Annotated in this window: 41 protein-coding genes, 1 tRNA gene and 1 pseudogene; 29 read left to right on the forward strand and 14 right to left on the reverse strand. The window is 41.0% G+C overall.

Going from position 1 to position 52,465, the window contains the following annotated elements; all coding sequences use genetic code 11:
- Positions 1-304: 304 nt before the first annotated feature.
- From ACYTR8_RS05425 to recX, 3 genes are all read right to left on the reverse strand, one after another.
- Positions 305-616, reverse strand: coding sequence for a DUF960 domain-containing protein (locus ACYTR8_RS05425; protein WP_111717276.1), 312 nt, complete (start codon positions 614-616; stop codon positions 305-307).
- Positions 617-669: 53 nt separating this feature from the next.
- On the reverse strand, positions 670-1,203 hold the full coding sequence (gene ntdP, locus ACYTR8_RS05430; RefSeq protein ID WP_479641798.1) for a nucleoside tri-diphosphate phosphatase: 534 nt from the start codon (positions 1,201-1,203) through the stop codon (positions 670-672).
- Positions 1,204-1,285: 82 nt separating this feature from the next.
- Complete coding sequence (gene recX / locus ACYTR8_RS05435) at positions 1,286-2,062, reverse strand: recombination regulator RecX (RefSeq protein WP_479641799.1); 777 nt, start codon at positions 2,060-2,062, stop codon at positions 1,286-1,288.
- 113 nt (positions 2,063-2,175) lie between these two features.
- Here recX and rlmD point away from each other — a divergent pair, with 113 nt between their 5' ends.
- The 8 genes from rlmD (at position 2,176) to ACYTR8_RS05475 (ending at position 12,741) form a co-directional block, all read left to right on the forward strand.
- Positions 2,176-3,549 carry a 23S rRNA (uracil(1939)-C(5))-methyltransferase RlmD gene (rlmD, locus tag ACYTR8_RS05440; protein WP_479641800.1) on the forward strand — a complete coding sequence of 458 codons (1,374 nt, stop codon included), beginning with the start codon at positions 2,176-2,178 and terminating at the stop codon, positions 3,547-3,549.
- A gap of 83 nt (positions 3,550-3,632) precedes the next feature.
- A complete protein-coding gene (locus tag ACYTR8_RS05445; protein WP_269761005.1) occupies positions 3,633-5,858 on the forward strand; it encodes a 3-hydroxyacyl-CoA dehydrogenase/enoyl-CoA hydratase family protein in 2,226 nt (741 codons plus the stop codon).
- A gap of 37 nt (positions 5,859-5,895) precedes the next feature.
- Complete coding sequence (locus ACYTR8_RS05450; protein WP_479641801.1) at positions 5,896-7,089, forward strand: thiolase family protein; 1,194 nt, start codon at positions 5,896-5,898, stop codon at positions 7,087-7,089.
- Positions 7,086-8,000: an NAD(P)H-dependent flavin oxidoreductase gene (locus tag ACYTR8_RS05455; RefSeq protein ID WP_443597396.1), complete on the forward strand. Its 915-nt coding sequence runs from the start codon at positions 7,086-7,088 to the stop codon at positions 7,998-8,000. The genes ACYTR8_RS05450 and ACYTR8_RS05455 overlap by 4 nt, the downstream gene beginning before the upstream one ends.
- Positions 8,001-8,056: 56 nt before the next feature.
- Complete coding sequence (locus ACYTR8_RS05460) at positions 8,057-9,724, forward strand: class I adenylate-forming enzyme family protein (RefSeq protein ID WP_479641802.1); 1,668 nt, start codon at positions 8,057-8,059, stop codon at positions 9,722-9,724.
- A 169-nt stretch (positions 9,725-9,893) separates the two neighbouring features.
- Positions 9,894-10,886, forward strand: a complete 993-nt coding sequence (locus tag ACYTR8_RS05465; RefSeq protein ID WP_111717260.1) for an LLM class flavin-dependent oxidoreductase — start codon at positions 9,894-9,896, stop codon at positions 10,884-10,886.
- 876 nt (positions 10,887-11,762) lie between these two features.
- Entirely contained in the window at positions 11,763-12,347 is a 585-nt protein-coding gene (locus ACYTR8_RS05470; protein WP_111717257.1) for a GNAT family N-acetyltransferase, read from the forward strand.
- Positions 12,328-12,741 (forward strand): ParB/RepB/Spo0J family partition protein, encoded by a 414-nt coding sequence (locus ACYTR8_RS05475; RefSeq protein WP_479641803.1) that lies wholly within the window; start codon positions 12,328-12,330, stop codon positions 12,739-12,741. The genes ACYTR8_RS05470 and ACYTR8_RS05475 overlap by 20 nt, the downstream gene beginning before the upstream one ends.
- Positions 12,742-12,845: 104 nt before the next feature.
- Here the strand turns inward: ACYTR8_RS05475 and ACYTR8_RS05480 are convergent, their stop codons facing one another.
- Together ACYTR8_RS05480 and ACYTR8_RS05485 are read right to left on the reverse strand one after the other, a co-directional pair.
- Positions 12,846-15,551 (reverse strand): alpha-mannosidase, encoded by a 2,706-nt coding sequence (locus ACYTR8_RS05480; RefSeq protein WP_479641804.1) that lies wholly within the window; start codon positions 15,549-15,551, stop codon positions 12,846-12,848.
- Positions 15,552-15,565: 14 nt separating this feature from the next.
- Positions 15,566-16,852: a glycoside hydrolase family 125 protein gene (locus tag ACYTR8_RS05485; RefSeq protein WP_479641805.1), complete on the reverse strand. Its 1,287-nt coding sequence runs from the start codon at positions 16,850-16,852 to the stop codon at positions 15,566-15,568.
- A 131-nt stretch (positions 16,853-16,983) separates the two neighbouring features.
- Here ACYTR8_RS05485 and ACYTR8_RS05490 point away from each other — a divergent pair, with 131 nt between their 5' ends.
- The 4 genes from ACYTR8_RS05490 to ACYTR8_RS05505 all read left to right on the forward strand — a co-directional run bounded on the left by ACYTR8_RS05490 (position 16,984) and on the right by ACYTR8_RS05505 (position 23,210).
- Positions 16,984-18,024, forward strand: coding sequence for a GntR family transcriptional regulator (locus ACYTR8_RS05490; RefSeq protein WP_479641806.1), 1,041 nt, complete (start codon positions 16,984-16,986; stop codon positions 18,022-18,024).
- Positions 18,025-18,074: 50 nt separating this feature from the next.
- On the forward strand, positions 18,075-19,769 hold the full coding sequence (locus ACYTR8_RS05495; RefSeq protein WP_479641807.1) for a beta-N-acetylglucosaminidase: 1,695 nt from the start codon (positions 18,075-18,077) through the stop codon (positions 19,767-19,769).
- A 23-nt stretch (positions 19,770-19,792) separates the two neighbouring features.
- Complete coding sequence (locus ACYTR8_RS05500; protein WP_111717245.1) at positions 19,793-21,184, forward strand: glycoside hydrolase family 1 protein; 1,392 nt, start codon at positions 19,793-19,795, stop codon at positions 21,182-21,184.
- Between the two features lie 685 nt (positions 21,185-21,869).
- Positions 21,870-23,210 (forward strand): GHKL domain-containing protein, encoded by a 1,341-nt coding sequence (locus tag ACYTR8_RS05505; RefSeq protein ID WP_269761016.1) that lies wholly within the window; start codon positions 21,870-21,872, stop codon positions 23,208-23,210.
- Between the two features lie 240 nt (positions 23,211-23,450).
- On the opposite strand, the gene ACYTR8_RS05510 is transcribed toward ACYTR8_RS05505, so the two are convergent.
- Together ACYTR8_RS05510 and ACYTR8_RS05515 are read right to left on the reverse strand one after the other, a co-directional pair.
- Positions 23,451-25,625, reverse strand: coding sequence for a GH92 family glycosyl hydrolase (locus ACYTR8_RS05510; protein ID WP_479641808.1), 2,175 nt, complete (start codon positions 25,623-25,625; stop codon positions 23,451-23,453).
- Between the two features lie 3 nt (positions 25,626-25,628).
- Positions 25,629-26,507 carry an ROK family protein gene (locus ACYTR8_RS05515; protein WP_479641809.1) on the reverse strand — a complete coding sequence of 293 codons (879 nt, stop codon included), beginning with the start codon at positions 26,505-26,507 and terminating at the stop codon, positions 25,629-25,631.
- Between the two features lie 216 nt (positions 26,508-26,723).
- Between ACYTR8_RS05515 and ACYTR8_RS05520 the strand changes: the two genes are divergently transcribed.
- From ACYTR8_RS05520 to ACYTR8_RS05560, 9 genes are all read left to right on the forward strand, one after another.
- Complete coding sequence (locus tag ACYTR8_RS05520) at positions 26,724-27,674, forward strand: ABC transporter permease (protein ID WP_269761019.1); 951 nt, start codon at positions 26,724-26,726, stop codon at positions 27,672-27,674.
- Positions 27,675-27,683: 9 nt separating this feature from the next.
- Positions 27,684-28,610 carry a carbohydrate ABC transporter permease gene (locus ACYTR8_RS05525; RefSeq protein WP_129556100.1) on the forward strand — a complete coding sequence of 309 codons (927 nt, stop codon included), beginning with the start codon at positions 27,684-27,686 and terminating at the stop codon, positions 28,608-28,610.
- A gap of 78 nt (positions 28,611-28,688) precedes the next feature.
- The gene (locus ACYTR8_RS05530) at positions 28,689-30,134 is read left to right on the forward strand and encodes an ABC transporter substrate-binding protein (protein ID WP_479641810.1); all 1,446 of its coding nucleotides are present in this window, start codon (positions 28,689-28,691) and stop codon (positions 30,132-30,134) included.
- Between the two features lie 308 nt (positions 30,135-30,442).
- Positions 30,443-31,048, forward strand: coding sequence for a YesL family protein (locus tag ACYTR8_RS05535; RefSeq protein ID WP_479641811.1), 606 nt, complete (start codon positions 30,443-30,445; stop codon positions 31,046-31,048).
- Entirely contained in the window at positions 31,038-32,762 is a 1,725-nt protein-coding gene (locus ACYTR8_RS05540; protein WP_479641812.1) for a sensor histidine kinase, read from the forward strand. The genes ACYTR8_RS05535 and ACYTR8_RS05540 overlap by 11 nt, the downstream gene beginning before the upstream one ends.
- Positions 32,762-34,246: a response regulator transcription factor gene (locus ACYTR8_RS05545; protein ID WP_479641813.1), complete on the forward strand. Its 1,485-nt coding sequence runs from the start codon at positions 32,762-32,764 to the stop codon at positions 34,244-34,246. Before ACYTR8_RS05540 ends, ACYTR8_RS05545 begins: the two co-directional genes overlap by 1 nt.
- Positions 34,247-34,265: 19 nt before the next feature.
- A complete protein-coding gene (locus ACYTR8_RS05550) occupies positions 34,266-37,676 on the forward strand; it encodes a glycoside hydrolase family 2 TIM barrel-domain containing protein (RefSeq protein WP_479641814.1) in 3,411 nt (1,136 codons plus the stop codon).
- A gap of 122 nt (positions 37,677-37,798) precedes the next feature.
- Positions 37,799-38,695, forward strand: coding sequence for a shikimate dehydrogenase (locus tag ACYTR8_RS05555; protein ID WP_443597411.1), 897 nt, complete (start codon positions 37,799-37,801; stop codon positions 38,693-38,695).
- Positions 38,696-38,836: 141 nt separating this feature from the next.
- A complete protein-coding gene (locus tag ACYTR8_RS05560) occupies positions 38,837-39,745 on the forward strand; it encodes an AEC family transporter (RefSeq protein WP_479641815.1) in 909 nt (302 codons plus the stop codon).
- A 46-nt stretch (positions 39,746-39,791) separates the two neighbouring features.
- Here the strand turns inward: ACYTR8_RS05560 and ACYTR8_RS05565 are convergent, their stop codons facing one another.
- Positions 39,792-39,965 carry a YlcI/YnfO family protein gene (locus ACYTR8_RS05565; RefSeq protein ID WP_164714899.1) on the reverse strand — a complete coding sequence of 58 codons (174 nt, stop codon included), beginning with the start codon at positions 39,963-39,965 and terminating at the stop codon, positions 39,792-39,794.
- Between the two features lie 144 nt (positions 39,966-40,109).
- Between ACYTR8_RS05565 and ACYTR8_RS05570 the strand changes: the two genes are divergently transcribed.
- Together ACYTR8_RS05570 and ACYTR8_RS05575 are read left to right on the forward strand one after the other, a co-directional pair.
- On the forward strand, positions 40,110-42,098 hold the full coding sequence (locus tag ACYTR8_RS05570) for an SEC10/PgrA surface exclusion domain-containing protein (RefSeq protein WP_479641816.1): 1,989 nt from the start codon (positions 40,110-40,112) through the stop codon (positions 42,096-42,098).
- 30 nt (positions 42,099-42,128) lie between these two features.
- The gene (locus tag ACYTR8_RS05575) at positions 42,129-42,464 is read left to right on the forward strand and encodes a hypothetical protein (protein ID WP_111717211.1); all 336 of its coding nucleotides are present in this window, start codon (positions 42,129-42,131) and stop codon (positions 42,462-42,464) included.
- A gap of 50 nt (positions 42,465-42,514) precedes the next feature.
- On the opposite strand, the gene aroB is transcribed toward ACYTR8_RS05575, so the two are convergent.
- The 5 genes from aroB to ACYTR8_RS05600 all read right to left on the reverse strand — a co-directional run bounded on the left by aroB (position 42,515) and on the right by ACYTR8_RS05600 (position 46,852).
- Positions 42,515-43,588, reverse strand: a complete 1,074-nt coding sequence (gene aroB, locus ACYTR8_RS05580; RefSeq protein WP_479641817.1) for a 3-dehydroquinate synthase — start codon at positions 43,586-43,588, stop codon at positions 42,515-42,517.
- 55 nt (positions 43,589-43,643) lie between these two features.
- A complete protein-coding gene (locus tag ACYTR8_RS05585) occupies positions 43,644-44,396 on the reverse strand; it encodes a bifunctional 3-deoxy-7-phosphoheptulonate synthase/chorismate mutase (RefSeq protein ID WP_479641820.1) in 753 nt (250 codons plus the stop codon).
- A gap of 474 nt (positions 44,397-44,870) precedes the next feature.
- Positions 44,871-44,941 (reverse strand) — tRNA-Thr (locus ACYTR8_RS05590).
- A 95-nt stretch (positions 44,942-45,036) separates the two neighbouring features.
- Positions 45,037-46,404, reverse strand: coding sequence for an MATE family efflux transporter (locus ACYTR8_RS05595; protein ID WP_111717199.1), 1,368 nt, complete (start codon positions 46,402-46,404; stop codon positions 45,037-45,039).
- A gap of 13 nt (positions 46,405-46,417) precedes the next feature.
- Positions 46,418-46,852: a MarR family winged helix-turn-helix transcriptional regulator gene (locus ACYTR8_RS05600; RefSeq protein WP_479641818.1), complete on the reverse strand. Its 435-nt coding sequence runs from the start codon at positions 46,850-46,852 to the stop codon at positions 46,418-46,420.
- A gap of 225 nt (positions 46,853-47,077) precedes the next feature.
- Here ACYTR8_RS05600 and ACYTR8_RS05605 point away from each other — a divergent pair, with 225 nt between their 5' ends.
- The 6 genes from ACYTR8_RS05605 to ACYTR8_RS05630 all read left to right on the forward strand — a co-directional run bounded on the left by ACYTR8_RS05605 (position 47,078) and on the right by ACYTR8_RS05630 (position 52,280).
- Positions 47,078-47,332 (forward strand): DUF1912 family protein, encoded by a 255-nt coding sequence (locus tag ACYTR8_RS05605; RefSeq protein WP_003055949.1) that lies wholly within the window; start codon positions 47,078-47,080, stop codon positions 47,330-47,332.
- 20 nt (positions 47,333-47,352) lie between these two features.
- Positions 47,353-47,748 (forward strand): helix-hairpin-helix domain-containing protein, encoded by a 396-nt coding sequence (locus tag ACYTR8_RS05610; RefSeq protein ID WP_111717195.1) that lies wholly within the window; start codon positions 47,353-47,355, stop codon positions 47,746-47,748.
- 354 nt (positions 47,749-48,102) lie between these two features.
- A complete protein-coding gene (locus ACYTR8_RS05615; protein WP_443597422.1) occupies positions 48,103-48,483 on the forward strand; it encodes a VOC family protein in 381 nt (126 codons plus the stop codon).
- The gene (locus ACYTR8_RS05620) at positions 48,480-49,070 is read left to right on the forward strand and encodes a GNAT family N-acetyltransferase (RefSeq protein WP_479641819.1); all 591 of its coding nucleotides are present in this window, start codon (positions 48,480-48,482) and stop codon (positions 49,068-49,070) included. The genes ACYTR8_RS05615 and ACYTR8_RS05620 overlap by 4 nt, the downstream gene beginning before the upstream one ends.
- Entirely contained in the window at positions 49,067-49,630 is a 564-nt protein-coding gene (locus tag ACYTR8_RS05625) for an AAA family ATPase (RefSeq protein WP_269761032.1), read from the forward strand. The genes ACYTR8_RS05620 and ACYTR8_RS05625 overlap by 4 nt, the downstream gene beginning before the upstream one ends.
- Position 49,631: 1 nt before the next feature.
- Positions 49,632-52,280: a valine--tRNA ligase gene (locus ACYTR8_RS05630; RefSeq protein ID WP_269761033.1), complete on the forward strand. Its 2,649-nt coding sequence runs from the start codon at positions 49,632-49,634 to the stop codon at positions 52,278-52,280.
- A gap of 30 nt (positions 52,281-52,310) precedes the next feature.
- On the opposite strand, the pseudogene ACYTR8_RS05635 reads toward ACYTR8_RS05630, so the two are convergent.
- Positions 52,311-52,465 (reverse strand): annotated as a pseudogene (locus tag ACYTR8_RS05635) (IS5/IS1182 family transposase); the annotation flags it as partial.

The raw sequence follows: 52,465 nt of genomic DNA on the forward strand, positions 1-52,465 counted from the left end.
GGCGAGATTGGGGAACAGTCAATGGGACGATAGGTTGTGACATCATAAATCCTCCAGTAATGTTTTTTATAACAGTATACTGGAGGAGGGAGGGGATGGATAGGTACCTTGTTATTGGGCGGTTACAGTTAAAATAGAGTTTGGACTTTTGATAATGTATAGTTCCTATCTCTTGTTTGACTCGTTTGACTATTTTGATAGGAGGTTAGTATTATTTGGAATACAAAAAAGATATCCTTTGAAATATGATCAGCGGATATCTTTTTAGTATGATTATGCATGTAACTATAAGTCAAGCATTCGTTTAATTGATTTCATGAGGGAGTAAGATCGTTTCAATACCTGAATTGTCGACTACATAGATTGTTCTTGGGTAAAAAGGATCAAACCGAGCTTTGTAATCAAAAACGATGCGTAGTCCACGTTTTCGATCAATATACTCATAAGAAAGGGATTGTTTGTTTTTAATTAGTTTGAAAACAAGGAGATTATTAAGGGGAAAAACACCTTTTAGGTAGTGATCGATGATTTCCCAAAACGTATCAATCAATTCGGGAGGAAGGCTAGTTGCTACACCAAAGCTGGCATAGCGTTCCTTTGCTTTTTGAAATGCCATAAAAAATTCTCCTCTCTAGTAATAAAGCACTCCTGTGGAGTGCTAGACAACTATCAACGATTCTTCAGTTCAAGATAACGTTTGTACCAAATACTGATATAGGCCTTGGAAAATGGTCCTTTTTCATGATTAATCCAGTCAACTAATATTTTGACATTTTCTTTTAGGATAAAGTCCATATCAGCTGAATACTGCATTTCTTTTTTATGAACCTCGTATTCGTCAACATCAAGTAATCTCTTTTCACCATCCGCAAAAACTTTGACATCTAAATCGTAATCAATGTATTTGAGGGCTTCACCATCCATAACATAGGGACTAGCTAGGTTACAGTAGTAAGAAACACCATTATCTCGAATCATGGCTATAATGTTGAACCAGTATTTTTTGTGAAAATAAACGATTGCAGGCTCACGAGTAACCCAGCGTCTACCATCACTTTCTGTGACAAGAGTGTGATCATTAACTCCAATAAGGGCATTTTCAGTTGTTTTGAGTACCATAGTATCGCGCCAGGTTCGGTGCAATCTACCATCATGCTTATAACTTTGAATTGTAATAAAGTCGCCTTCTTTAGGTAATTTCATGCCTTACCAACTTTCTACAATTTAAACTTATCCCTTATAGTCTATCATAAATGTGTGAATAAATCACTTAATTTTGTCATACTTAGAGATAATCTCTTAATTTACTGGTAATATCATCACTCGGGTAACCTTTTCGGTATAGGGTTTGGTAGAGCTTTTGCTTTAAGGTATAACCATCATATTTGCGACTGAGTTTACGATATTGTTTGTCTAATTCTTTGTCAAGAAGATCTTCTATTTCTTGATTATCTTGGTCAAAATTAAGCTGATTGAGGCTATGTTTAGCCAGGTCATAGGAAAAGCCTTTGGTGAGCAAGGATTGCATCAGTTTATCCTTTAAAGCTTTGGGAGGAAGTTTTTCTTGGTACTTACTGAAGAGTTTTTGGGATACTTCTTGTGCAACTTGGTTGAAGTCAGTTTGAGATAAGATAGGATCAATGTCATGACTTGCAATGCCTTTTTGTAATAATTTTTGTTTTAACACTTGAGGACCTTTATCACCATTTAGCTGATTTTGACGGATATAGGTCTCCGCTAATTTGGCGTCATCTAACCACTTGTCTTGTTGGAGATGGTGAATGATGTCCGGAATAATGCTTTCGTCAATATCGTGCTTAAGCAGATAGTCCTTGACTTGCTTTTGGCTGCGTTGTTGGAAGGAAAGAAAATAGAGAGCTAGGTTTTTACCGTAGGACAGTTGTGCAAAATGTTTAATGTCTTCAAGCTGATCATTGTCAAGGACTTTATCTTTACTCAGCATAAAGTGGACGATGGTATCTTCTGTTACATACAGAGCGTCATTGTCATCAAATTCAACGAGATACAGACGCTTTTTCTTTTCGATTTTAGTGATTTTCATATGTTCATTATATCAAAAATGGTAAAATAGAAAATGAAAATACTGCTAAAATAGGTTAGCTCGTGAGTGACTTTGGCAGTGAGATTAAAAAAGTTACAGAGTAAGGGGAAGACATGGTCATAAAGGTTAAACAGAAAATTCCTTTAAAAATTAAACGAATGGGGATTAATGGCGAAGGGATTGGCTTTTATCAGAAAACCTTGGTATTCGTTCCCGGTGCTTTGAAGGGAGAAGATGTTTTTTGCCAAGTCACTGCGGTTAAGCGTAACTTTGTAGAGGCCAAGCTGTTAACGGTAAACAAGGCTTCTAAGAATCGTGTCAAACCAGCTTGTCCTATTTATGAAACTTGTGGTGGCTGCCAAATCATGCATTTGGCTTATCCCAAACAGCTAGATTTCAAGGATGATGTGATTAAACAGGCCCTTAAAAAATTCAAACCAGCTGGTTATGAGCAATTTGAGATTAGGCATACCAAGGGAATGAAGAGGCCAGACCACTACCGAGCTAAATTGCAGTTTCAGTTAAGATCATTTGGGGGATCGGTTAAAGCTGGTCTATTTTCACAAGGTAGTCACCGTTTGGTTCCTATTGATTATTGTTTGGTTCAGGATGCATTGACACAGGAAATCATTAATACCATCACTCAGTTAGTGGATAAATACAGATTGCCTGTTTACAATGAACGCAATATTGCTGGTATTCGGACGGTAATGGTTCGGAAAGCACAGGCTAGTGATCAGGTGCAGATTATTATTGTGAGCAGTAAGGAAATTAGTTTGGCCGGACTCATTGGAGACGTGATCAAGGCTTTTCCTCAAATTAAGACGGTGGCTTTGAATATTAATCGTTCTAAATCGAGTGACATCTATGGGGAAGAAACTGAAATCTTATGGGGACAAGAGGCGATCCATGAAGAAGTTTTGGACTATGGATTTGCTTTGTCGCCGAGGGCTTTTTACCAACTTAACCCAGAGCAGACAGAGGTTTTGTATGGCGAGGTGGTTAAGGCCTTGGATGTAGGGGTCACAGATCACATTATCGATGCCTATTGTGGCGTTGGTTCAATTGGCTTTGCCTTTGCAGGGAAAGTCAAGTCTGTGCGAGGGATGGATATCATCCCAGAAGCCATTGAGGATGCACAGAAAAATGCCAAATCCATGGGCTTTGATAATACTTACTATGAGGCAGGGAAGGCAGAGGATATTATTCCCAAATGGTATAAACAAGGTTACCGCGCGGATGCTATCATAGTCGATCCGCCAAGAACTGGTTTAGATGATAAATTATTAAAAACCATTCTTCGTTACCAGCCTAAACAGATGGTGTATGTGTCTTGTAATACCTCCACTTTGGCCCGCGACTTGGTGCAGCTAACAAAGGTTTACGATGTTCACTATATCCAAAGTGTAGACATGTTCCCCCATACGGCAAGGACCGAGGCGGTTGTGAAATTGTCCAAACGGCATATCGATGACCATCATAAATGACTGAAGACGATATGAAAGATGTTAACATCAAAAAATAAGGCCACATACCGTGACATTAAAGATTAATTGAGAGAGAAGGAATCATGATAAAACGTATTACCATTTTGGGAACGGGAATGATGGGGAAACAACTAGCAGCTTTTTTGCTCAATTCCCATTTGGAGGTTACCTTGGTCAAGGTCAGTTCTTCGCAGAATTTGCAAGAGGATGAGCAAGCTGTCCTCTCTTATATCAAGAAACGCTTATATGAAGCTTCTTATATTCAGCATTTTCACTTCCAGTCTTTGGATACCTATTTGGAACAGAGGATTGATGCTGATTTAATAGTTGAAGCAGTTGTGGAGGACTTAGAGGTAAAGCAGTCTTTATTGCAAAGACTTAGTTGTCAGCTTGGAGAGCATACCTTTATTGCTACTAATACCTCATCATTAAGCCTTGAAAAGATAGCTAGTTCTTTGAATCCAGATATGACGAGACGTTTTTTGGGGCTTCATTTTTTCGCTCCTGTTCGTCAGATGCCCTTAGTAGAAGTGTGTTATCATTCGGAATTTGAAGAGCAGTATAAACCTCTTATAGAAGAATTCGTTGAAAAAACCTTAGGAAAAGAAATGATTATTGCCAATGATGTGCTAGGTTTCATTGCTAATCGGATAGGTTTTTATGCTAATTACGACTTGATGAGACTGGGTGAGGAAGCCGATATAGGGATTGAAGCTATTGATTTTCTCTCTGTTCATGCTTTAAAACGATCAGCGATGGGCCCTTACGCTTTGACCGATTATACTGGCTTATTGTTATCTGATGAGGCCCAAAAAACCTATGCTCAAAGCAAACGAGATGCGCCTTTCTTTCAAGAACGGTCTTTACCTAAAGAAATGGTCAATCGTTCTTATTTTGGCACTCGTTATGGTAAGGGTTATTATCAAATCATTGAGGGGAAAAAACTTGTCATCAATCCCAAAACCTATCACTATCAAGCAATGTCTCCTATTCCAAAAGAATGGTTTAAAAGATATAAGAATGCATCGCCAAAAACTGTCTTTCATGACATCATGTTTAATAATGATCCCTTGAGTTTATTTTTAAGGCAGGTTATTGAAAATGTCTTATATTATGCCCTTATTCAAGTTCCTTTTGCGACTGAGAATTATAAGTCTATCGATAAAGCTATGCGTTATGGGTATAATTGGCAGTTGGGACCATTTGAAATTTGGGATTTACTTGGCTTCAATCAAGTTAAAGAAAACTTGCAAAAAAGATTTGGACCATTACCGAACTGGCTTGATCATATTAATGGATGTTTTTATGCTCAAAATCCCTATGATTCGTCTCTGGAGATAATGCAGGTGGCACCAAATATTATCTGGGATCGACCTAACCAGAGTTCCCTTAGGCAAACAGTGGATGGTGTGTTGTTATTTAGCATGGCGACTCCAAAATCCGTAATCAATCCCCAGTTGTTAAATGATTTAAGTGAAGCTATTAGATTGCTTGAAGAATCTGATAATAAGGGGCTTGTGATTCATAGTCTAGGAAAGCACTTTTCAGTTGGCTATGACATTAAGTTGATGTCAAGACAAATCGAGGAGAAAACTCTTTTATCTTCCTTACAAGATCAGTATCCTAAGACACACGAGCTTTTGAAAGCTCTGCGATTTAGCAGAAAACCAATCATTTCTGCGCTACATGGGAAAGTTCTAGGTGGCGGAGCGGAAATTGCAATGCTTTCTTCAGAAGTTCTGGCTGATGTTAATCTTAAAATCGGCCTTGTTGAGTATGGTATTGGATTGTTGCCTGGTGGTGGTGGCTTGGCTTATTTGGCTGAAACGGTTCTGAGGTCATCTTATAGCAGGGCTCAAAAGAAGACAGACTTGGTAGACCGCTTTTTGTTAGTTTCAGGTCAAAAGGTGTCCAATAACGCCTATGAAGCAGTTCGTTTAGGCTTATTAAAAGCTAATACCACTATTGTGAAACGACAGGCAGATTTGGTAGAATTGGCAATCAGTCGTGTCCTGTTTTTGGATAAGGCAGGTTACATTCCTGTGGAACCTCAATCCTATCGTGCTCTTGGCAATGAATTTATTGCGATTATGAAAGGAATGATTGCCAATTATAGAGCAGGAGGTTTCATTTCAGCTGCAGAGGTTCCTGTCCTAGAAAAACTGGCCTTTGTTTTAGGAGGAGGTTCTTTGCCAATGGGAACTAAAATTGACTTTGAACATCTCTTAAACCTAGAAAAAGAATGTTTTCTACAGCTTTTGTCAAATCCAGATACTATTGAAAAACTGTCACAGTTTGCTAAGCCTTAGGGTATCATTCACGAATTTAGATTAGAAAGAGGATGCGATGACCGAAGCCTATATTGTTGCTTATGGACGTTCTCCAATTTGTAAAGGAAAGGAAGAGGGAACTTACTATTATAGTAAACCTGAAGAAATTGCTGCTCAGGTGCTTAGAGGGGTCTTAACTACCTTAGGAGAAAGTTTCCCCACTCACGCCATTGAGGATGTGATTGTAGGTTGTTCAGTTCCTGAAAACCTTCAAGGCATGAACATTGCTAGAAAAATCAGTTTGCTAGCTGGTTTAGATGTTTGTGTTCCGGGTCAAACCATTAACCGTTTTTGTGCTTCTGGCTTACAGAGTATTGCAACAGCTGCAGCCTTTATCCAGTCTCAACAGGCTGATCTCCTGATTGCTGGTGGTCTTGAATTTCCTAGTACGACACCAGCAACTAGTCCAGAAATGACCAATAGCCTTTTGTTAGAATCATCTCCTAATCCATACAGTCCTTGGATGGGGATTACTGCTGAAAATGTTGCCGAAAAGTATTCTATTAGTTCTGAAGAACAAAATCGCTTTGCCCTTACAAGCCATGAAAAGGCTCACTTGGCTCAGGTTTCTGGTAAGTTTGAAGAGGAGATTATTCCTGTAGTGGTTCAGAGACCAAAGCGTATAGGAAGTAATATTGTCCTTGAAGACCATGTCATTGATAAGGATGAAGGGATTCGAACGGATTCCAGTATCGAGAAACTTGAGCGCTTACCTAAGATTTTTAAGAAAGAAGGAACAGTCACGGCTGCAACCTCTTCACAAATTAGTGATGGGGCTGCTTTTGTAGTTATTGCTTCTCCAGCAGCTGTTAAACGGTATCAGCTTAAACCACTTGCAAAATTTTTGGGATGCCATACGACTGGCTGTGAGCCAGCACTCATGGGATTGGGTCCTATCACAGCTATCCCTAAGGTTCTTGGAAAAACAGGTTTAAAACAAAAAGATATAGACTTGATTGAATTAAATGAAGCTTTTGCTGCTCAAGCATTAGCCTGTATTAAAGCCTTAAATCTAGCTGGTGATAAAGTTAATGTTAATGGTGGAGCAATTGCCTTAGGTCACCCTAATGGTGCGACAGGAACAGTATTGACCATCAAAGCTCTTTCCGAACTCAAACGCCGTCGAGAGAGATATGGCTTAATCAGTATGTGTGTCGGTGGCGGTATGGGAGCTGCAGGGATTATTGAAAATTTAGGAGCAAGTACATGACCAGTATTGAAAAATTATTGAACTGTCGTTACCCTTTATTGCAAGGGGGAATGGCCTACATTTCCCAACCCAAACTCGTCGCAGCTGTTAGCGAAGCTGGTGGCGCTGGTATCCTAACATCTGTTGGCGAAACTCCTACATCATTAAAAGCATTGATTGACGAAGTTCGTCAATTAACCAGTCATACTTTTGGTGTTAATTTGATGTTACAACAAAACAATATTGCTGAATTAGTAGAAGTCATTGTGCAAGAGAAGGTACCATTTGTGACAACTGGAGCTGGGAATCCAGCTCCCTATTTGCGAGCCCTTAAAGAAGCCAGTATCAAAGTATTAGCTGTGGTAGGGTCTGTTTATCATGCTAAAAAAATGGATGCTTTAGGAGTTGATGCGATCATTGCAGAAGGACAGGAATCTGGCGGCCATATTGGAGAGATTTCTAGCATGGTCTTAATCCCCCAAGTAGTCGATGCTGTTTCAGTACCAGTCATTGGAGCAGGTGGTGTTTATGATCATCGTTCTATTTCGGCTATGATTGCTTTGGGTGCCAAAGGGGTTCAGGCGGGTACCATATTTTTAGCCAGTCAAGAGTGCCAAATTCCCAATTCCTATAAAGAGAAGTTACTGGATGCTAGTGAGCCTGCAACTATTGTGACAGGTTTAAAATACGGCCATCCCGTTCGTAGTTTGAAGACAACCTTGGTTGCTGAGTATGCGGAAAAAGAATTTTCAGGGGCATCAAAAGAAGAGTTAAATGCCTATATTGGAAATGCTTACCATCAAGCCGTTGTCAGCGAAACAGACAATGGTTGCTATTTAGCGGGTCAGGTTGCTGCTGCAATTAGGAGGATAGAAACGGTCCAGGTCATTGTTGATCGCTTATTTCCTCCTAAGCAAACTGGTTCGAAATAATTGATTTCAATGTTTTATGTAGTCTCAGCAACGTCAAAAATAGAAGGAGTGATTCAATGGCAATTGATGTGACGAGTTTATATAATCGTCGTCGTGATAATCGTTGGGATAGGGTGAGTGTTGGTGATTTTTTGGAACGAGTGACTTATAGTTATCCTAATAAAGAGGCTATAGTGGCTTATGAAGGTGCGTATGCCTATCAAGACTTTGCTCGTTTAACCTATCAAGAAGCAGAAAATGCTGCCAATCAATTTGCAAACAGTCTTTTAGCAACTGGTTTGGAAAGAGGAAATCGGGTTTTATTGTATTGTGATAATTCTTCTGAGGCCATGATTGCTAAACTAGGTATTGCCAAAGCTGGACTTGTTGTTGTGCCTGTCAATACCATGGTGGCATTAGATGTCACTGCGCATATTATTGAGTTAACGGAACCGAAATTTGTTCTAGCAGATGCTGAGCATGTTTCTACTATTTCTGGTCTTTTAAACGAAAAAGGCATTGAGATTAATGTCGTCATCCCCCTTGGTGGAGAAGTTTCAAATGACAGTCAAGATTTTAAGGATTTTTTAGAGCAATCGTCACCTTCAGCACCTGAAATTCGTATTCACGGAGATGATATTTGGGAAATTCTATTTACCTCAGGAACAACAAGCATGCCCAAAGGGGCTATGATTTCACATCACAACACTTACTTCGCTTCCTACAATTATGGAATGAAATTATCCCGAGGTCTTCATCTGGAAACAGACTATAAAGTTGCTAGTTTTCTTCCAGTTATCTATCACGTAGCCGATCAAACCTTACCAGGCTCCGCATTTTTAATGGGAGGTACCCTGCTAATTGGTCGTAAGCAATCTATGGAGGGACTTGCTGACATGATTAGTCGAGAGAAGGTGTCTGCACTATGGGCGGGCTCTTCTGAATCCCTCAGAGACTTGATTGAACATTATCAATCACATGAAACTGTCTATAATTTTAAGAGTCTTACTTCAATTATATATGGCTACACAGCACTAGCACCTCGTTATCATGATACCTTAAAAGCTATCTGTAGTGATCAGGTGCTTATCTGGGGATCCTTTTCTCAGACGGAGGTAATTGCTGGTTTTCGCTTTTTCCACGATCAATTTGCAGAGCATTATTACCAAAATTGTCCTCTGACCAATTACCTAGGAAAGCCTGATCCTAGTTTAGCAGCAGCTTTGATGACGGATGAGGGGGACTTGATTGAGGGACCGGGTAAAACTGGGGAAGTTGTTTATAGATCTCCACAAATGTTTTCGGGTTATTATAAAAATGAAAAAGCTACCGAAGAAGCATTGGCATTCGGATGGTTCCATTCTGGAGACCTCATTCAATTTGATGATCATCATTTAGCAAAAATGGTTGATCGGGATAAGGATATCATTAAGACAGGTGGCGAATCGGTATCCTCAAGTCGTGTTGAGGCCATTTTACGAAGCCATGATGATGTTAGAAATGCAGCTGTCCTAGGATTTCCTAATGATAAGTGGGGAGAAGTTGTTGTTGGCTTTGTGATCAAAAAAGATGATAGTCAGCTAACGGAGTCAGAGCTGATTTCCTATGGACGTCAACGGTTAGCAGGATTTGAAACTCCCAAGTCAATTGTTTTTGTTAAGGAATTTCCAGAAACGGTAGCGAGTAAAATTTTAAAATATAAACTAAAAGAAGATTATATGGAAGCCTTTCGAGAAATCCAATAAAAAATAACTAAAAGTCTTCTATAGTTTTGCTAATAATGGTAATATAGGAAGTGATTTTAGATTCCGACATCCTTAAAAAATAATTGACCATCAATGAGATTGAGGATGTCAGGACAATCACGTCATTGATTCAGCGGCTTGGAAGAGGATAATAAGAGAGGGAATTAACATGAAACTGAATGTTTTAGATTATGGATTAATTGATAAGAATAGAACCACCCAAGAAGCATTAGATGAAACCATTGAATTAGCGCAAAAAGCTGAGGCATTAGGCTATCATCGTTTCTGGGTGGCTGAACATCATAATATTGCGGCTTTTGCTATTAGTAGTCCTGAATTAATGATGATGGAATTGGGGATGAAAACGTCTCGCATCCGATTAGGATCAGGAGGCATCATGGCCCTTCACTATAGTGCTTACAAGGTTGCAGAAATCATAAAGACCCTAGAAGCAAGATATCCTAATCGTATTGATCTCGGGGTAGGCAATTTTTTAGGTAATCCTTTGGTGCAGTCTGCCATGAAGAGTATTCATACGAAGGATGACTATCCTCAAGTTATTAGAGATTTAGATGCTTACTTGCATCATGATAAAGAAAATCCTCTTCCGATAGCTGTTAATCCCAAAATTGATACGGAACCAGAACTCTGGACCCTCAGTCATAGTGAAGAAACTGCACAACTAGCGGCAGAATTAGGGTTGGGATATGTATTTGGTATTTTCCCTTATATGCCACTGAATACTATGGAAGAAGCTAAAAAAGTTTCAGCTATTTATCACCAGAACTTTAAGCCATCATCACAAGGCTCACAACCTCATCTTACATTAGCTAGCTTTATTGTCATTGCTGACACTGCTGAAGAGGCAGAAGCCATGGCGAAGACCTTAGATATCTGGATGTTAGGAAATGATAGCTTTAATGAATTCACACAGTATCCCGATACTGACGATGCGTCTGCTTATCCACTCACTCAAGACCAAAAAGAGCTAATAAAAGACAACAGAACAAGAGCTATTATCGGTGATAAGGAAACTGTTAAAAAACAACTGGATGACTTGATTGAAGCTACTCAAGCGAGTGAAGTCTTGGTTATTCCTTTAGTTCCGGGACTGAAACAACGTATCAGAAGTCTTGAACTCATGGCAGAATTATACCTATAAGTTTGATTAAAGCAGACAAGTCCTAAGGATATGATAGAAGTGGGAAACCCCTTTGTTTCAAGATTTCATTTATCGAAGAGGACATGGGAATAAGTTCGGATAAAAATAACAGCCTTGTGGCTGTCGTGAAACTACAGAAAAAGGAATGCTGACATTCCTTGATTTTAAGCAGTTTTTCAACTATATTAACTTTGTCCCTGCTGACCTTGGAGGGCTGAACAAAAATCTGAAAAGTGGTAAAAGGGAGTAATGTTATCTGACCTCTCTATGGGAGACACAATAGTTAGAACATTCAACGTAAACGAGAACATTGTCATCAGTGTTCTCGTGTTTTTATGAATAAAGTAACTGCTGAGAAAGCGAGCTGTCATGAGAGGACAACAAGGCTAGTTATCTTTTTGCTTGTTCTGATGTTTTTTTCTAAATTGATACCAATACCATTGATAGTAGGTTTCAACAATCATTATAAGGAATGATAGGATACACGAGATAGTCCCGGTTAGATAAGTTACCACAACTTGTATAGGGATGCAATATAAAACCTAGGACTGCGATTAAAGAGCCTTGAAAATTGAGGTATTTTCGAAAGGTTTCCAAGTGAGTAAATTGTTGGTCAATTAGTTTGAAGGGGTTTAGCAGGGTGTTGTCTCCTTTATTTTCTCTTTGGTCTGATAATTTAAGCAGGGTCAGAAAAGGATAAACTGTCTTTGGTGATATGATGCTATGGATTGCTTGTCTTAATCAATTAGGGTATAGCGGATTTAGCAGGAGAATAGGTACTTTTTGAGGAGAAACCATTTCGGGCTGATAAAAAACATGTTAGAATGAGATAACTAAGCATTGGAGACTAGGATAAATAAAAGAGGAGGAGATGTGATGAGCGTAAGCGTTCGTTTGGCGACCTTAGAGGATGCGGAAGCACTCTTAGCTATTTATGCCCCCTATGTGACCGATACTGCGGTCACTTTTGATTATGAAGTACCGGACTTAGAAGCTTTCAAAAAGCGTATGATACAGATAATGGCTTTTTACCCATACTTGGTAGCAGAAGAAGCAGGCTCTATCTTGGGCTATGCTTATGCTAGTGCTTTTCATGCACGAGCGGCCTATGCCTGGTCAGCTGAAGTGACCATCTACCTTGCTATGGAGAATAAGGGAAAAGGGCTTGGCACCAAATTGTATCAAGCGTTAGAAAGGTACTTGACTAAGATGGGTATTTTGAATTGCAATGCCTGTATTGCTAGCACAGCATGTGAATCTCCTTATTTAGCGAATCACAGTCAGCTCTTTCATGAAAAAATGGGTTATCAGCTCGTAGGAAAATTCCACCAGGTGGGTTATAAATTTGACCAATGGTTTGATATGATTTGGATGGAAAAAATGCTGGGTGACCATAACCTGGCTATTACGAAGCCAAAATCCATTCAAGAGGTATTAGTGGATGACAAAAATAATTGCTAGTTTGCAGCCGACTCAATACTACCTATCAGAAGATAAATTAAGAGCTGTCAGGGATTGGTTACCTAAGGATGAAGCGGTGATGCAGCCCATTATCATTAGGAAAATGGATGGGCAAGATGTGATCTTAGATGGTCATACTAGAGCTTTTTGTGCTCTAGAGTTAGGCTGGGAAAGTATTCCAGTGATTTATGACGATGCTGATGACTGGCCGCATTATGGCGTTTGTGTGTTAGCCTGTCAAGAACGAGGGATTAGCAGTGTACTAGATTTAAAAGAAGCTATTGTTAATCAGAAAACGTATCAGAATGACTGGATTGGCTTTTGCCAGCAACTAAGTCAAGGTGAAACCGAGTCCCGGAGTAATACCGATGGGACTGATTTGGAAAAGAGTTAGTAGTCTTGAACGGTATGGAATTAGAAAATAATAGATGAAAAGGAATAGGATTTAGAACCTATTCCTTTTTTGAGTATATTGCATTGTCAGGAGTAAAAGAGAGTTTATTCTTTTTGCCAGACTAGGGTCAGGATTTCCGCTTTGCCAAGTTGGTTGGGCGCTGTTTGCTTACTATCTATTTCTAACAAATTAGTGACCTTGGCTTTGTGGTTTGGCAGGTTTAGGCTAAAGTCACAAGTTTTATCGTTTGAGAGATTATAACTGCGCGTGATAAGGGCATTGTCTAATGGGCGACGTTTGAAAGCCGTTAGAGCGACTTGATTGTCTGCCCCAGTGACATAGCTATGCTCTGCTCTTAAGCTTCCCTTATGATGGCTGGTTTGTTCGACTAGGATAGGAACTTGGCCTTCTTGTGCCCGCCAATAGCTGGCAAATTGTGTTTGCCTATTAATGCTTTCAAAACTATAAGATAGGCTATGCTGGCCAAGACACTGGGCTTCAGGTGTTGGGAAGTAACCCCAGTCCCCCATTTCACCAACAGAACGTAAGAGAGTGATGGCAATGGTGTTGGTATCTGGTAAAATCTCATATTCGTTGAGGCCGTAGTTACCAATAGTGACCCCCTTTTCACCATCAAAGAGACTCACAAAGCATTCTTGGTGCTGTGGGTTACTTGGATTCTTCCAAAAGGCAGCATTTGGATGATTTGGACGTTTGACAGTTTCAAAAATACTATCAGCTAGGTGATGGTCTGTCTTAAGGTGCGTTGGGAATAGGACGCGCAAGCGATGATTAGTCATTTGGTTATCAAAACTTGTGGTGAATTGGAGGCGAGGATTGTTTTTCTCCATGCGGATAAGGGTTGTTAAGGTCAGTTCAGCTTTTTCTTGTGAACGTCCTGATTGGCGTTCCGTGATGTCAATGACAGCCTCCATTTCAGCCTGTAAGAGCTTATCTGCGGAGACAGGAATGGCAAAGGTTTGCTGGATTTCAAGTTCAGCAACTTGAGCGGTGTTGCTAATCATGTTAAGCTTGGTGGTCCCTTGGTCTGCATAGAAAGGTTGGTCATGATTTGGTTGGCGGGAAATGTATTCATTTCCAATATCGCCACAATCTTCAAACTGTAGGAGATCTTGATAGCTCACCTCTGACTGTTTATCGGTGATGGTTAGACGACCATCGGTTTGTATCATAACTTTTAGAAACTCATTTTCAAGGCACTGATTACTATCGTCGTAGAGTGGGACCGTTGCTGAAGGAGCTGTCTCGTTTCCTAGTTGTAATGCTAAGGCTTTCCAAGACATGGCAGGGAGAGTTATTGGTAGCCGTAATCTCACTTTTATGGCGAAATAAGGTTCTCGGAAGGTTCTCTTGGGCAAATCGTAGTCAAAGGCGATGCTTGTGTCCAAAATGTCTGCTTCTGAGATAGTGTTTCCTGATACATCAATGACTTGGAAAGATTGGGAGAGTCCTGCCAAATACTCTTGAGCTTCTTGGTAAACCTCTTTAGGAAAGCGTTGGCCAAAATAATATTTTTTCCAGGTTAGGGTGAGCTCAGCAACACTTGTTTTGGAATGGCCACTTGTATTAAATAAGAGGAAGGGCTGGCTATCTGTTGGAAAGTCACTCGTGTTAACTGCGCCAGCAATTTGCTGGGCAGCTTCTTTTGCTAAATAGTGTCCGACTTCATAGGCTTTTTCAAAACGGGGCATCATTTCCCGATGAACACTATCAACACTACAACCACAGATAGAATCATGAGGGTGATTTTGCATGAGGATTTTCCAAGCGTAACGCAGTTGGTCGTGAGGGTAGGTACCTGTCACATCATAAGCCATTGCTGCTAAGGGTTCGGTGATGTTTTCGAGTTGGCGAGAGACTCTGGTATTAGTCTGTTTGAGGTAAATGCGAGCAGAAGCCGTGTTAGCTAGGGTATACCAGCCATCTGTCTCTTGACTGGTAATCTCTCCTTGGACGGTTGAAAGGTTCTCTGGTAAATCATTTGCGAGATCAGCCAAGTAATCTTCAAAGCAGGAATGCACAAATTCGTAGTCAGGATAGAGTTGGTTGGCTAAAGCGATTGCCTTGGTGACATCAAGTTGTACGGGTTGATGGTCCACGCCATTCATCATCAGAAGATGCTTGGTTGAGGCAAAGCGTTCAGCATCGGCTAACTTTTGATTCCAGAAAATCCGTGCTTCAGTCTCTGTTGTTGGGATCTCATTGCCATTGCTGTACCAGTTGGCGAAGAGGAGTCCAAGAATACGACTGTCATCTGGGCCTTGCCAACTGATTTCAGAGAATTGTGAGCTGTATTTTTCACTGGTATCTACTTGATTGTTAAATCCAGTTGGACGAATGCCTCGACCAAAGGCAGCAGCTTGTAGGCCGGCTTTTAACATCAGCTGTGGTGTTTGTCCCATATTTCCAAAGGTATCTGGAAAATAACCAAGTGGCACACTAGCTCCCCATTTGTCACAATCCTCCTTGCCAATGAGCATATTGCGCACATTGGACTCGCTGCTGGTCAAAAAATCGTCCTGTAAGATATAGAAAGGTCCGATACGGAGTTTTCCCGAAGCAATGGCTTGTCTAATCTCAGGTTCTCGTTCGGGGCGTACTTGCAAATAATCATCTAGGATAATGGTTTGGCCATCCAAATGAAAACTATGAAAATTAGGATCTGTTTGAAAAAGCTCTAACAGGTCATCTATTAAGTTAATCAGACGCATGTGGTGTTGCTCGTAAGCCATGTACCACTCGCGATCCCAGTGACTGTGTGAAATAATATGTACTTTTTTGGTTGCCATAGTGGCCTCACTTTCTAAGGAGCAATGCTAAAGCCAAGATAGTCAAGAAGTAGTTCACAGAACATCATGTTAGCCCAAGAGAACCACTCACGGGTGTATTGATAAGGAACATTGACATCGAAACCCTCGTGCATTAAATGGGTACCAGCATCTGTTGCCACAAGCAAATCAAGCATCTCTTTTTTACTGTCTTGGTCAAGAGCGGTCAATCCTTGTAAGGCAAGGGCGATATGCCAGATATAATTGTCTGGTGTATGGGAAGAACCGATGCCTGCTGCTGCATTTCCCTGATAATAATAAGGGTTTTCTTGGCTGAGAATGGTGCGGCGCGTTGCCAGATAGATAGGATCATCTTTAGCGCAAAAACCAAGGTAAGGTGCAGCGAGGAGGCTTGGAATATTAGCATCATCCATGATGGAAAACTGTCCCAGACCATCCACTTCATAAGCGTAAATGGTTTCTCCCTTGCTGTTTTGAACAAGGGCATGGTCTGCAATACCTGCTTGAATAGCTTCTTTCAGCTGCTTGGCACGAGTAGCTACTGGTTCATTGTGAAAAAGGTTGTTATATAAATTTTCTAGATAGGAAAGCACAACCACTGCAAACATATTTGAAGGAATGAGGTAACCATATTGACAAGCATCATCACTTGGTCTAAAGCCTGACCAGGTCATCCCTGTTGGTGCGACAGGACTTCCTTTTCCAGCATGTGTTAGGGTATCTTCTTTGCGCCAAGTATCGCGTTCAAACAAGTAAGGAGACTGGGAGTGATCTTGCTCAACTGTCCATAGGTCAAGAATGAGTTCTACCCCACGATGAAAATCGTCATTAAACTGATCGGTGCTTCCTGTTTCACGATAGAGCAAGTAAGCCAGTTGAATAGGGTAGCAGAGGGAATCAATCTCATATTTGCGTTCCCAAATCCAAGGGTTCATTTGGGTGTGATCTGTTTGGTGTCCTTTTCCGTTAGCTTCTTCATTGAAGGCATTGGCATAGGGATCGATACAAATGTAGCGGAATTGGCGTTTGATCAGACCGGCAATAATCTTTCTAATTTCCTCATCTTCCTCGGCGAGGAAGAGGTAAGGTTTCATTTGCGCAGTAGAATCACGTAACCACATGGCAGGAATATCTCCTGTCAAGAGAAAGCTAGTGCCGTCTTCATAGGTCTTTAGGGTTGTTTCTAGGGTATTGGCAAAGCTTGTTTTGAAATTAAGAGCCCAATCAGGGTGTTGGTCTCCGCAAAGGGCCTCCACCTTGGCCATAAATTGCTTTACACTAGTTGGAATTGGTCTTGTCATGTCATATCCTCCAAATGATATATCATTTATCTTCGGTTTCATTATAAATGATAAGTTAAACTTTGTCTATAAGTTTTTGAAAAGGTTTACAATTCTTTTTTGACATGCTATACTGATAGCAGGAGTAAAGAATGACAGAATTATTATACAAAAAGATATATCATTTCATTAAAGAGCAGATAGCATCAGGTCGTTTGCAAATTGGTGACCGCCTACCTACTGAAAAAGAATTGTCAGAACAGTTCTCGGTTAGTCGTATCACTTCTAAGCGAGCGCTTGTAGAACTGGAGCAAGAAGGCCTGATCACCAGAAGTCGTGGCAAAGGAAGCTTCGTAGCTGAAAAGCAAGTGAAGTCCCCTGAAGCGAATGAGGATTTATTGTTGATTCTTCCTTTTGCTTCTGATTATGAATTGGGAGATTATGCTAAGGGAATTATGACCTCCATTGCTGAAACAGGTTACCGTCTCATGGTTCAATTGGCCAGTACGGTAAGGTTAGACACCCTGTCAGACTATGCTGGTATTATTTATTACCCAGAAGATGTCAATCACAGTATTGATTTCCTCTTTTACTGCGACCATCATCACATTCCGCTAGTCTTGTTGGATAAATCTCTGGACCTTTTTCAGTTTCCGGCTGTTGTGGCGGATAATAAAGGCGGTGCCTATCAATTGACTCAGCATTTGATTGATCAAGGCTGCGACCAGATTTGGTTTGTAGCAACCGAATCCTTTGGGGAAGTGTCATCGGTCAGAGATCGTTATTTGGGTTATTTAGCGGCAATGGCAGAAACTTCTTTACCATCCTCGTATTTTCCCAAGGAAAAAGCTGAAACCTCTGATGCTTATCTGAACCGCTTGGTGACCGTTTTATCGGAGACGACAGCCCCTAAGACAGGCCTGGTAGTGGAAAATGATTGGCTGGCTATTCAACTGATTCAAAAAAGCATACAGGCGGGCTTATCTATTCCTGACCAAGTTGCTATTGTAGGCTTTGATAATAGTCAAGCCTCCCGTTTGTTGCATCCCAAATTAAGCACAGCAGCTCAAGATTTTTACCAAATGGGGCAAGAAGCAGCAAGATTACTACTGCAAAAAATTGAAAGCCCTCAGAAAGCTGTAACTTCTTGCCAGTTACCTGTCCAGTTATTTATTAGAGAAAGTAGTCACTAAAAAAGACGTTAATAGCATGAGCCGTTTAGCTCAGGTAAAGGAGACCAGAAATGACCATTTATCACGCCTTAAGGGATTATCAAGAAGTCATTACAAGAGGAGACTATCTTGTCTTTGACATGCCGTTGACATGCCGATTTGTCGGTCGTTTTTTCCGTTTTGAAAATCAAACGGCCATGTTACCAGACTTGGCAACGTCAAAGTATTTTCAGTGGATTGAAGAAGGCCAAGCAGAGTTGACCGTTAAACATTTCTTTAACCGTCAGCTGGCTAAGGATGCCTTTACCCTGAAGGTTTCAGAAGATAAGGAAATCATTATTGAAAGCCAAAACCTTAGAGGTTTTCGTTACGCCCAAGAAGCTTTGCTTAAAGTGATGACTTTCAAAGGGGATAAACTTTATTTACCGATTGTGTCTGTCAAGCATAGTCCTTCTTTTGCTATGCGGGGGATAATTGAAGGCTTTTACGGAACACCGTGGACACGAGAAGAGCGGTTAGATTGCCTACGTTTCATTGGACATAAAAGGATGAATACTTACATGTATGCTCCGAAAGATGATGATTACCAGCGAAAACAATGGCGCGATCTTTATCCTGAGGATTGGGTGACTTATTTCAAAGAGCTACTTGCAGTAACCAAGGAACAAGGAATTGATTTCTGGTATATGATTAGTCCGGGACTTGATTTTGATTATACCAAGGAAGCTGACTATCAGTTGCTCTATCAAAAATTGCAACAACTTCTAGAGTTAGGTGTTTGTCATTTTGGGCTTTTGCTGGATGATATTGACTACCAAATTGTAGATGCCGTTGAGAGACGATTCAAAAAGACTGCCTATGCTCAGGCCCACTTGGCAACTGAGGTTCATCACTTTTTAAACCAACAACATGCGGCCCCGGGATTGGTGATCTGTCCGACAGAATACGATAATCACCATGATTCTATCTATTTGCAAGAGCTGTCAGAAAGGATTCCTAAAGAAATCGCCTTTTTCTGGACAGGCCCAAGTACGCTAGCTAGTCAAATATCGCAAGCAGATATTGAAACCATGGCAGCAGTATATCAACGGCCTATCATTATTTGGGACAATATTCCTGTTAATGATTATCAAAAAGATCCAGAACGTCTCTTTTTAACTCCTTTTGCCAATCGCTCACCATTTTTATGCCAATCAGACTATCAGGTCCAGGGGATTGTTTCTAACCCTATGATTAGTTGGGAATTATCTAAGCTTACCTTGACAGATATGAGCCATTATCTGTGGGATGCTAACCGTTATCAGCCTAGTCATTCTTGGCTAGAAACCTTAACAGACTATACAGGAGATACTGAATTAGCTCTAGCTTTACAGGCATTTGCTTGGCATAATGGCAACCGTCATCTGCACAGGGATCTTCCTTTTGAAGTGGAAGAAGCTCTACTGGCTAAGGATGTATTAACGTTATCAGCTTGGGTAGATGAATTGGTAGAACTTGTCAATACCTTAAGAAAGCTAGATAAGCCAGCGTTTCAACAAGCTATTGCTCCTTGGTTTGAACGGGTGGCAAAAGATCAGGTGTTTTGGCAAGCTATGTTAAATCAGGAGCCTCAGTTGGAAACACTCTATGCTGACTTACAAGAAGATAAATACCGTATTGGGAGTGATATTCCAAGTCGTTACTATCGCATCTACTACCAACAGCGAGATAAACTAACAGCTAATCAAGGTCAAGTTACCCAAGCAAGACCGGAAGACTATGCTTAGCATACGAGCTAGAAAGGAATGATATGTTAGCATTTCCAAAAGAGTTTTGGTGGGGAGGAGCCACCTCAGGCCCTCAAAGTGAGGGGCGTTTTGCTAAGCAGCACCGCAATCTCTTTGATTATTGGTATGAGCAAGAGCCTACCTTGTTTTACGATTACGTGGGACCTGATACGGCTTCGGATGTCTATCATCAGATTGAATCTGATTTGGCCTTGTTAGCTTCACTAGGTCACAATTCCTACCGTACCTCTATCCAATGGACACGTTTGATTGATGATTTTGAGCAAGCGACGATTAATCCTGATGGTCTTGCTTATTATAATCGAGTGATTGATGCTTGCTTGGCCAATGGTATCCGTCCTGTTATTAATTTGCATCATTTTGACTTGCCAATTGCCCTCTATCAACAATATGGTGGTTGGGAGTCCAAGCATGTTGTGGACTTATTTGTCGCCTTTACTAAGGTTTGTTTTCAAGAATTCGGTGATCGGGTTAAGGATTGGTTTGTCCACAATGAACCTATGGTCGTTGTGGAAGGCTCTTATTTAATGCAATTTCATTACCCTGCTATCGTGGATGGAAAAAAAGCAGTCCAGGTCGCCTATAATCTAGCCCTAGCCACAGCCAAGGTTATTCAAGCTTACAGGCGAGGTCCAGCAGAACTTAGTGATGGGCGTATTGGAACTATTCTCAATTTGACGCCAGCCTACCCAGCTAGTCACTCAGAAGCGGACATGGCTGCTGCGCATTTTGCAGAACTTTGGAACAATGACTTGTTTATGGAAGCTGCTGTTCATGGGAAATTCCCAGAAGAATTGGTTGCGGTATTGAAAAAAGATGGGGTTCTGTGGCAATCAACGCCAGAAGAATTGGCTCTTATTGCTGAGAATAGAGTGGATTATTTGGGATTGAATTTTTACCATCCTAAGCGCGTGAAGACTCCGGATGTCATTCCAGTGATTAGCCAATCCTGGAGTCCTGAATGGTATTATGATCCCTACCTGATGCCTGGCCGTCGCATGAACGTGGATAAGGGGTGGGAAATCTATCCTGAGGCTGTCTATGATATTGCCATCAAGATGCGAGACCATTACGACAATATCCCTTGGTTCTTATCTGAAAATGGCGTAGGGATTTCAGGAGAAGACCGTTACCGTGATGAAACTGGACAGATTCAAGATGACTATCGTATCCAATTTTTGAAAGAACATCTGACCCACCTCCACAAAGGGATAGAAGCAGGTTCTAATTGTTTTGGTTACCATGTATGGACACCAATTGATGGCTGGTCTTGGCTCAATGCCTACAAAAACCGCTATGGCCTTGTGGAAAATAATATCCATACCCAAGTGCGACGACCTAAAGCTTCAGCTTATTGGTTCAAGGAAGTGGCTAGTCATAACCAGTTACCTTAATTCAAAAAGAACTAAGGACTTGGAAGCACTGCTATTTCACCATAAAGGCTAGAAGAGAAGTCTGTGCTGAAATCGAGAGGTTCATATTACCGCATGATTAAATGAGATTTCTTTATCATTGCAAAACAAATTGTTTCGTAGAGTAAATGCCGAAGCTCTTAGTCAATGAGAGCCAACGGCTTTACTCTTTTTTGCTTGCTGACAAAAAAATGAAGTGGTCCTTAGCAATAATATTTAAAGAGCAACTCATAAAAAGCTTTTTCGATTTAGTTGTTGAAATGAAAGAACTTATGATAAAATAGAGATTATGATTAAAATAAAAAAGTTATCATGAAAAAGGAATGATAGCTGACTGCTGGGCTTCTGGTAAGTATTATTAGTCATTAGTAAAGGAGTTGCCTTCATTAACCATGATAACCACCTATGTTTTAGAAAATGATTATCACAAAAAAGCGCGGATGGAGAGACTTCTACCGTTTTCAGGATCAAAAAAGGCTGTGCAAAGGCATTTTCATTACCTTTGTATAGCATTTGAGCAGCTGCTCAGACTAGCTGTGGGGACCCTAGCACAGATGGTCAGTCACTTGATCTCTTTCAAAAATGACCTCCTTTGTTTGACATCATGTCTATCATTAAAACCTCTATTAGTAACAATTAGCCAAGCCAAAAGAAAGGAGGAAGAGAAATGATTAATGAATTTTTTCAGTTTTTAAGCCTTGTCTTTTTAGATGTGATTGAGATTATGCTAACCCTAAAATTATTTAGCTTTATTAGTGCTATCCCATTTCGCTTCAAAAGAATCTTTTATTTATCGCTTTGTATCATAACTTTTGAGGTTATTTTTTGGACCTTCGCTCCAAGCCACTTCAGTTTTGATATTATATCTTTGATGCGAATTCTTTTCTTTATGATAGTAGCTTTATGCTATGGCGATGTGCGAAGAAAATCAGTCATGATTTTTTATGCCTTCTTTCCGATAGTCTTAGGGAGTCTTATTTTACGATTTACGACTTTATTTATCACTCCTTTATTTAATATCTCGGCAGAAAGTGTTGCTTCTAACTACTTACTGGTTTATGGCATGATTTATGCGAGCCTCTTACTAACCTATCTCTTTGTCAGGTTCTTTAATTATGATTTTACCAGTTGGCATCATCATTTAACCTCAGTCAGGTACAATAAGTTGTTACAAGTAACCAACGTCTCTATGTTTGTTTATTACATTTTATTGGATATTCCTGCTCTAAATTTATCCAGTAAAAACTCGAGGCAAATACTTGTCCTCTTTTACCTCATGTTCTTACTTAGCCTGCTAGCTATTTTAGATCGTCATGTCAAACAAGGGCTGGTTCAAAAAATGATCTGGCAAAATGAACAGACCTTTCAGGACCTCACTCATTGTAGCCATCGTGTGGAGAGCCTTTATCAAGAAAATTATGGTTTTAGGCATGAGGATACCAGTCTCTTGACAAGTCTCAAAGAGGGTATTGACCAAGAAGATATGTCTAGTATTCGTCGTGTTTACGAGACTGTCTTGCGGCGCTCAAAAGAAAGGTTGACTGGTGACAGTTTTGATTTAGAGTCCTTGGCTAATCTTCAACATGCAGCCCTTAAAAGTATTGTTGCTGCTAAGCTAATTGAAGCGCAAGAAAAAAATATTGGCATTTCAGTAGAGGTATCACAGCCATTTGAGGATCCAATCATTGAGTCCTTAGACTTTAGTCAGTTGCTCTCTCTATTATTGGATAATGCCATAAATGCAGCTTTAGAAGCTTCAAGCCCTTACTTGTCTGTTTTATTCCTCGATCAAGGTGATCAACTGACTGTGATTATTCAAAATAGTACCAAGCAAGAGCAAGTTGATCTCAACTCTGCTGATTCGGGAGCTACTAGAGCAGATGAAAGCAATGAAGGTTTGGCGCGTGTCAGAACTATTTTGGACGTTTACCCGCATATCATGTTGCGAACACAGAGCCAGGACTATCGCCTTACACAGACAATAGAAATGACCAAGCCCCCTAAATAAAATGGACTGTTATGGTTAGTGTTAAACCTGTGACAACCATCGAGGAGTATTTCTTCCTTGATGGCTTTTTAGTTGTTAGAAAAGAGGCTAAGGAAAGCAAAGAGAGAAAGGCTGGTTCAAGAAGTGGAAGTTAACACAAGGGCTTTTTCATTCAGGTGAGCTGTTATCCATTTTTGAACATAGAGAAAAATTCCCCATTCAGTCAAGTTGCTGAGTGGGGAATTTGCTTGTGTGACTTCCTTAACTTGTTAGGGAATAAGGGAGGTCAGAAGAGTTATAATCGTGATGAGGAGGAACAAGACCTAGTTGAAAATCCAGCTGGCAGCCTTGGATAAGATCTTCATGAGCTAAGTAGAGTTTATGGTAAGCTTGCTGATTATAATCGACGTGATTGACAAACTGATATTGAGGAACATTTCCCTTGCAGTTAATAGTGATGTGTTTGCCATTTGGAAGATAAAGGCAGGCCTTGTCAAAATTTGGAATGCCAATAAGGTATTGTCCTGTTCCAGGAGTGACTGGGTAAAAACCAAGGCTATTGAGAAGATACCAAGAACTCATGCTACCATTGTCTTCGTCTCCAGGATAGCCATCGTTAGGAAAAGCATGGTTGAGCAAATTCTTTAAGATAAGTTGTCCGTAGTATGGTTGGCCGATGTAATGATAAAGGTATGGCAAGTGAAAACTAGGTTGGTTAGAAATAGCGATTTGTCCAAAATCAAGGGCTGCTAATTCGCTCATTTCATGAATTTCAAAACCATAGCCATGCACTTGAAATCGCGGATCCTGATTACAGAGGTTCTCCAAGCGTTTGGCGAAAACATCTTTGCCTCCAATCAATCGAATATACCCCAAAATATCATGGTAACAGGCAAAGCTGTTTTGGTAACTGGAACCTTCGGTATAATCTTCTCCCCAGTTAAGAGGATCAACGTTTGGACGAAAATGTCCTTTGGCATCTTTACTTCTGAGAAAACCACTGGTTTTGTCAACCAGCTGACGGTAGTTAAGGGAGCGGAAATGGTAACTAGCTTTTAGCTCTGCCTTTCCTAAAGTGCCCGCCACTTGGCCAATGCAAAAATCGCTGTAGGCATAATCTTGGGTTTGGTTAACACTTTCATGATAATGGTTAGGGATATAACCTCGTTCTTGGTAGTCATCTGCTCCCAAACGACCAAATTTAGGGTTCTCGCTTGGGGTATTGGCAGTGGTGATCATAGCATCTAAGAAGTCTGGCATTAAGGAAGATCCAATGCCTTTTACAGCAGCATCTGCGATAACAGCATCGACCAGAGTTCCAGGCATCATACCGCGTTCATCAGGAGAGAGCCATTTGGGGAGAAAGCCCGTGTCTTTATAGCTGCTTAGCAGTCCTTCTAGAATATTTTCATAAACTTCAGGGGCAATCAATGATAGTAAGGGGTAAAGAGACTTGTAAGTATCCCAAAAGCCATTATTGGTATAGCATTTACCATTGACGACCTTCTTGGATAGAGTATGGTAATGAATAGGTTCTCCCTTGTCATCTTTCTCGTACCACCTTTGTGGAAATAGCAGCGCTCGGTAAAAATGGTGGTAAAAGGACTTGACCTTATCAAAATCTCTGTCTTCAACGGCGATACGGTCTAGAAAATGAGTCCACTGGGCACGATTTTTGGCCAAGGAAGTTTCAAACTCTTGTGGAAATTCTCTTTGCCAATTAAGAGCAGCCTGCTTAAAACTAATAAAGGATGTGGCGGCAGTGACGTCCAAGTGTTTGAGGGTCTCATCAAACTGGAGGTAGGTAAAGAAGGTTTTTGTTTTATCGTCTAAAGAAACGTGTTTCAATTGCTCACCTATGTATTTGTGGGTGACAGGATGGCTAAATTGCAAATGAACATACATACAAAGGTCTTTGTCATGGCAATCAGACACGTTTTGAACACAACCCAGTAGGGTCTTGCCATCTGCTGTTACTTGCCAAAAACTGTTACCAGGGTTGTGGATAATCAGCCCTGCCCTGCCATTCTCAAAAGAAAAGTCACAGTGAAAACCATACATGGAGGCTGTTGCCCGACTAAGAATGCGATGTCTCTGGCTAAATACTTCAATAAGATGTGGTTGAAAACGGGCTTCTTTTGGTCGGTAAGAGGTTTGGTTATGAAAAACATCCCCTTTGATGACTGGGCCACTAACGGGGAGTAGAGTCATGGTGGCAAAATCCCCCATCCATGGGCTAGGCTGATGGGTTAACCGAATGCCTGTAAAGGTGTGGTCGTCAGGGTGAAACCACCAAGCGCCACGGTCTTGGTGACTTTCGACCGCTAAATAGTTCATGCCAAAAGGGACCCCAGTCAGAGGTAGGCAATTGCCTTGTGAAAAGGCGTATTGGTTGGCGGTGCCAAAGCGCGTGTCGATAAAGTCTAAACGATCCATGGATTAGTTCTCCTTGTATTCTTGGTAAAAATCAATAGCAGCTCCGAGGAGATTAGCTTCATTTTTGAAGTGACAAATGGCTAATTGAGGCCTAAGATTAGAAATGCCAACGGCTTGATAGAGCTTGTCCAATTCTGCTTCGATAGCTGGTAAGAGAAAGTCGGCTTGAGAAACACCGCCTCCAATCAAAATCATTTGAGGATCAAAAGCATGTTGGAGATTAAATATCCCAATGGCCAGTGTTTGCAAGAAGAGTTGCCTTTCCTTGATTGCTAGGTGGTCTCCTTGCTCTGCTAGAGCGAGCACTTCTTTACCATCATAATCTTTACCGTCATTGACAGCTACACTGTAACGCTTAGCCATATTCACAACAGTGGCTAACTGACTGAAGGTTTGGTAGCGGTCGTTCATGATCATGAAACCAAATTCGCCCCCAAATAAGTGGGCACCATGATGAATGTTACCGTTGATAACAAGGCTACCACCAACTCCCGTACCAAGAACGAGCATGGCTAGGCTGCTAGCATGTTTTCCTGCTCCCAGGGTCGCTTCCGCTAAGGCTGCACAATTAGCATCGTTTTCAATAGAAATACGATAATGTAGACGTTCTTCCAAAGCCTTTTGAATAGTGAAATGATGAATGTAGGGAATGGCGCTGGTACCTTCAATAATACCTTTTTCCTTGTTAACCGCTCCAGGAGCACTAATGGCAATACCTGAAATGGCATGAGCCGAGTAGCGAGCGACTTCTTGATCGAGTAGCTGATAGAAACGTTCAAGATTAGTAGGAGTCGGAAAATTCCTTTGCCAATTCAACTGTCCGTCCTGGTAAAGAGCAAACTTAATGGAAGTACCTCCTAAATCAATACATAACAAGCTCATTAGGTATTCTCCTTTATTATAGTGGAATAGACGATTATGTCTCATCTTAGTATGACAGATTTACGCAACAATGAAAAGGCTTTCTAAGAGATTCTATATTTTGTGCTATCATATCTATAATTTGTGTTATCATACCTATAATTTGTTGCTTTTAAATCATGAAAGCGCTTGTTATACTTAAACCATAACCTGATTAACACAAAGGGAGGTTGGGAAATGACAAGACAGACCAACAAAAAGACATCCTTTTGGAAAAATGTGATTAAATACCGCGCCTTATTATTAATGGTATTACCAGGTTTCATCTGGTTCATCTTTTTCTTTTATATTCCAGTTTTGGCCAATGTGGTTGCTTTTAAAGATTTCCATTACTCAGCAGGAGGCTTTATGGAAAGTTTGAAGGAGAGCCCTTGGGTTGGTTTGGATAACTTCAAATACCTCTTTGCTTCCAAAGATGCTTGGTTGATTACCAGAAATACCATCGCTTACAATGTGATTTTCTTACTCTTTAATGTTTTCTTTGCGATTGCTTTTGCCATTATCATGAGTGAATTGCGAAATAAGAGAACGGTTAAGGTCTATCACACCATGTCCTTATTGCCTTATTTCTTATCATGGGTGGTTATTGAATACTTTGTTTCTGCCTTTTTAAATACTGATAAGGGATTTATCAATCAACTTTTAGTTGGAAGTGGTGCAAGCCCAATTAAATGGTACTCTAACCCTACTTGGTGGCCCTTGATTTTACTCTTTATGAGTGTCTGGAAAGGGCTAGGCTACAATAGCATTATCTACTATGCTTCAGTCAAAGGCATTTCTGATACCTATTACGAAGCTGCTATGGTGGACGGTGCAAGCAAGTGGCAACAGATTAGGAACATCACCATTCCACAATTATTGCCAATGATGTCTATCCTATTGATCATTAATATTGGTAATATCTTTAAATCTGACTTCGGACTTTTCTACGTTATTCCTAAGAATTCAGGCCCGCTTTATGACGTGACCAGTGTTTTGGATACCTATGTCTACAATGCCTTGACCGCTACGGGAGATATTGGGATGGCATCGGCAGCCAGCCTCTATCAATCAGTGGTTGGAACTGCCATCTTGTTAGTCACCAATGCGATTGTCCGTCGCATGGATCCTGATGCAGCCTTGTTCTAGGAGGAAACCATGGAGAAAAAGAAAAAAGTCGAAAAGGTCAACGTTAGAACCTTTGACAAAAAAACCAATGCTGTTTTTAATATCCTCATTGCACTCTTTGCCATTTCATGTATCATTCCTTTCATCTTCGTGATTATTATTTCCTTTACAGATGAAAGTTACTTGATTAATCATGGGTATAGTTTTTTTCCAGATGTCTGGTCAACTAAGGCTTACCAGTATATTTTTCAGGGAGCCATGTCCCATAGAATCATGAGGTCATTTGGGATATCTGTTTTTATCACGGTTGTTGGGACCTTTATTAACACAACGATGACATCAACTTATGCTTATGCGATTTCAAGACCTTATTTCCCATACAGACGCTTTTTCACTGTTTATGCGCTTATCACCATGCTCTTTGCTCCCGGAATGGTTGCCAATTACTTGGTGGTCAGCAATCTCCTTCAGTTGAAGGACACAATTTGGGCCTTGATTTTACCGATGGCTTTGGGGCCATTTGGCATACTGGTTATGAGAACATTCTTTAAAAAGACAGTTCCAGATAGCATTATTGAATCAGCTCGTATGGATGGGGCTAGTGAATGGATGATTTTTATGAAAATTGTCTTACCATTAGCTGTTCCTGGGATTGCAACCATCAGTTTGTTTTCAGCCTTAACTTATTGGAATGATTGGTTTAATGCATTGCTCTATGTGCAAAGTGAAAACCTCTACCCAATGCAGTACTTACTGATGAAAATTCAAAGTAATTTGCAGGCTTTGGCTCAAAATGCTGGTATGAGTGCTCAAATGGCGGATAGCTTAGCATCGCTGCCGAAAGAATCTGTCCGTATGGCTATCGTGGTTATTGCAACCTTGCCGATTGCCTTGACTTACCCATTCTTCCAAAAATACTTTGTTGGTGGTCTAACCATTGGCGGAGTGAAAGAATAACCCTTAGGACTTGGCCAAAAAGGTCAACCTTGCATAACTTATCGTAACAAAAGAAAAAATTTTTAGGAGGCTTCACTTATGAAAAAGTGGCAAAGAATCTTGTGTGTAACTGGAACTGTTTTGGCAGCATCTAGTTTAGCAGCCTGCGGAAGCAAGTCAGCTTCTAAGGATGGGGATGTCAAATTATTGATGTATCAAGTGGGTGATAAACCTGATAACTTCGATGAATTGATGACAATCGCTAATAAACGTATCAAGGAAAAAACAGGTGCAACGGTTGACCTTCAATATATTGGTTGGGGTGACTGGGACGATAAGATGAGTACCATCATTGCCTCTGGTGAAAATTACGATATCGCCTACGCTAACAACTATGTAGTCAATGCTCAAAAAGGTGCTTTTGCTGATTTGACAAAATTGATGCCAAAATATGCTAAGAAAACTTATAAAAACTTAGACCCAGCTTACATTAAAGGAAATACCATTGATGGTAAACTCTATGCCTTTCCAGTGGATGCTAACGTCTATGCTCAGCAAATGCTTTCTTTCAATAAAGAATTAGTGGAGAAATATGGCCTTGACATTTCAAACATTAATTCCTATGCAGATGCTGAAGCGGTCTTGAAACAATTCCATGAAAAAGAACCTAACACAGCAGCCTTTGCTATTGGCCAAGTCTTTAGCATGTCAGGTGACTATGACTACCCATTAACCAAAAACCAACCCTTTGCTGTGAAAATTGACGAGGACAAACCAACTATCATTAATCAGTACGAAGACGAGTCCTTTAAAGACAACCTTCGTTTGATGCACAAATGGTATAAAGAAGGCTTGATTCCAACAGATGCAGCGACTAATACAGAAGGTTACCCTCTTGAAGGAAATACATGGTTCATGCGTGAAGAAACCCAAGGTCCTATGGACTACGGCGATACCATCTTGACCAATGCTGCAGGCAAAGACATCGTGTCTCGTCCATTGACTAAACCGCTAAAAACAACATCACAAGCACAAATGGCAAACTTTGTAGTATCAAACGTATCTAAAAACAAAGAAAAAGCGGTTGAAGTACTTTCTCTTCTTAACAGCGATCCAGAATTGTTAAATGGTCTTGTTTATGGTGTCGAAGGCAAAGCTTGGGAAAAAACTGGCGACAAGAAAATCAAATTGCTTGATGGCTATCAACCAAAAATGCACATGGGTGCTTGGAATACTGGTAACAATAAAATCCTTTACACTCAAGAATCCATTACTGACGACATGATTGCTAAGCGTGACCAATCAATCAAGGATGCTAAAGAATCTCCAATCCTTGGTTTCACTGTTGACACCAAAGCTATCAAAACAGAATTGTCAAATATTTCAAATGTCATGAACCGCTATAAAGCAAGTATTAACACTGGTACAGTAGACCCTGATAAGGCTCTTCCAAAATTACTTGCAGACCTTAAAGGTGCTGGTTGGGACAAGGTGCAAAAAGAAGTTCAAAAACAATTGGACGACTTTGTAGCTAAAGACAAGTAAGGAATCCATTTTCCTGATCATAAGTTAAGGGCTGGGAAAATCTCGGTCCTTTTCTTCTGATTAGTGGGGAGAACTGTTCATCACATCAGTAGAAGGTATGGGGAAGAAGACGGTTGATTAGCCAATAAAAGCGATCTTACCTGGCTTAGTAAAGCGGTTTCCCAAAGCCTCTAAATTGTGCTATATTAGAAGAGTCCTATCCATTAATCAGAGGAAAGGTTTCTCTGCCAAGTTGGCTTGGAGAAACGTCACTAATTCTAAAAACGTATCATTAGTAGTAAGAATAGCAAGAAGAAAAGGATAATCTCATGAACGGTATTGAAAAAGCTTGCTTTGTCATCTGGAAAATGATCCAATTGACCTTCATTTTCCACCTCTTGTCCCTCACAGGACTCATTATTTTTGGCGTTGGGCCTGCCTGGCAGACGATTGTGACCCTATTTTTAGAAACACCTCAAGAAGAAAAACACTATTCTTTGAAAAAGGCTATTCAGCTTTGGAAGTTCTGTTTCAAAGAAGCTAATCTAAGATTTGGTCTTTTTGCATTGACTTTCCTTTTTTTGACCTTTAACTTGCATTGGGCAGTGCAGTTCCAATCTTTGTTCTGGTTTACCGTGTCTTTCTTGATTTTAATAGCCATGGTTTGGCTGACCATGACCTATGTTTACATGGGTTTTTATGCGGTGAGTTATGAGATTAACCTTTGGAACAACATGAAATTAGCCTTTATCAGCGTCTTTTTAAGTTTTAAATCCTTTTTATTCATGCTGGGTGTTTTGCTGGGAATTACTCTGATGACTTGGCAATACAAAGGTCTTTATCTCTTTTTAACCTTCGGGGCTTTAGTCTTTTGCTTGGACTTTGTCACCAAGGACAATCGTAGACAAGTAGATGGAGTGATTGATGAGCGTTAAAGCATTTGGAGAATACATCATCAAGCATTTTAAACAAGGCTTTTTGATTAATCGGTTGATGAAATTATATAGCCTATTCATTGTCACCTTCTTTTTATTAGCTGCTATTGGTTTAAGCAGTTACTCTATTAGCAGTACTTATAAAAAGGTAGATGTCGAGGCACAGATCCTTTTGGAAGACACATTGGGGACATTACAATCACAAAATTATATTACCTTACGGGTCTTGGAACAATTGGTTGGGAGGGCAGAAGATTACCGGAACCTTTACCAGTACATGATGCTAACCCCAAACCAATATTTTTCAAAGGTTTTTGATGATTGGGAGAAAGGAAAGGAGACGGTTTTATTTTCAGAAGAAGTGAGACGTCTTTTTGATCTCTATCCTGATTTGGAATCCATGACGATTCTATTAGATGATAGCAATGCCTATCTTTACGCTGATAAGGCTATTAAGACAGGTCGCTTGCTCTATAATAAGCCTGAGAAAATGACTGGAAATTTTTTAGTTCGCTCTATTCGAAATCCAGAATCAGGGGATGTGACAGGCCGCCTTTACCTTACCTTTGATAAGCCAATCGGTCTGGTTCAAGAGAAACAGACTAAGTACTTGGCAACCTTTGCCTTTGATTACTATGGCCGTAAATTATTTCATCAAGGAGGAAAAGATTTTCCCCATCTGGAAGCAGATGTGAAACAGGCTATCAAGTCTGATCAGGCAAGTGATCTAAGCCATCTCAAAAAGTCTTACAAGATTCAATACAACCGTTCAGGTGATTTACTAGCCTATGTTGCCATTAAGAAATCCTATCTTTTACAAGAAGCTGTCAGGACGCTCTTTTCGTATGGTATTTGTTGTCTGTTATTGGCCTGGATTTTGCTACAACTTCTTTTTAGAGTTTTTCGTAATTACATTAAACAAGTTTCTGAAATTACGGATACCGTTGAAATGGTAGCAGCAGGAGATCTATCTTTAACTATCGACAACAGCCACATGGAATTGGAATTGTATCATATCTCAGAAGCTATTAACCAGATGTTGGCCAGTATTAAAGCTTATATTGACGAAGTTTATGTGTTAGAAGTAGAGCAACGAGATGCTCAAATGAGAGCACTGCAATCTCAAATCAACCCTCATTTTTTATACAACACGTTAGAGTATATTAGGATGTATGCTCTCAGTTGTCATCAGGAAGAATTGGCAGATGTCATTTATGCCTTTGCGAGTCTGCTTCGCAACAATATCAGTCAGGACAAGATGACTACTTTGAAAGAAGAATTGGCTTTTTGTGAAAAATACATTTACCTCTACCAAATGCGGTACCCAGATAGCTTCGCTTATCACGTTAAAATTGATGAGAGTATTGCTGATTTAGCCATTCCTAAATTTGTCATTCAACCTCTCGTTGAAAATTATTTTGTGCATGGGATTGATTATAGTCGCCATGACAATGCACTGAGTATCAAGGCATTAGATGAGACGGATCATCTCTTGATTCAGGTGCTTGATAATGGGCGTGGTATTAGTCAAGAGCGCTTAGCAGACATGGAAAAAAGACTTCAAGAGCAACAAACAACAGGCAATAGCTCAATTGGGTTGCAAAATGTTTACCTACGCCTCTTTCATCATTTTCGAGATAAGGTCACTTGGACCATGGCGCAAGCACCGGAAGGTGGTTTTATCATTCAAATTAGGATTAGAAAGGATGTTTAATGTATAAGGTATTATTAGTTGACGATGAATACATGATTCTACAAGGATTGACCATGATTATTGATTGGCAGGCTCTTGGTTTTGATGTCGTTTCAACAGCAAGATCAGGCAAGGAAGCCTTAGCCTATTTGGCTCAGTACCCAGTCGATATCATGATTTCAGATGTCAACATGCCTGGGATGACAGGGTTGGATTTAATAGAAGCAGCTAAAACTAATCATCCTCAGCTACAAACCTTGATTTTATCTGGTTATCAAGAGTTTTCCTATGTTCAAAAAGCCATGGAGCTAGAAAGTAAAGGGTATTTGTTAAAGCCTGTGGATAAGGCAGAATTGCAGGCTAAAATGAAACAATTTAAAGACTGGTTGGATGCTCAGCAGGCTGAATCAATTCGGCAGGAAACCTATCATGACAGCCTTCTGACGCTGTGGTTAACAGATGAACTTAGTGAAAAAGAATTTCATCAACTTAGCCAGGATTTCCCCGAGCATGCCCTAACAGGATTTACCGTGCTGTATGTGGAGTGTTCCGAGTGGATAGAAGAGATGGAGGCTTATTTTAAGCAAGAAGAACAACCCTGTTACCTCAAGAAAGAAGAAGACAAGAAGATTTACTTGGTGATTTTACTTGGGAGAGCCCAGCAAGCCAAAGCCTTTACCAGTAATCTACAAAAGCAATTTTCAGAGAACATCCAACAAATCATCTTAGGAGAAACGGTTGATGACTGGGAGAATGTTTATGAGAGCTACAATCAGGTGCGCCAGAGTCTTTTTTACAATAGCCAAATGTCACAACCAACTGACAAAGGCAACAGTAAGCTTGAGATGCCAGAATCTCGGTTGCAATTTTTTGCCTTTAACAAAGCATTGATGATTGGTGATGAGCCAACCATCTTGGCTAAATTAGAAGCCATTTTTCATGAAATGAAGGCCTTGAACTTCTCACCAGAGGATGTGAAGCATGTGTCATTCTTGTTGTTCTCTGACATTTATCGTCAATTTCCTATTTTAGACAAGATGACTTACTTGTCCATGGTGAAAACCATCCATGAGAGCCAATCGATTGACCGAATCTTAAGCGAATTGCAAAAAGTTTTGAACTTGACCAATAAAAGTCGTGCACCTGAAAAACGGTATTCTGATTTGGTCAGTGAAACCATTGACTGTATCCGCCAGGAATATCATCAGGAATTAACCCTCAAGGCTATTGCTGATCGGTTGCATGTTAATGGGGTTTATTTGGGGCAATGTTTTAAAAACGAAACGGAACGTAGTTTTGCCCAGTATTTAAACCAGGTACGCATTCAAAAAGCTCAGCAATTATTGCTTTACACCAACCAATCCATCAATGAAATTGCCTACAAAACAGGGTACAATACGAACCATTATTTTATTAAAATGTTTAAGAAACTAAATGGCTTGTCGCCAAAAGAGTTCAGAGACCGTTACAAGGACAACTACCAAGCCATTAAGGGTGAACAGTAACGAGGAGCAGGAGACTGATATGATACCAGATAGCAAGGAGCAGGCATACCAATACCACTATATTGATCAAGAAGGAAGAAAGCAGCCCTTTAACAAGGGCTGGCGCTTTCTAAGGGCGGATGTGCAATTGGCCCAAGACCCTTCATTTGATGATTCCAATTGGTCATGTATCAATCTGCCACATGATTTTAGCCTTGCTCAACCCTATACGCGAAATGGAGAAGCAGAAAGTGCTTATAAATTAGGTGGAGTGGGTTGGTATCGGCATTACCTTGTGTTAGATGAGGAGTTAGCGGGCTGTCATGTTGCCCTCACTTTTGAGGGGGCCTATATGGAAACGGAAGTTTATGTTAATGGACAATTCATAGGTAAACACCTAAATGGCTATCAGGAATTTACCTATGATATCTCTGATGCTGTGACTTTTGGGGCTGAAAACCTTCTGGCTGTCAGGGTAGACAATAAGGTTCCCAGTTCACGTTGGTACTCGGGTAGCGGCCTTTACCGAGAAGTGAGCTTGTCTGTGCTTCCCAAGGTGCACTTTGAGGACGATCAAGTCAACCTTAGTTTAATCGCACCAACTGATGATATCGATCAGGGATCAGCCTTACTTGCCTTGCAATTTGACCTTAGTCAGCCGGTTTCACCAGCTGATTATCAGGTTAGTCTGAGGTTGTGGGAACAAACGCTTGGAAGTCAAAATCGTCAACTTGTTTATCAACAAGCTGAACAGTCTCTGCAGGACTTGGATGTGGCAGAACCATTTGGTATGACCATCACCTTGCCTAGAGTTAATCTGTGGTCACCTGATCAGCCTCACTTGTATGACCTTGAATTGACCCTTTGGCATCAGGGTCAAACGTGTGATGTTTTTCATCGGGAAACCGGTTTTCGACAGATTGTTTTTGATGCCAACCAAGGGCTGCTAGTGAATGGCAAAGCTACAAAAATCAAGGGGGTCTGTCTTCATCATGACCAAGGTGGGTTAGGAGCCTGTGCCTATCAAGTTGCTATCGCAAGGCAGTTAATCTTACTAAAAGCTATGGGAGCGAACACCATTCGTAGCACTCATAATCCCAGCAGTCCAAAGTTACGTCAACTGGCTAATCGTCTCGGTTTTTTTGTCATTGAAGAAGCCTTTGACACCTGGACCTATGCTAAAAATGGCAATGTCAATGATTTATCACGGTATTTTCATCAAGCCGTCGGAGAGGAGAATGCTGCCCACTTAAAAAGGGTTCATTCTCAGGCAACCAGTTGGGCTCAGTATAGTACAGAGGCCATGGTCTGGTCTGCCAAACATGACCCGTCGGTCTTGATGTGGTCTGTCGGTAATGAATTGATGGAAGGTTTTTCGGCAGATGTCAGCCACTATCCTGACGTGATGAGATCCATTTGCCAGTGGCTTGCTGCGATTGATACCTCTAGGCCCATTACCTTTGGTGACAATAAGCTGAAGGAAAGTGATTTCTATTGGAACAAGCAGGCGACACAAATGGCAGAGCTGCTTAGTCAATTAGAGTCGCCTCAAGGAGTAGTAGGTCTCAATTATGCCAATGGAAACGATTATGACCGACTTCACCAACAACACCCCCATTGGATAATATATGGTTCAGAGACAGCATCTGCCATTAACAGCCGTTCCTATTATCAGCAGACGAAGAAGATCGTTCATGATACCTATGGCTTGACCTCTTACGATCACGCCACAGTAGATTGGGGAGCTGTCGCTAGTCAAGCTTGGTATGATACCATTACCCGTGATTTTGTTGCAGGCGAATGCGTTTGGACGGGTTTTGATTATCTAGGTGAGCCAACGCCTTGGAATAAAATTGACAGCGGTGCTGCGGACACTTGGCCGTCTCCCAAGAACGCTTACTTTGGTATTTTAGATACTGCGGGCTTTCCAAAAGACAGTTATTATTTTTACCAGAGCCAGTGGGCAAACAATCAGACTACCCTCCACCTCCTGCCAGCCTGGCGAGAAGACTTTCTTTACCTTGACGATCAGGGGTTAGTAGAAGTTGTGGTTTATAGCAATGCTACCGGTGTTCAGCTTCTGTTTGAAGATGAGCAGGGTGGTTTAAAGAATTATGGGACGAAGGCATTTGATACCATGACTACTCCAATGGGATATGCTTATCAGCTCTATCAAGGGGATGACGCGTCTGAAACTCCTCATGAGAATCTTTACCTGACCTGGCGGATTCCTTATCAAAAAGGTCTGTTAAGAGCAGTGGCCTATGATGCGTCTGGGAAACAAATTCAAAAGACTAGTGGACGTTCTCAGGTCAGAACCTATGGAGCAGTGGCACAGCTTACGTGGCAAGCCTTTGAAGTACCTTTTGAGACCACACAAGAATTGCTTTATCTGGAATTATCGCTTTTAGATAAATCAGGCGAGTTGGTCAGCCATGCTCAAGAGTTGATTCGGATTGAAGTCGAAGGACCAGCACAGTTACTGGCAGTGGATAATGGCAATCCTGTTGACCATACCCTGTATCATTTGTCATCTCGACAAGCTTACGGTGGGAAGTTACTGGTTATTCTCGCTCTGACAGGAGAAGTAGGACAAGTGAAGGTAAGTGCCTATGGTCCAGGAGATTTGCGAGCCTTATTTCAAAAAGAGGTCTCTAAACGTGTCTCACAGGAATACCTCTTGACGACATTCTTAGACAAATACCCTCTTCGGGAAATCCCGATGGGAAAGACGATTTCTTTTGAGCAGCTCACTACAGACGTTAGTAAAATGCATACTGACAATAGGGTTCAAGAGAAAGAGTTGCGGTTTGATAAAGGGCATTTTTCAGTCATGACCTATTGGCATGCTCTGGCTTGGCCCCTATCTTTCACACCTTATAAGGATTATGGTGATTTAGGGCAAGATATTATCTTACCAGAATGGCTTCAGGCTACGGATGCTCAAGGACATTTGGTGAAAAAAGCTTTCCCCATCACTTGGGATTTTACGACAAAAACTTTTACCCAGTCAGTAGTGATAAGAGGACAAGCAAACTGTTACGGTCATCTCATCCCAGTAGAAGCAAGGCTTTGCCCACGTCAAGAGGAAAAAAGACGACATCAGGATATTAGCTTGGTGGCTAAACAATCCTTGCTTGCCTCGTCTCGGGACCGTCTGATTTATCGGTATCAGTACGCTACCATCCAAGCTCTTGGTGCCGTTAGTTTACGGCAAAGGACCACTCATCCTCTCACCCTGAACATAAGTCTTCGCTCTGCTAGTCAATCGTCAGTTAGCCAGATTAGCTTGGAACAACAGCAGGTTCAAGTGACGGAGCAAGAAACTGTTATTTTCTTAGAAGAGGTGATGGATGTCTTGCAATTAGAGATTACCCTTGAACTGGTTGCAGGAACAAAGGGTGATTTGGAGCAAGCTGGCCTTCAGATTGGTCTCTGGGATTTGGTCTAAATCAAGTCAACCTCTGTTAAGGGGACTGATAGATTTCTAAAAATAAGGTATAATATAAAAAGCAGGCGTCTTTTTCAAAGGAAGACGCCTTTACAAGTTTGAAATGGAAAGTGAGATTACAAATGTCACAACGACTATCGGGTCACACCTTGCTGGTCTCTTTACTTGCTACTCCCATCCGTCATAGCCTATCTCCCAAAATGCACAATGAAGCTTATGTGAAGCTGGGCTTGGATTATGCTTACCTTGCTTTTGAAGTGGGGACCGAACAACTTGCGGATGCAGTCCAAGGGATTCGTGCCTTGGGTATCCGTGGTTCCAATGTCTCTATGCCAAATAAAGAAGCCATTGTGCCCTTATTAGATGAGGTGTCTCCAGCCGCCAAACTTGTGGGAGCTGTCAACACTGTGGTCAATCAGGATGGCAAAGGCTACTTGGTAGGGCATATAACGGATGGAACTGGAGCTACAAGGGCTTTAGCTGAAGAAGGGGTATCTGTGAAAGACCAGGTTATTACCCTTGCAGGTGTAGGCGGCGCAGGAAAAGCTATTGCTGTCCAACTCGCCTTTGAGGGTGCCAAAGAGGTACACCTATTTAACCGACAAGCCAGTCGTCTGCATGGTGTTCAAGAACTGGTAACCAAACTTAATGACACAACGACAACTCAAGTGACTCTGCAGGACTTGGAAGATCAGGCAGCTTTCCATCAGTCTATCAAGCAATCTCACATTTATATTGATGCCACAAGTGTGGGAATGAAACCCTTAGAAAATAAAAGTCTGATTACAGATCCTGAGCTGATTCGTCCAGATTTAGTGGTTTTTGATATTGTCTATAACCCGACCGAGACAAAGCTCCTCTCCTTTGCTCGTCAGCATGGTGCCCAAAAAACCATTAATGGGTTAGGGATGGTTCTCTATCAAGGAGCAGAGGCCTTTGCCTTAATTACCGGTAAGGAAATGCCAGTTGATGATATCAAAACGTTGCTGTTTAAGGATAACATCGGCAAAACATCGTAACTAGTCAACAAGATTGTCAATTCCCTTAAAGATGACTGTCAACAAGGGCTATAATCACTAGCGGGTTTGGGGATGATTAAAAAAGGACTGTGTTAAGGAGGAGTCGCATCATGACATCCTAAAAAGATAAAGGAGAAAATCGTGTTACCTATTATTGTAAAGGCCAGTGGCTTTATTTTATTGATTTTATTGGCTTATGTGTTAAAACAAAAAGGCATTCTTACGTCTGAACATGGTAGGGGCTTTTCTACCATTTTGATGACCGTTACCCTTCCCTGTGCTTTACTAGTGTCTACAAGAAGTCTGAACATGAGTGCTCTTCTCTTGATTCCCATGGGGTTAGGCATAGCTGGTAATCTTTTGTTGCTAGGTATCGGTTACCTCAGAGGTCGTCATAAAGAACCCGTTGCCCAAGCACAAGACATGATCCAACTTGTTGGATATAATATAGGAACGTTCGCTTTCCCTTTTGTTCAGTCTTTTTTCCCGGCTAGCTACCTGATGCAGGTCATTCTCTTTGATACAGGCAATGCCTTAATGGTATTTGGTGGTAACTACACCATTACCAGTCTGGCGTCAAGAGTGGGGGAACAAGTGACCTTGAAAGCAATCCTCAAAAAACTGTTTCGATCGGTTCCTTTTTGCACCTATCTGCTGTGTTTTGGGCTCTCTTTGTGGAATATTACTCTTCCAACGGCTCTCTTAACCCTAGCCAAACTAGGAGCAGATGCCAATCCCTTCGTTGCCATGCTGACGCTTGGACTCATGGTTGATTTTAGATTATCCAGACAAGACTTGAAAGAATTAGGACAGTTGATAGGGCTCCGCGTCTTTGCTAGTTTTCTCATGCTGGTCTGTCTTTCTCAATTACCTATTGATCTGGTCATCAAAAAAATGTTGGCTATTTGCCTGATAGCTCCGATTTCAGTTGTCACGCCTCTTTATGCCAGAGAACTAGGCAGCGAGAGTGCTCTACCAGCAACAGTTAATTCCCTTAGTATTGCTATCAGCATCATCTTGATGACTGTTCTCATTCTCTTTGTTAGCTAAATAAACTCATCATAAAAGCACCAATCACTTGGTGCTTTTATGATATTCAGTTATCCTTATCCATATTGTCTAATGCGTATTGACAGGCTTGAAGGACAAAACTTGAAAAAGTAACGTCTTTATTTACCATCGCTTTTTCAATATCTTCAACGAGAGATGAGGGAAAACGAATGGTTTTAATTTCGGATTCTTTTTTATCTGATTTGAGTTGAAATGCCATTTTTGTCTCCTATCTGGCTTTATTGTAAGACAAAAATGGCAGAAAGTAAATTATTTTAATTGTATTACAAATTGTATTGTTTTTCATCTTGTTTTTTGCTACAATGAACATAAAACGATGTTCCAAAAGGAAAAGGAGAGAGTTATGACATCAAAACATACCAAAGTCATGTTGACATCTGCAGCTCTATTAACAGCTGTTTTGAGTACAACAGTCCAAGCTCAATCAGAGAATGTAGGCAATCTTGATTCAGTTAAAACAGTGACCGCAAGCAAGGACCAACAGCCCTTAGCCCAACACATTGAAGATCAAGAAAAAGTGGTTACGGAACTTACTGAAAAAGTTCAAACAGCTAAAAAGAATGATGAAGCAGCAGCACAGGCAGTTGAACAAGCTAAAGCTAATGAAGCTAGTGCCTCAGATATTGAAACGCAAAAAGCAGAAGTGGCTGAACAACTTGCAGTTGCGGAAAAAGATGTTGAAGAAGCCAACCAAGTTGTTGTAAAAGAAACTAAAGACGTTGAAGACGCACAAGCTGCAAATCAACAAGCTCAGGAAGCTCTCAAAGCCGCTGAAAGTGAAGCTGGTCATGTTGAAACGGTAAAACAACCAAGCACTGTTGAATTAGATGAAGATTTTGCGAAAGCGTTAGGTGATAAATCAGCTCCTGATTATTCAGATGACCTTAACATGATGGGTGGCGATAACAACTTTACATTCGTTACAAATCCTGGTGACGAGCGAACTGTTGATATTGATAACCTAACCGATGACCAATTGACTGATTTGTCTAATTATGCATCATCTTTAATTAACCAAGTTCGTGATCAAGCTCGAAAAGCAGGTGTTAACCTAACTGTTGGTAATACATTTGTTACTAAAGGTGCTGTGAAATTTGCCAAAGATGTCGCTCAAAACTATCGTAATGATAATTGGGATACCGTTAAAGATGCTCATGATGTTAAAGCTATTAATAGAGCCGCGGCTGATAATGGACTCAAAGCGGTTTCCAATGAGAATGCATATGAAGATGCCGGCATGTCACGGTCATCTACCTTTATAAATCGTACATTTACCATGGAAGATTTAAAACGTAGAATTTTTGAAGTTATTGGTGGTATGATTTCTAAAGATGTGAATTCTAACTGGAAACACACAGAATCTCTAGTTGGTACTGGAGTTTCGGGAGAATATTTAGGTGTTTCTATTTCTCGAGTTGGTGACGTTGTAACCGTTCATGTTTTACAAGTACCTACAAATCGTATTATTGGTAACTTTAACACAACCAAAATCAATAACCCATATGAAGGTGAAGTGAGTTCAGTGTCCACAGAGGCAATTAAACGTCTCGAAGCTGCACGTACCGAGGCTGCGGGTGCAAAACAAACTCTCGCTACCCAACAATCAGAACTCCAAGCCGCTGAAGCTCATGCTGCTGAATTGACTAACAAAGTTTCTCAGTTAAAAGAGCAACAAGCACAATTGAGCAATGTTCAATCTGGTGATTTGTCAGCACTTGTCACATCTGCTGTAGAACGTAAAGCACAAACAGCTCGAAATCTTGCAGATATGCAAGCAGCTCTTGATAGCGCAACTGCTAAATTGAATAATCTAAAAGCAGCTCTTGCAACTGTTTCTGCTAAGCCAGAAGCTCCTGCTAAACCCGAAGCTCCAGCTGAAACACCAGCTAAGCCAGAAGCACACGTTGAAACTCCAAGTAAACCTGTTCAACCAGTAGTACCTATCAAGCCAGAAGAACTCACTCCTTCTATTCCTAATGTACCAGTACCAGAAGCACCAGCTAAACCTATGATGCCAAGCAATTCAGAAAAACCAGAGTTGCCTGCTAAACCAGAGGCTTCTACTCCATCAAACATGGATAATATTTCTAAATCAAACGTGTCTGGTACAAAAGTCGTAGCTGGTAAAGGTAATCAAGCAGTATCTCGCGAGATGCAGCCTGTCCAAAAAGTGACCAACCAGGTCATGGCTACAGGTCCAAAAGCGACAGCTTATCAAGCCTTGCTTCCAAAAACAGGAGAAGTAACAAACTCCGTAACGGTCTTGGGCGCTTTCATGCTTTTAATAGGATCACTCCCATTGGTAGGCTCTTACATGAGAAAACACCACTAATACTTGAGAGCGAGGGGAAAGGTTTAATCAATGAAAAAAGTACTATCCGTAGTCATTGTGTTTCTAGCGACACTCTGCTTAGTGGCTTGTAGCAAGTCATTAAAAGGGACTTATATCAGCAAAACCGGGGCTACGAAATCAACCTTAGTAGTTATCGATAATAAGTCAGCAACCCTATCTATTGACAGCCTATTTGGGACTTATACCTTTGATGGCACGATTAATGAAAAGGACAAAACCATTGCCTTTAAGGGTATGGTTCTAGGAAAAGAAGCCGAGGAATTTGCTACCTATGAGGTGACAGATTCTGGCGATCTCAGTATTACAACAAAAGAAGTAACGACACTCTATCGAAAAGAAAAATAAGTCAAAAGAACCTTCACAGCTTAATCGTCTGTGAAGGTTCTTTTGATATTTTAAAGCAATTCTTCTAAATCCCTAACAAATTGCTGGTCATCCTTGGCAATGGCCAGGCTGGTAAAACTGGTTTCTGTGGGCAATATAAAGATGATATGCTGGTCAGAATTTTTCTTGTCAGTTTTAAAAACGTCAAAGAGAGCTTGAGCTGACACCTCACTGTTTTGGAGACTTGTTGGTAACTGGTAAAGTTCAAAGGCTTGAAGGAGACTATTCAAGTCTTCTTTTGGCAAGAGCCCTCTGGAAACAGCCAGTTTAGCATCAACCACCATACCGATAGCAATAGCTTCACCATGATGGTAAAAATCATGGTGGCAGAGCGATTCAATCGCGTGGCCCAAGGTATGCCCAAAATTTAAGGACATGCGTAAACCATTTTCAAACTCGTCCTGTTCAACAATGCGTTTTTTGTTGATAATAGACTGACAAATCAGGTCTTCAAGTCCCGGATAAGGGCCTATTTTTGGACTAGCAAGCAACTGCTGAAAAAGCGGTCTATCATGAATGAAGCCAATTTTCAGCATTTCACTGATGCCGCAGGAGAATTCCCGTTGCGGTAAGGTTTCCAAAAAGGCGGTTGAAATAATGATAGCTTCTGGAGGATAAATACTCCCAATCATATTGGTCAACCCTTTAAAGTGAACACCAACCTTGCCACCGATGCTACTGTCTACTTGGCTTAGCAAGGTGGTTGGGATTTGAATGTAGGGAATGCCACGGTAAAAAGTAGCCGCAACAAAGCCTCCCAGATCTCCAATAACGCCGCCACCAATTGTGATAATCATGTCTTTTTTTGAAAAGTTCTCAGTGATGAGTTGTTCATAGATAGCGCTGGCACGTTCCAAGGATTTGGATTGACCACCTGGCGGACAAATATGGACAAAAGCGGTATAGCGATGACAGAGGACTTGGAAGAGGGGGTGATACAAGTCATAGACGGTTTGGTCAGTGAGGAACAACAGTTTGCGTTGTTTGCGCTCACCAAGGCACTCACCCAAGGTAGTTAAGACATCATCGGTAAATAGGATATCATAGTCCTTAACCCGAGAATGGACATGAAGTGTTTGTGGCATAATCATTCCTTTCTTTGTTGCTAACCAACAGTAATAATAGAGCGCAGCTTATGGCTTAATCTTGCCAGAGGTCATGCCCAAGTTGGTCTAATTGGTCGTAATTAATTTGCTGCGCAGCATCTGACAAGGCGTGGTCAGGATCAGGATGCACCTCCATCATAATGCCATTAGCTCCAACAGCCTTGGCGACTTTAGCAGCAGGTAAGAGAAGGTCACGTCTACCTGTCGAGTGAGACACATCCACGATAATGGGCAAATCAGTTTTTTGCTGAATAATAGGCACAGCCATAATATCAAGCATGTTTCGGGTTTCCACATCGTAACCACGGATACCACGTTCACACAAAATGATATTTGTTTTTCCTGCTTCTTGAAGATAGGAGAGAGCTCCCATAAATTCCTCAATGGTAGCCATCAAGCCACGTTTAAACAGGATTGGTTTATCAACATGAGCTAACGTTTTTAAAAACTCAAAGTTCTGCATGTTTCGAGCGCCAACTTGAATCACATCCAAGTAATCATAGGCTTCTTCTAACTGACTGTCAGACATGATCTCGCTAATAGAGATTAAATCAAATTCCTGACAAACGTCATTTAAATATTTAATCCCTTCAAGGCCTAACCCTTGGAAAGAAGTAGGTGAGGTTCTCGGTTTATAAGCACCTCCTCTAAAATAGGTGTATCCTAATTTTTTGGCGCTTGAAGCTGCTAATCTAATGTGATCATAAGATTCAATGGAGCAGGGCCCTACGATAAAGTTTCTCTTTGAGCATCCCTGATTCCGAAAATCTGACATGATGTCTTTCATCCAGTTGATTCCTTTACTAATACTAATGTGATTTATAGCCATAGCAAACTGCTTTGGTTTAATGTTTAACTAAGAAGTGAGGTAAACAAGTTATGAGCTGATTCATAGAAGGCTCTTTATGTTCAAAATACGTACCTACAACCTGTGAAATGATACCATAAACAAGGTGAAATAGCAAGTAACGACTGGGGTTTGAGAGCTTGTCATGACTCTTGGAGGATTTGTTAAAACAAATGCTATCATGAACCATTTTAGGAGGAAAAACTATGACTGACCTCAAGTGGATGTTACGACTAGTGTTAACTGCCCTTTATTTAGGCTTAGGAATCACCGTTGCATATTAGTTGATAAAAATTTATCGTTTATTGGTGAGGATTAACGACAAAGAGTAGCCGTTAAGAAAACCCATGACTAACTTACTGTACTTGGAATACTAAAAACGCCTCAACATGATGTTAAGGCGTTTTTGACGTTTGCCACCACCGAGAATCGAACTCGGAACGAAGCATTACCATTGCTTTATTATACCATTTAACTATAGCGGCTACCTTTCTATAATACTATAACTTATGAGTTGGCGCAAGCCTTTCTTTCAAAAAAATCGATTTTAAAAGCCGCCTTTTAGGCAGCTTAATGTGCGTTAATGCGTCACCCGTAAATCGTGGGGCATGCGCTTAAATTCCCGTTTGAGGAAAGTTAAAGCAGTGATAAAAGCAATAGCATCCGAAATCGGCCCAGCAAACATCACGCCCTCTACACCAAAGAAATGTGGTAGGATAAACAAGAGAGGTAAGAGAAAGATAACTTGTTTGGTTAGAGACAAGAAGGCGCCAATGCTGGCTTTACCAATAGCTTGGAAAAAGGTTGTGGATGCGATTTGAACCCCATTAAGAATGACAAAAAAGAGGAAAACGCGGACGTATTTGATACCAAACTGGAAATAAAGGGCAGAGCCATGACCAAATAAGGTCAAGAAAGGTTTAGGGAAGAGTTCAAAGGCTAAAAAGGCAACCAGAGAAATAACAATAGCTGTTTTTAGCATCAGAGCAGTGGTCTCCTTAACGCGCTCTAACTGACGTGCCCCATAGTTAAACCCAACGATTGGCTGAGCGCCTTGAACCAGTCCGATAATAACCGCAATAAAAAGCGAATTAATTTTCATAACAATCCCAGCGACAGCAATGGCAATATCACTACCATAAATGGATTCGGCACCATATTTACGTAACATATTGTTAGTGACAATTTGAATCAACATGGTGGACGATTGAAAGATAAAAGACGAAGAGCCAACGCTGACAATGCTTTTAATCACATCACGGTCCAACCTAAAGTCACTACTTTTGAGATGAATGGACTTGAATCGTCTAAAGTAAAGGCCTAAAAAGAGGGCAGAAAGAATTTGACTGATTAAGGTTGCAACGGCCGCACCTTTAATTCCCCATTGAAAACCAAAAATAAAGATAGGGTCTAAAATTGTATTTAAGATGGCCCCAACCACAATGGCCATCATCGAATAAGTTGGGCTGCCATCCGCTCTGACCAAGGGATTGAGGCTCATGGTAAACATTAAAAAAGGAATCCCGAATGCTGTGATACCAGTGTAATCAATGGCATAAGCCAAGGTTGCATCAGTAGCCCCAAATAAAATAAGTAGAGGCTTTAACAATAGGATAATCACTGCACCAATGAGTACTCCGAGGGCCAATGATAGGAAAATAGCATTTCCGATAACATGAGCTGCTCGTTCTTTTTGCCCACGGCCTAAAGATAAATTAAAATTAGAGGCCCCTCCTAAACCAAGGGTTAAGCCGAAGGCTAAACAGATAATCGTAAGGGGGAAGGCGACGCTAGTTGCTGCATTTCCTAAATACCCAACTCCGTGTCCAATGAAAATCTGGTCTACAATATTATAGAGGGAGTTAACGAGGTTGGCGATAATCGCTGGCATAGCCATAGTGGCTAGTAATTTTGGAATAGGAGCTGTTTGTAATTTATTGGTCTGCATGGTGTCCTTTCTATCAATGCTTTTGTTGAGGGTTGTGATCAATGAGAGTTTGTAGCAGTAGTCTGAGCTGAGACCGATCTGCTTCAGACAGTGCTTGAGTAAACTGCTCTTCAATGACTTTGCTTTTTTGCAAATAATCATCAGCTTTCAAGCTAGCTGCCTCACTCAATCTAATGATATTGCAACGTTTATCTTGAGGATGAGGGTGTCGTTCAATCATCCCTTTTTTCTCTAAATTCTGTAATAATCCAGTAACGGTTGGGTTGGACATTTTAAAGAAGGTTTCCAAATCAATCTGTCTGGTTAACTGATTTTGGTGAGTGCTTAGGTATTTAAGAATCTTAAACTGACTTGGTGTTAAGTCAGCATCGGCTAGTAACTGATTGGCAGTACGGTCAAAAGCTAGACTAGCCATCTTGATTAAAATACCAATATGATGATTAGGCATTGTCTTTCCTTTCTAAATACATCGTTTCCTATGTAATAACAGTATAACATAGCTCCCTATCTTTTTCTAGAGGATTATCTAAAAAATTAAGGAAAGTGTTTTCTCAATGACCATTCCATTCTAAGTCATATCCTATTACTGATGAGCTTTTTTGGAATAAGATAGCACAAGAGCCATGCCTTATGGTATAATAGTAAGGATGATTTCAGAAAGAGGAAACTCAACATGTCTTATGAAGCAGAATTTTTAAGAGATTTTGAAGACTGGGTTAAAACCCAGATTCAAGTCAATCAGCTAGCCATGACCACCAGTCAACAGGTAGCTCAAGAAGATGGCGATGAGAGAGCTAAAGACGCCTTTATTCGCTACGAAAGCAAATTAGATGCCTACGAATTTTTACTAGGTAAATTTGACAATTATAAAAATGGCAAAGCCTTTCATGATATTCCGGATGACCTATTTGGAGCAAGGCATTATTAAGGACAAGGAGACACGAAACAGTGGCAAAACAAAAAAATCGTAAAAAAGCATTGAAGTTAGAAATGAAGCGCAATGGTTTGTTAAAAAAAGCAGGTCAAGTTTTTGATAAGGCAGTTGAAAGTGTGGGGACAGCTGTGGACAAGACGATGACAGTCAGCAAGGACCTTGTGGAAAAAGGAAGCCAAACCATCAGCAACCTAACCACTCCTCATGAAAGCCTCTCTCTTGATGAGTTTTCAGCCTTAGCAGTTGTGGAAGGGATTCGCTCAGATCTTGTGGAAACCCTATATGCAGAAGGCATTCATTCAGCGCAAGCTTTTAAGGAGTGGACGGAAAAAGACCTTCTTTCTCTTAAAGGTATTGGTCCAGCAACGGTTAAAAAATTGGTCGAAAATGGCGCAAGCTTGAAAAAATAGTCATCTTCTCGTTGCTTAATGCCTATAAATTTGTTAGAATATTAGCAATCAGAGGTGCATTGAGTTGGTCTGTTACAGAGAGCGGTGGTGTTGAGAAATCCGCACAGATGCCAAGGCTGGTAGCTGAGGATCAGAAATCAGATATGAAAAGTAGCAGATCCATTTTGTGGTCTGAAACAGTGGTGGTACCGCGGAAATCGTAATACGAAATTCGTCCCTGTCTAGTGTAAGCTGGATGGGGATTTTGACGTTTTGGAAAAATTATTATCGAATGTTTGTCAAAACTAATGTATGAAATAGGAAAAGTCCACTAGAAATTTTTGTTGAGACAGGTAGTTTAAAAAGGAGGACATCATGTTACATCATGTTGAGGTTTATGTATCTAACCTAGCAAAGTCACGTGAATTTTATGAACCACTTTTGATTAAACTAGGCTATTATCTCTATCAAGAATGGGAGGATGGATTCTCTTTCAAAAAGTCAGAACACTACATCGTTTTTGTCCAAACACCAGCTGAGTTCCTTGAAGTAGGCTACCATCGTTGCCGAATAGGCCTCAATCACCTAGCTTTTTATGGTGGCAGTCGTAAACAAGTTGACCAACTGAGAAAAGACTTGATTACCAGAAGTGTCAATCTCCTCTACGAAGACCGCTATCCGTACGCAGGAGGAGAGAATCACTACGCTCTGAATCAAAATAGAGGTGGTGGGGAATTGAAAGAAGGTGATGGATGATCGTTAAGATGCTAGAAGCATACAGTGGCAAAGCTTTGCCCAAAGTGGAAACAGAACGGCTAGTATTACGTCAACGAAAATTAGAGGACGCCGAGGACATATTTGCTTTTGCTAAACTGGCTGAGGTCAGTTATCCTGCTGGTTTTCGGCCTGTTAAAAGCTTAGCAGATGAAATCACCTACCTTCAAGACATTTATCCCGCTAATCTTGAAAAAGAGGGACTGCCTTCAGGTTATGGTATTACCCTAAAAGGCGATGACAAAGTGATTGGTTCAATTGACTTTAATCATCGACGGGCGGATGATGTCTTTGAGATTGGCTACCTGCTCCATCCTGATTATTGGGGACAAGGCATTGTACCAGAAGCAGCTGCCGCCCTGATTGAGATTGGCTTTACCCTGATCGATTTGCATAAAATTGAGCTGGGCTGCTACGACTACAACAAGCAAAGTCAGGCAGTCGCTCGCAAACTAGGCTTTACCTTAGAAGCAAATATCCGTGACCGTAAGGACGTTCAAGGTCGTCGCTGTGGCGACATGCGTTTTGGCTTACTAAGAAGTGAGTGGGAGGCGTGGAAAAGGAAATGAACCTTATCATTATCGGAGCTCAAGCGTCGGGTAAGATGACCATTGGGCAGGAAATTGCCAAGCAGAAAGGTATGACCTTGTTTCATAATCACGATTCCATTGATTTTGTTTTGCGCTTTATGCCTTGGTCTCAAGAGAGCACAGCCTTGATAGAGCGTCTTCGGTTTAACTTTTTTGAGACTTTTGCCAAGACTGGTCAAGAAATGATTTTCACCATCGTGATTGATTTCAATGATCCAAATGATGTGGCATTTCTTGAAAAGATTCAAGCAGTTTTTCAGTCTTATGACCAAGAGGTTCTCTTTGTTGAATTGGAAACAGATGTCAATGAACGTCTCAAGCGCAATCGAACAGAAAATCGTCTCAAGCATAAAACTTCTAAGCGCAATATTGAGTGGTCAGAGCAGGATATTCGCTCAACCATGGATTACGCTCTATTTAACCCGGAAGAAGCGCCTCGCATGCTCACCCATTACCATAAAATCAATAATACTCATCTCACCGCTGCTGAAACAGCGCAGCTTATTATCCAAAAAATGACTCATATCAAGGAGAACTAACATGACAGAACTATCACCAAAATACAATCCTGCCGAGGTTGAGGCAGGTCGTTATCAAAAATGGCTTGCTGCAGATGTTTTCAAGCCATCAGGAGACCAAAAGGCCAAGCCATATTCTATCGTGATTCCACCGCCAAATGTGACTGGTAAGTTGCACTTGGGACACGCTTGGGACACAACGCTTCAAGATATTATCATTCGTCAAAAACGCATGCAGGGCTTTGATACGCTTTGGTTGCCAGGGATGGACCATGCAGGGATTGCGACACAGGCTAAAGTCGAAGAACGCTTGCGTGGTCAAGGCATCACCCGTTATGATTTGGGTCGTGAAAAATTCCTAGACAAGGTTTGGGAATGGAAAGATGAATATGCCACTACGATTAAAGAGCAGTGGGGCAAAATGGGTCTTTCTGTGGACTACAGCCGTGAGCGTTTCACACTAGATGAGGGTTTGTCAAAAGCAGTTCGCAAGGTTTTCGTTGATCTCTACAAAAAAGGCTGGATTTACCGTGGTGAATTTATCATCAACTGGGACCCAGCTGCCAGAACTGCCCTATCCGACATCGAGGTTATCCACAAGGATGTGGAAGGGGCATTCTACCACATGAACTACATGTTGGAAGATGGCTCACGCGCCCTTGAAGTGGCAACAACGCGACCAGAAACCATGTTTGGAGACGTTGCCGTTGCCGTAAACCCAGAAGACCCTCGTTACAAAGATTTGATTGGTAAACATGTTATTTTACCAATCGTGAATAAATTGATTCCAATCGTGGGAGACGAGCATGCCGACCCTGAATTTGGGACTGGGGTAGTTAAAATCACCCCTGCCCATGATCCTAACGACTTTGAGGTTGGTCAGCGTCATAACTTACCACAAGTGAATGTCATGAACGATGATGGAACCATGAATGAGTTAGCTGGCGACTTTGCAGGCATGGACCGTTTTGAAGCTCGTAAAGCTACCGTTGCTAAACTTGAAGAACTTGGTGCCCTAGTAAACATCGAAAAACGTGTTCACTCAGTAGGTCACTCAGAACGTTCAGGTGCAGTCGTTGAGCCTCGTCTATCCACTCAATGGTTTGTAAAAATGGATGAGCTTGCTAAACAAGCTATGGACAATCAAGAAACAGATGACCGAGTAGATTTCTACCCACCACGTTTCAACGATACCTTCCTCCAATGGATGGAAAATGTCCATGACTGGGTAATCTCTCGCCAATTATGGTGGGGACACCAAATCCCAGCTTGGTACAAAGCAGAAGGTGAGATTTACGTTGGCGAAGAAGCACCAGAAGGTGATGGCTGGACTCAAGATGAAGATGTTCTTGACACTTGGTTCTCATCTGCTTTATGGCCGTTCTCAACCATGGGGTGGCCTGATACAGATTCAGAAGATTTCAACCGTTATTTCCCAACATCAACTTTAGTAACAGGTTATGACATCATTTTCTTCTGGGTATCTCGTATGATTTTCCAATCGCTTGAATTTACAGGGCGTCAACCATTCCAAAACGTTCTCATTCATGGTCTTATCCGTGACGAAGAAGGTCGCAAGATGTCTAAATCTCTTGGTAACGGTATCGACCCAATGGATGTTATCGAGAAATACGGTGCTGATGCCCTCCGTTGGTTCTTGTCAAACGGCTCTGCGCCAGGTCAGGATGTTCGTTTCAGTTATGAAAAAATGGATGCCTCTTGGAACTTCATTAACAAAATTTGGAACATTTCTCGCTATATCCTCATGAATAATGAAGGGTTGACCTTGGAAGAAGCTGAAAGTAATGTGGCTAAGGTAGCTGCTTCAGAAGCTGGAAATGTGACTGACCAGTGGATTCTCCACAATCTCAATGAAACGATTGCTAAAGTTACGGAAAACTTTGACAAGTTCGAGTTTGGTGTGGCAGGACACATTCTTTACAACTTTATCTGGGAAGAATTTGCTAACTGGTATGTGGAATTGACCAAGGAAGTGCTGTATAGCGACAACGAAGCTGAGAAAGTTATCACGCGCTCTGTCCTTCTTTATACTTTGGACAAAATTTTGCGTCTCCTTCACCCAATCATGCCATTTGTAACCGAAGAAATCTATGCCCAATATGCCCAAGGTTCTATTGTGACCGCAGCATACCCTACGGTTACTCCTGCTTTTGAAAATGAGGCTGCGCATAAAGGTGTGGAAAGTCTGAAAGATCTTATCCGTGCTGTACGAAATGCGCGTGCAGAAGTAAACGTGGCGCCATCAAAACCAATTACCATTTTGGTGAAGACAGCAGATAGTGAATTAGAAGACTTCTTCAACAGCAATATCAACTACATCAAACGCTTCACCAATCCTGAAAAACTAGAAATCAGCTCAGCCATTGCTGCGCCAGAACTCGCTATGACCAGCATCATCACGGGCGCTGAAATCTACTTGCCACTAGCAGATTTGCTTAACGTGGAAGAAGAACTATCCCGCCTCGACAAAGAACTAGCCAAATGGCAAAAAGAACTGGACATGGTCGGCAAAAAACTCGGCAACGAACGCTTCGTCGCCAACGCCAAACCAGAAGTCGTCCAAAAAGAAAAAGACAAACAAGCCGACTACCAAGCCAAATACGACGCAACCCAAGAACGGATTGTAGAGATGAAGAAGTTGGTGGGGTAAAAGATAAGAAAACGCTATCATTTGATAGCGTTTCAGATTGAAGACAAACATCGATTTGGTGTTTGTCTTTTTTAGTGTTTTTAGATAAAAATGGCTGTTTCCGTGCTTAAACCACCTCATCTGAACAAAATAAAAAGGCTCTCCCGCCATCCTTTTGACCAGTTTTTTGAGATTTAAGCATGCCA

This window comes from Streptococcus sp. F2 (genome assembly GCF_056500955.1).

Coding starts and splice junctions, on each gene's coding strand:
- ACYTR8_RS05425 (WP_111717276.1), bottom strand. CDS start 616: ATGGCATTTCAAAAAGCAAAGGAACGCTATGCCAGCTTTGGTGTAGCA.
- ntdP (WP_479641798.1), bottom strand. CDS start 1,203: ATGAAATTACCTAAAGAAGGCGACTTTATTACAATTCAAAGTTATAAG.
- recX (WP_479641799.1), bottom strand. CDS start 2,062: ATGAAAATCACTAAAATCGAAAAGAAAAAGCGTCTGTATCTCGTTGAA.
- rlmD (WP_479641800.1), top strand. CDS start 2,176: ATGGTCATAAAGGTTAAACAGAAAATTCCTTTAAAAATTAAACGAATG.
- ACYTR8_RS05445 (WP_269761005.1), top strand. CDS start 3,633: ATGATAAAACGTATTACCATTTTGGGAACGGGAATGATGGGGAAACAA.
- ACYTR8_RS05450 (WP_479641801.1), top strand. CDS start 5,896: ATGACCGAAGCCTATATTGTTGCTTATGGACGTTCTCCAATTTGTAAA.
- ACYTR8_RS05455 (WP_443597396.1), top strand. CDS start 7,086: ATGACCAGTATTGAAAAATTATTGAACTGTCGTTACCCTTTATTGCAA.
- ACYTR8_RS05460 (WP_479641802.1), top strand. CDS start 8,057: ATGGCAATTGATGTGACGAGTTTATATAATCGTCGTCGTGATAATCGT.
- ACYTR8_RS05465 (WP_111717260.1), top strand. CDS start 9,894: ATGAAACTGAATGTTTTAGATTATGGATTAATTGATAAGAATAGAACC.
- ACYTR8_RS05470 (WP_111717257.1), top strand. CDS start 11,763: ATGAGCGTAAGCGTTCGTTTGGCGACCTTAGAGGATGCGGAAGCACTC.
- ACYTR8_RS05475 (WP_479641803.1), top strand. CDS start 12,328: ATGACAAAAATAATTGCTAGTTTGCAGCCGACTCAATACTACCTATCA.
- ACYTR8_RS05480 (WP_479641804.1), bottom strand. CDS start 15,551: ATGGCAACCAAAAAAGTACATATTATTTCACACAGTCACTGGGATCGC.
- ACYTR8_RS05485 (WP_479641805.1), bottom strand. CDS start 16,852: ATGACAAGACCAATTCCAACTAGTGTAAAGCAATTTATGGCCAAGGTG.
- ACYTR8_RS05490 (WP_479641806.1), top strand. CDS start 16,984: ATGACAGAATTATTATACAAAAAGATATATCATTTCATTAAAGAGCAG.
- ACYTR8_RS05495 (WP_479641807.1), top strand. CDS start 18,075: ATGACCATTTATCACGCCTTAAGGGATTATCAAGAAGTCATTACAAGA.
- ACYTR8_RS05500 (WP_111717245.1), top strand. CDS start 19,793: ATGTTAGCATTTCCAAAAGAGTTTTGGTGGGGAGGAGCCACCTCAGGC.
- ACYTR8_RS05505 (WP_269761016.1), top strand. CDS start 21,870: ATGATTAATGAATTTTTTCAGTTTTTAAGCCTTGTCTTTTTAGATGTG.
- ACYTR8_RS05510 (WP_479641808.1), bottom strand. CDS start 25,625: ATGGATCGTTTAGACTTTATCGACACGCGCTTTGGCACCGCCAACCAA.
- ACYTR8_RS05515 (WP_479641809.1), bottom strand. CDS start 26,507: ATGAGCTTGTTATGTATTGATTTAGGAGGTACTTCCATTAAGTTTGCT.
- ACYTR8_RS05520 (WP_269761019.1), top strand. CDS start 26,724: ATGACAAGACAGACCAACAAAAAGACATCCTTTTGGAAAAATGTGATT.
- ACYTR8_RS05525 (WP_129556100.1), top strand. CDS start 27,684: ATGGAGAAAAAGAAAAAAGTCGAAAAGGTCAACGTTAGAACCTTTGAC.
- ACYTR8_RS05530 (WP_479641810.1), top strand. CDS start 28,689: ATGAAAAAGTGGCAAAGAATCTTGTGTGTAACTGGAACTGTTTTGGCA.
- ACYTR8_RS05535 (WP_479641811.1), top strand. CDS start 30,443: ATGAACGGTATTGAAAAAGCTTGCTTTGTCATCTGGAAAATGATCCAA.
- ACYTR8_RS05540 (WP_479641812.1), top strand. CDS start 31,038: ATGAGCGTTAAAGCATTTGGAGAATACATCATCAAGCATTTTAAACAA.
- ACYTR8_RS05545 (WP_479641813.1), top strand. CDS start 32,762: ATGTATAAGGTATTATTAGTTGACGATGAATACATGATTCTACAAGGA.
- ACYTR8_RS05550 (WP_479641814.1), top strand. CDS start 34,266: ATGATACCAGATAGCAAGGAGCAGGCATACCAATACCACTATATTGAT.
- ACYTR8_RS05555 (WP_443597411.1), top strand. CDS start 37,799: ATGTCACAACGACTATCGGGTCACACCTTGCTGGTCTCTTTACTTGCT.
- ACYTR8_RS05565 (WP_164714899.1), bottom strand. CDS start 39,965: ATGGCATTTCAACTCAAATCAGATAAAAAAGAATCCGAAATTAAAACC.
- ACYTR8_RS05570 (WP_479641816.1), top strand. CDS start 40,110: ATGACATCAAAACATACCAAAGTCATGTTGACATCTGCAGCTCTATTA.
- ACYTR8_RS05575 (WP_111717211.1), top strand. CDS start 42,129: ATGAAAAAAGTACTATCCGTAGTCATTGTGTTTCTAGCGACACTCTGC.
- aroB (WP_479641817.1), bottom strand. CDS start 43,588: ATGCCACAAACACTTCATGTCCATTCTCGGGTTAAGGACTATGATATC.
- ACYTR8_RS05585 (WP_479641820.1), bottom strand. CDS start 44,396: ATGAAAGACATCATGTCAGATTTTCGGAATCAGGGATGCTCAAAGAGA.
- ACYTR8_RS05595 (WP_111717199.1), bottom strand. CDS start 46,404: ATGCAGACCAATAAATTACAAACAGCTCCTATTCCAAAATTACTAGCC.
- ACYTR8_RS05600 (WP_479641818.1), bottom strand. CDS start 46,852: ATGCCTAATCATCATATTGGTATTTTAATCAAGATGGCTAGTCTAGCT.
- ACYTR8_RS05605 (WP_003055949.1), top strand. CDS start 47,078: ATGTCTTATGAAGCAGAATTTTTAAGAGATTTTGAAGACTGGGTTAAA.
- ACYTR8_RS05615 (WP_443597422.1), top strand. CDS start 48,103: ATGTTACATCATGTTGAGGTTTATGTATCTAACCTAGCAAAGTCACGT.
- ACYTR8_RS05620 (WP_479641819.1), top strand. CDS start 48,480: ATGATCGTTAAGATGCTAGAAGCATACAGTGGCAAAGCTTTGCCCAAA.
- ACYTR8_RS05625 (WP_269761032.1), top strand. CDS start 49,067: ATGAACCTTATCATTATCGGAGCTCAAGCGTCGGGTAAGATGACCATT.
- ACYTR8_RS05630 (WP_269761033.1), top strand. CDS start 49,632: ATGACAGAACTATCACCAAAATACAATCCTGCCGAGGTTGAGGCAGGT.